Source organism: Nocardia macrotermitis (assembly GCF_009604405.1).
Lineage (GTDB): Bacteria > Actinomycetota > Actinomycetes > Mycobacteriales > Mycobacteriaceae > Nocardia > Nocardia macrotermitis.
In genome coordinates this window covers 631,942-689,612 of the sequence record NZ_WEGK01000002.1, presented here as the reverse complement: position 1 = coordinate 689,612, position 57,671 = coordinate 631,942, and the positions used below count along the sequence as shown (strand labels likewise).

At 65.6% G+C, this 57,671-nt stretch carries 54 protein-coding genes and 3 tRNA genes (2 of these 57 only partly in view); 18 read left to right on the top strand and 39 right to left on the bottom strand.

What is annotated here, in order from left to right:
- On the bottom strand, window positions 1–588 hold the 5' portion of the coding sequence (locus NRB20_RS06960) for a metal-dependent hydrolase (protein ID WP_153408489.1). Its footprint begins 294 nt before the window's first position; the window shows 588 of its 882 coding nt (coding positions 1–588); it begins with the start codon at window positions 586–588; its stop codon lies off the left edge, out of view.
- A 97-nt stretch (window positions 589–685) separates the two neighbouring features.
- On the opposite strand from NRB20_RS06960, the gene NRB20_RS06955 reads away from it, so the two are divergent.
- Entirely contained in the window at window positions 686–1,297 is a 612-nt protein-coding gene (locus NRB20_RS06955) for a TetR/AcrR family transcriptional regulator (protein ID WP_153408487.1), read from the top strand.
- 5 nt (window positions 1,298–1,302) lie between these two features.
- On the opposite strand, the gene NRB20_RS06950 is transcribed toward NRB20_RS06955, so the two are convergent.
- A complete protein-coding gene (locus NRB20_RS06950) occupies window positions 1,303–2,166 on the bottom strand; it encodes a P1 family peptidase (protein ID WP_153408485.1) in 864 nt (287 codons plus the stop codon).
- Window positions 2,167–2,266: 100 nt separating this feature from the next.
- Here NRB20_RS06950 and NRB20_RS06945 point away from each other — a divergent pair, with 100 nt between their 5' ends.
- A complete protein-coding gene (locus tag NRB20_RS06945; RefSeq protein ID WP_319944569.1) occupies window positions 2,267–5,749 on the top strand; it encodes a tetratricopeptide repeat protein in 3,483 nt (1,160 codons plus the stop codon).
- Here NRB20_RS06945 and NRB20_RS06940 read toward each other — a convergent pair whose 3' ends face one another.
- From NRB20_RS06940 to NRB20_RS06915, 6 genes are all read right to left on the bottom strand, one after another.
- Window positions 5,750–7,129: an ABC1 kinase family protein gene (locus tag NRB20_RS06940; protein ID WP_153408483.1), complete on the bottom strand. Its 1,380-nt coding sequence runs from the start codon at window positions 7,127–7,129 to the stop codon at window positions 5,750–5,752.
- A 61-nt stretch (window positions 7,130–7,190) separates the two neighbouring features.
- Window positions 7,191–7,706 carry an Imm42 family immunity protein gene (locus NRB20_RS06935; RefSeq protein ID WP_153408481.1) on the bottom strand — a complete coding sequence of 172 codons (516 nt, stop codon included), beginning with the start codon at window positions 7,704–7,706 and terminating at the stop codon, window positions 7,191–7,193.
- A 475-nt stretch (window positions 7,707–8,181) separates the two neighbouring features.
- Window positions 8,182–10,257: a glycosyltransferase family 39 protein gene (locus NRB20_RS06930; protein WP_153408479.1), complete on the bottom strand. Its 2,076-nt coding sequence runs from the start codon at window positions 10,255–10,257 to the stop codon at window positions 8,182–8,184.
- Between the two features lie 264 nt (window positions 10,258–10,521).
- Window positions 10,522–11,403, bottom strand: coding sequence for an IclR family transcriptional regulator (locus NRB20_RS06925; RefSeq protein WP_153408477.1), 882 nt, complete (start codon window positions 11,401–11,403; stop codon window positions 10,522–10,524).
- A 241-nt stretch (window positions 11,404–11,644) separates the two neighbouring features.
- On the bottom strand, window positions 11,645–12,340 hold the full coding sequence (locus NRB20_RS06920) for an MspA family porin (protein WP_227833239.1): 696 nt from the start codon (window positions 12,338–12,340) through the stop codon (window positions 11,645–11,647).
- Between the two features lie 58 nt (window positions 12,341–12,398).
- Window positions 12,399–13,058, bottom strand: coding sequence for an MspA family porin (locus NRB20_RS06915; RefSeq protein WP_153408475.1), 660 nt, complete (start codon window positions 13,056–13,058; stop codon window positions 12,399–12,401).
- Window positions 13,059–13,737: 679 nt separating this feature from the next.
- Here NRB20_RS06915 and NRB20_RS06910 point away from each other — a divergent pair.
- From NRB20_RS06910 to NRB20_RS06875, 8 genes are all read left to right on the top strand, one after another.
- Complete coding sequence (locus tag NRB20_RS06910) at window positions 13,738–13,899, top strand: hypothetical protein (RefSeq protein ID WP_153408473.1); 162 nt, start codon at window positions 13,738–13,740, stop codon at window positions 13,897–13,899.
- A gap of 117 nt (window positions 13,900–14,016) precedes the next feature.
- Entirely contained in the window at window positions 14,017–14,769 is a 753-nt protein-coding gene (locus NRB20_RS06905) for an isocitrate lyase/PEP mutase family protein (RefSeq protein WP_319944568.1), read from the top strand.
- Between the two features lie 839 nt (window positions 14,770–15,608).
- On the top strand, window positions 15,609–16,493 hold the full coding sequence (locus tag NRB20_RS06900; protein WP_194289744.1) for a helix-turn-helix domain-containing protein: 885 nt from the start codon (window positions 15,609–15,611) through the stop codon (window positions 16,491–16,493).
- On the top strand, window positions 16,490–16,696 hold the full coding sequence (locus NRB20_RS06895) for a DUF397 domain-containing protein (RefSeq protein WP_153408469.1): 207 nt from the start codon (window positions 16,490–16,492) through the stop codon (window positions 16,694–16,696). Before NRB20_RS06900 ends, NRB20_RS06895 begins: the two co-directional genes overlap by 4 nt.
- A gap of 206 nt (window positions 16,697–16,902) precedes the next feature.
- Window positions 16,903–17,475 carry a DUF3558 domain-containing protein gene (locus NRB20_RS06890; protein WP_153408467.1) on the top strand — a complete coding sequence of 191 codons (573 nt, stop codon included), beginning with the start codon at window positions 16,903–16,905 and terminating at the stop codon, window positions 17,473–17,475.
- 13 nt (window positions 17,476–17,488) lie between these two features.
- On the top strand, window positions 17,489–17,860 hold the full coding sequence (locus NRB20_RS06885; protein WP_153408465.1) for a hypothetical protein: 372 nt from the start codon (window positions 17,489–17,491) through the stop codon (window positions 17,858–17,860).
- Window positions 17,860–19,227, top strand: coding sequence for a hypothetical protein (locus tag NRB20_RS06880; RefSeq protein WP_153408464.1), 1,368 nt, complete (start codon window positions 17,860–17,862; stop codon window positions 19,225–19,227). Before NRB20_RS06885 ends, NRB20_RS06880 begins: the two co-directional genes overlap by 1 nt.
- Window positions 19,211–19,993: an ESX secretion-associated protein EspG gene (locus tag NRB20_RS06875; RefSeq protein WP_153408462.1), complete on the top strand. Its 783-nt coding sequence runs from the start codon at window positions 19,211–19,213 to the stop codon at window positions 19,991–19,993. The genes NRB20_RS06880 and NRB20_RS06875 overlap by 17 nt, the downstream gene beginning before the upstream one ends.
- Before the next feature lie 64 nt (window positions 19,994–20,057).
- Here NRB20_RS06875 and NRB20_RS06870 read toward each other — a convergent pair whose 3' ends face one another.
- The gene (locus tag NRB20_RS06870; protein ID WP_153408460.1) at window positions 20,058–20,246 is read right to left on the bottom strand and encodes a hypothetical protein; all 189 of its coding nucleotides are present in this window, start codon (window positions 20,244–20,246) and stop codon (window positions 20,058–20,060) included.
- 291 nt (window positions 20,247–20,537) lie between these two features.
- Here NRB20_RS06870 and NRB20_RS06865 point away from each other — a divergent pair, with 291 nt between their 5' ends.
- Complete coding sequence (locus tag NRB20_RS06865) at window positions 20,538–21,452, top strand: RpnC/YadD family protein (protein WP_153408458.1); 915 nt, start codon at window positions 20,538–20,540, stop codon at window positions 21,450–21,452.
- Between the two features lie 90 nt (window positions 21,453–21,542).
- Here NRB20_RS06865 and zapE read toward each other — a convergent pair whose 3' ends face one another.
- The 4 genes from zapE to NRB20_RS06845 form a co-directional block, all read right to left on the bottom strand.
- Window positions 21,543–22,544: a cell division protein ZapE gene (gene zapE, locus NRB20_RS06860; protein ID WP_319944567.1), complete on the bottom strand. Its 1,002-nt coding sequence runs from the start codon at window positions 22,542–22,544 to the stop codon at window positions 21,543–21,545.
- Window positions 22,545–22,657: 113 nt separating this feature from the next.
- Window positions 22,658–22,975, bottom strand: coding sequence for an NIPSNAP family protein (locus tag NRB20_RS06855; RefSeq protein ID WP_153408454.1), 318 nt, complete (start codon window positions 22,973–22,975; stop codon window positions 22,658–22,660).
- 139 nt (window positions 22,976–23,114) lie between these two features.
- On the bottom strand, window positions 23,115–24,122 hold the full coding sequence (locus NRB20_RS06850; RefSeq protein WP_153408453.1) for an LpqN/LpqT family lipoprotein: 1,008 nt from the start codon (window positions 24,120–24,122) through the stop codon (window positions 23,115–23,117).
- 82 nt (window positions 24,123–24,204) lie between these two features.
- A complete protein-coding gene (locus NRB20_RS06845; protein ID WP_153408451.1) occupies window positions 24,205–24,657 on the bottom strand; it encodes a hypothetical protein in 453 nt (150 codons plus the stop codon).
- Window positions 24,658–24,799: 142 nt separating this feature from the next.
- Here NRB20_RS06845 and NRB20_RS06840 point away from each other — a divergent pair, with 142 nt between their 5' ends.
- From NRB20_RS06840 to NRB20_RS06830, 3 genes are all read left to right on the top strand, one after another.
- Complete coding sequence (locus tag NRB20_RS06840; RefSeq protein ID WP_153408450.1) at window positions 24,800–25,105, top strand: hypothetical protein; 306 nt, start codon at window positions 24,800–24,802, stop codon at window positions 25,103–25,105.
- A 10-nt stretch (window positions 25,106–25,115) separates the two neighbouring features.
- Window positions 25,116–25,859, top strand: coding sequence for an MBL fold metallo-hydrolase (locus NRB20_RS06835; RefSeq protein ID WP_319944566.1), 744 nt, complete (start codon window positions 25,116–25,118; stop codon window positions 25,857–25,859).
- 181 nt (window positions 25,860–26,040) lie between these two features.
- Window positions 26,041–27,087, top strand: a complete 1,047-nt coding sequence (locus NRB20_RS06830; protein WP_153408448.1) for an aminotransferase class V-fold PLP-dependent enzyme — start codon at window positions 26,041–26,043, stop codon at window positions 27,085–27,087.
- A gap of 105 nt (window positions 27,088–27,192) precedes the next feature.
- Here the strand turns inward: NRB20_RS06830 and NRB20_RS06825 are convergent, their stop codons facing one another.
- Together NRB20_RS06825 and NRB20_RS06820 are read right to left on the bottom strand one after the other, a co-directional pair.
- Window positions 27,193–27,978 carry a dioxygenase family protein gene (locus NRB20_RS06825; RefSeq protein ID WP_153408446.1) on the bottom strand — a complete coding sequence of 262 codons (786 nt, stop codon included), beginning with the start codon at window positions 27,976–27,978 and terminating at the stop codon, window positions 27,193–27,195.
- Between the two features lie 12 nt (window positions 27,979–27,990).
- Window positions 27,991–28,668, bottom strand: coding sequence for a GTP cyclohydrolase II (locus NRB20_RS06820; protein ID WP_153408443.1), 678 nt, complete (start codon window positions 28,666–28,668; stop codon window positions 27,991–27,993).
- 137 nt (window positions 28,669–28,805) lie between these two features.
- Between NRB20_RS06820 and NRB20_RS06815 the strand changes: the two genes are divergently transcribed.
- Genes NRB20_RS06815 through NRB20_RS06805 form a run of 4 tightly spaced genes read left to right on the top strand, consistent with a single transcriptional unit; the run spans window position 28,806 to window position 31,066 of the window.
- Entirely contained in the window at window positions 28,806–29,267 is a 462-nt protein-coding gene (locus NRB20_RS06815) for a MarR family winged helix-turn-helix transcriptional regulator (RefSeq protein WP_153408441.1), read from the top strand.
- A gap of 39 nt (window positions 29,268–29,306) precedes the next feature.
- On the top strand, window positions 29,307–29,783 hold the full coding sequence (locus NRB20_RS37930; protein WP_227833237.1) for a carboxymuconolactone decarboxylase family protein: 477 nt from the start codon (window positions 29,307–29,309) through the stop codon (window positions 29,781–29,783).
- On the top strand, window positions 29,784–30,095 hold the full coding sequence (locus NRB20_RS37925; protein ID WP_319944565.1) for a GNAT family N-acetyltransferase: 312 nt from the start codon (window positions 29,784–29,786) through the stop codon (window positions 30,093–30,095). It begins immediately after the preceding gene.
- Entirely contained in the window at window positions 30,092–31,066 is a 975-nt protein-coding gene (locus NRB20_RS06805) for a pirin family protein (RefSeq protein WP_319944564.1), read from the top strand. Before NRB20_RS37925 ends, NRB20_RS06805 begins: the two co-directional genes overlap by 4 nt.
- A 12-nt stretch (window positions 31,067–31,078) precedes the next feature.
- Here NRB20_RS06805 and NRB20_RS06800 read toward each other — a convergent pair whose 3' ends face one another.
- The 24 genes from NRB20_RS06800 to nusG all read right to left on the bottom strand — a co-directional run.
- Complete coding sequence (locus NRB20_RS06800; RefSeq protein ID WP_153408439.1) at window positions 31,079–31,744, bottom strand: hypothetical protein; 666 nt, start codon at window positions 31,742–31,744, stop codon at window positions 31,079–31,081.
- Between the two features lie 47 nt (window positions 31,745–31,791).
- Window positions 31,792–32,271 carry a PaaI family thioesterase gene (locus tag NRB20_RS06795; protein ID WP_153408437.1) on the bottom strand — a complete coding sequence of 160 codons (480 nt, stop codon included), beginning with the start codon at window positions 32,269–32,271 and terminating at the stop codon, window positions 31,792–31,794.
- A gap of 73 nt (window positions 32,272–32,344) precedes the next feature.
- Window positions 32,345–32,418: transfer RNA gene (locus tag NRB20_RS06790), tRNA-Glu, on the bottom strand.
- A 2-nt stretch (window positions 32,419–32,420) separates the two neighbouring features.
- A tRNA-Glu gene (locus NRB20_RS06785) sits at window positions 32,421–32,496 on the bottom strand.
- A gap of 3 nt (window positions 32,497–32,499) precedes the next feature.
- Window positions 32,500–32,573, bottom strand: a tRNA-His gene (locus NRB20_RS06780).
- Window positions 32,574–33,022: 449 nt separating this feature from the next.
- Window positions 33,023–33,724 (bottom strand): Uma2 family endonuclease, encoded by a 702-nt coding sequence (locus NRB20_RS06775; protein WP_153408435.1) that lies wholly within the window; start codon window positions 33,722–33,724, stop codon window positions 33,023–33,025.
- Window positions 33,725–33,956: 232 nt separating this feature from the next.
- Entirely contained in the window at window positions 33,957–37,919 is a 3,963-nt protein-coding gene (locus tag NRB20_RS06770; protein WP_319944563.1) for a DNA-directed RNA polymerase subunit beta', read from the bottom strand.
- 121 nt (window positions 37,920–38,040) lie between these two features.
- Complete coding sequence (gene rpoB, locus NRB20_RS06765) at window positions 38,041–41,631, bottom strand: DNA-directed RNA polymerase subunit beta (RefSeq protein ID WP_153408433.1); 3,591 nt, start codon at window positions 41,629–41,631, stop codon at window positions 38,041–38,043.
- 392 nt (window positions 41,632–42,023) lie between these two features.
- Window positions 42,024–42,767 (bottom strand): hypothetical protein, encoded by a 744-nt coding sequence (locus NRB20_RS06760; protein ID WP_153408431.1) that lies wholly within the window; start codon window positions 42,765–42,767, stop codon window positions 42,024–42,026.
- Between the two features lie 13 nt (window positions 42,768–42,780).
- Window positions 42,781–43,545, bottom strand: coding sequence for a hypothetical protein (locus NRB20_RS06755; RefSeq protein WP_153408429.1), 765 nt, complete (start codon window positions 43,543–43,545; stop codon window positions 42,781–42,783).
- Window positions 43,546–43,597: 52 nt separating this feature from the next.
- A complete protein-coding gene (locus NRB20_RS06750; RefSeq protein ID WP_153408428.1) occupies window positions 43,598–44,839 on the bottom strand; it encodes an MCE family protein in 1,242 nt (413 codons plus the stop codon).
- Entirely contained in the window at window positions 44,836–46,038 is a 1,203-nt protein-coding gene (locus NRB20_RS06745; RefSeq protein ID WP_153408828.1) for an MCE family protein, read from the bottom strand. Before NRB20_RS06745 ends, NRB20_RS06750 begins: the two co-directional genes overlap by 4 nt.
- Before the next feature lie 11 nt (window positions 46,039–46,049).
- Window positions 46,050–47,288, bottom strand: coding sequence for an MCE family protein (locus tag NRB20_RS06740; RefSeq protein ID WP_227833312.1), 1,239 nt, complete (start codon window positions 47,286–47,288; stop codon window positions 46,050–46,052).
- Window positions 47,289–47,671: 383 nt separating this feature from the next.
- Entirely contained in the window at window positions 47,672–48,640 is a 969-nt protein-coding gene (locus NRB20_RS06735; RefSeq protein ID WP_153408826.1) for an MCE family protein, read from the bottom strand.
- A 116-nt stretch (window positions 48,641–48,756) separates the two neighbouring features.
- Window positions 48,757–49,824 (bottom strand): MCE family protein, encoded by a 1,068-nt coding sequence (locus tag NRB20_RS06730; RefSeq protein ID WP_153408824.1) that lies wholly within the window; start codon window positions 49,822–49,824, stop codon window positions 48,757–48,759.
- An 8-nt stretch (window positions 49,825–49,832) separates the two neighbouring features.
- The gene (locus NRB20_RS06725) at window positions 49,833–51,182 is read right to left on the bottom strand and encodes an MCE family protein (RefSeq protein ID WP_319944560.1); all 1,350 of its coding nucleotides are present in this window, start codon (window positions 51,180–51,182) and stop codon (window positions 49,833–49,835) included.
- 70 nt (window positions 51,183–51,252) lie between these two features.
- Window positions 51,253–52,110, bottom strand: coding sequence for an MlaE family ABC transporter permease (locus NRB20_RS06720; RefSeq protein WP_153408424.1), 858 nt, complete (start codon window positions 52,108–52,110; stop codon window positions 51,253–51,255).
- A 2-nt stretch (window positions 52,111–52,112) separates the two neighbouring features.
- Entirely contained in the window at window positions 52,113–52,907 is a 795-nt protein-coding gene (locus NRB20_RS06715) for an MlaE family ABC transporter permease (protein WP_319944559.1), read from the bottom strand.
- Window positions 52,908–52,918: 11 nt separating this feature from the next.
- Window positions 52,919–53,995: an ABC transporter ATP-binding protein gene (locus tag NRB20_RS06710; protein ID WP_319944558.1), complete on the bottom strand. Its 1,077-nt coding sequence runs from the start codon at window positions 53,993–53,995 to the stop codon at window positions 52,919–52,921.
- 525 nt (window positions 53,996–54,520) lie between these two features.
- A complete protein-coding gene (rplL, locus tag NRB20_RS06705) occupies window positions 54,521–54,901 on the bottom strand; it encodes a 50S ribosomal protein L7/L12 (protein WP_153408422.1) in 381 nt (126 codons plus the stop codon).
- A gap of 59 nt (window positions 54,902–54,960) precedes the next feature.
- Window positions 54,961–55,512, bottom strand: a complete 552-nt coding sequence (gene rplJ / locus NRB20_RS06700) for a 50S ribosomal protein L10 (protein ID WP_153408420.1) — start codon at window positions 55,510–55,512, stop codon at window positions 54,961–54,963.
- A gap of 420 nt (window positions 55,513–55,932) precedes the next feature.
- Entirely contained in the window at window positions 55,933–56,646 is a 714-nt protein-coding gene (gene rplA, locus NRB20_RS06695; protein ID WP_153408418.1) for a 50S ribosomal protein L1, read from the bottom strand.
- Window positions 56,647–56,773: 127 nt separating this feature from the next.
- On the bottom strand, window positions 56,774–57,208 hold the full coding sequence (gene rplK / locus NRB20_RS06690; protein ID WP_153408416.1) for a 50S ribosomal protein L11: 435 nt from the start codon (window positions 57,206–57,208) through the stop codon (window positions 56,774–56,776).
- A gap of 157 nt (window positions 57,209–57,365) precedes the next feature.
- A protein-coding gene (gene nusG / locus NRB20_RS06685; protein WP_319944557.1) for a transcription termination/antitermination protein NusG crosses the window boundary here: on the bottom strand, window positions 57,366–57,671 show its 3' end. 462 nt of this gene lie beyond the right edge of the window; 306 of the gene's 768 nt are visible here — the last part of the coding sequence; its start codon lies off the right edge, out of view — the gene reads right to left on this strand; the stop codon is at window positions 57,366–57,368.

Genomic DNA, 57,671 nt, shown 5'->3' with positions numbered 1-57,671 from the left:
GTGCATGTACGCGTCGAACACCACGCTGCGGTGCTCGACCTCCTCGGCGCCGTGCCAGCGCACCAGATCCAGCATGGTCGGGTGCATGCCCAGATCCTCGAGCACCTGCGATTCGAGCAGCCACTCACCGATGACGGCGGTGAAATGCTCCATGCCGGCGAACACGCCGAGCCGCTCGCGCAGCCACTGCTCCTTGGCCTTGCCGACCAGGCCGTGATCGCCCAGCACCCGGTCGACCAGCCAGGCGACCTTGGACACATACGATTCCACGTCCAGCCCGATGGACTGGAGGTGGTTGCGCGCGCCCTCGTGACTGCTGGCGTGCATCGACTCCTGGCCGATGAATCCGGTCACCTCTTCGCGCAGGCGCTCGTCATCGATGTACGGCAGCGCCTCGCCGAGGCATTGGGCCATCGCCCGCTCCCCCTCGGGCAGCACCAGATGCATCACATTCGTGACATGGGTTGCCAGTACTTCGCCGGGGATGTAGTGCATGGGTACGGACGAGAAGTCGAAGGTGACGTCCCGCGCGTGGATCGCATGCGCTTCTTCCCGATAGGGGTGCGACGTCGCACCGTCATCTGCCATGCCCCGACCGTACAAGACCACAAATCGTATTGCAATGTTGCAGCCACAAACGGAGGAAGTTTGTTGCAATCGACGCGGGAGCTGCTAGCGTCGATATATGCCCACCGCCTCCCGGACCTCGAAAGAAGCGCCCAAGACCGTGTCCATCGAGGCACGCATCCTCGACGCCGCACTCGTCCAGTTCCAGCGTCTCGGCGTGAAGAAGACGACCATCGAGGACGTCGCCCGGCAAGCCGAGGTCGATCGGGTCACGGTGTATCGGCGTATCGGCTCCCGGGAGGATCTGGTGCGTTCGGTGACCGCGCGGGAGGTGCAGGAGGTCCTGACCGAGCTGCGCGATCTGCCCGCACAGCACGACACCATCGAATCCGTGGTCGCCGCAGTGTTCGTCACGGTCGTCACGCGCTGGCGCACCCATCCACTCGTCGAGCGCATGATCGCACTCGAACCCGATCGTCTGCTACCCCAACTCACCACCGATGGGGCGTCCTTCTTCACCATGGCCTCCGCGGCCAGCACCACCATTCTGCGCCAGGCCCTGCGCGAACGCGCGCTGCCGGAGATCTCCGACCTGAGCACGCGCGTCGAAATCGCCTGCCGCATAGTGCATTCGCTCATCCTCCAGCCCGTCGGCACGATCACGCTGGACACCACGGCAGACCTGGAAGCCTTCGCCCAGCAGTACATCGTCCCCATCGTCGTCGGCTGAGCCGTTCACCGCACGGCGAGTGACCGGATCGCCTCGGTGACGGCCGCGACGGCCATCAACCGCACGGTGTCGACGTGCGCCTCGACCGAACCCGTCGCCGCGGCGATGAATCCGTCGCCGTCGTAGCGGGTGTGCGGTGGCGTCAACGCGCGCGCCAGACCGTCGTGCGCGCCCTGCGCCGCGACCAGACAGCCCGCCTTGTCCAGACGCGCGTTGGTCACCACCGCACCGATCGTGGTGTGCGTGCGCGCGGTGTCGAATGCGAAGGGCTCGCCCATGATCGCGACGGCGTCCAGCGAGATGTCCCCCTGCCCGTCGTCGATATCGCCGAAGGCGTTCACCGCGCACAGCGCACCCACCACCAGCGGGCCCAATGTTCTTTCGGCATAACCGATTCCACCCGGACGTCGCTGCTCGCCACGCCACTGCGAGGTGTACGCGCCGGTCCCCGCGCCGACCCGGCCGTGCAGAATCTGCGGACCGGCGGCGGCCTGCGCCGCGGCATACCCGTCGGCGGGAGTGGGACGCACCGACGGATCACCCGCGGCGAGATCGAACAGCGCCATGGTCGGCACCAGCGGCACCGGACCGACCGGCGTCGGCACACCGCGGCCGCGTTCCTCGAGAAATCTCATCACCCCGTCGGCGGCGGCCAGCCCGAACGCCGAACCACCGGTCAGCACGATCGCATCGATCGTGGTCGCGGTCTTGTCCACCGCGAGCGCGTCGAGCTCCCGGCTGGCCGGGGCCCCGCCGCGCACCTCACACGAGGCCGTGGTGTGCTCCGGTAGCAGCAGCACCGTGCACCCGGTCTGTGCTTCCGGATCGGACCGGTGCCCGACCGTGATACCCGGAATTCCGATCGACATACATACCCTCCTGCACTGGTGATGTCCCGGCGATCATCGCATTCGAATTGGCCGGAATTCTGTTGCGCCACAGCACCGCCTGTGCCGTTAACCTGGTTGGGTGACAAGGTCGGCCGGTGGGGGCCCAAACGAGATCGGTTCGGCGCGTGCGCTGTTCGCCCGGAAGCTGGTCGAACTCTTCCACGCGGCCGCCGATCCCACCCTGGACCGGGTGGTGCGCAAGACCCGCAAGGATCGCCCCAACCTGCCCAAACCGCCTACCGTGCAACGGCTCAGCGACTGGCGTTCCGGGAAGAATCTCCCGGCACAGTTCGAACTGTTCGAACCGCCCATGCAGACCCTGATCACCCTGGCCAAGGGCACCGGCAATCCCGCACCGGCCGGTCTGCTGGACCGCTCCGAATGGCATCGGATCTGGAAGACCGCCTTCGCCGAGGGCAGCAGCCCGCAGCCGGTCATCAGCTCCCCCACCGTCCCGGGCGAGTTGTCCCGCGAGCTCATCCTGGACACCCTCCCGTCCGATAAAACCACCCTGATCGGCCGCGATGCCGCCCTCGACGACATCCTCACCGCCGCCGGAACGGCCCGGTCCGCCTCCATCCACACCATCGACGGTATGCCCGGCATCGGTAAAACGGCACTCGCCGTGCGGGTCGCGCACCGATTGGCCGAGCAATTCCCGGACGGCCGCTACTTCGTCAGCCTGCACGCGCACACCCCCGGACATCCGGCCGCGACGCCGACCGACGTGCTGGCCGATCTGCTCACCTGCCGCGGCGTCGACCCGCGCAACATCCCCGACACCCTCGAATCCCGCCGCAACCTGTGGCGGGATCGGCTGTCGGGCAAGCGAATCCTGCTGGTACTGGACGACGCCCGCGACGCCGCCCAGGTGGAACCGTTACTCCCCAACGGATCCGGCTGCCTGACGCTGATCACCAGCCGCAGACGCCTTGTCGCACTCGATGATTCGCTACCGCACGCGCTGAGCACCCTGCACCCCGACGATGCCGCCGATCTGCTGCGCACGTTGACCGGGCGACGTGGCGAGTCCGATCTCCCGGCCGTGCGCGAGACCGTCCAGCTGTGCGGCTATCTACCGCTGGCGATAGTGCTGGTCGCGGCGCGCCTGGTCCACCACCCCAGCTGGACCGTCGCGCAATTGGCCGCCGATCTGGCCACCACGCGGGATCGCCTGGGCGAGTTCGCCGCTGGGGAACGCGCGGTCTACGCCGCCTTCACCATGTCGTACGCGGATCTGCCGCCCACCCGCCAACGCCTGTTCCGCCGCCTGAGCCTGCATCCGGGCCCCGAGATCGACACGACCGCCGCCGCCGTCCTGGACGGCATCCCGGCCGCGAAGGCCCGCGCCGAACTCGACGCACTGTTCACCGACCACCTGTTGGACGAACCCGCGCGCGGCCGCTACCGCATGCACGACCTGCTCCACGAATACGCCCTGGCCCTGACCGCGTACGACCCCGCCGACGACCGCCGCACGGTGGTCAACCGCCTGCTCGACCATTATCAGGACGCGGGCATCCTGGCCAGCCGCTACCTGGCCGGAGAAGCGAATCCGCCCTCCCCCTTCGACGACGCGGATTACACACCGACGCCGCGGATCTCCTCCTTCGCCAACGCCCTGGACTGGCTCCGCACCGAACGCGCCAACCTGCTGGCCTGCCTGGAATACGCTGCCACCCAACGTCATTCCGACCGAGTGGTCCGCCTGACCGCCATGCTCGCGGGCCTGCTGCGGCTGGACGGTCCGTGGCCGCTGGCGATCACCCTGCACCGCCGTGCGGCCACTATCGCCGAACACAGCGGCGACATCGCCGGGGCCGCAACGGCTCTGATGGATCTGAGCGTGGTGCGCTGGGCGGCCGGGGACTATCCGGGCACCGCCGATCTGGTGCGCCAGGCGTTGCAGCTCTACCGCGACACCGGCGACCGGCGCGGACAGGCCCAGGCCCTGGGCAGCCTGGCCCGATTGGGTTACGCCACCGGCGATTACGAGGAAACCGCCGTCTTCACCGCGGACGCGCTGGTGCTCTACCGGGATCTAGGCGACCACGCCGGACACGCCTACGCGCTGATCGGCACCGGGATGGTCCGGCACGCGACCGGCGACTATCCCGGCGCGGCCACCCTGATCCGCGACGCCCTGACCATCTTCCAGAACATCGGCGACCGCCCCGGAGAAGCGTACGCGCTCAACGAGATCGGCATGATCCGCTACGCGACGGGCGACTACCCGGGCGCGTCGAAGATCATGCGGGACGCGCTCGCGATCTATCGCGACACCGGCGACCGTACCCGGCAGGCCGACGTCCTCAACGACCTGGTCGCGGTCCGATTCGCGACCGGCGACTATCCGGGCGCGGGCGATCTGGCCAACCAGTCGCTCGGCATCTACCGGGAGCTCGGGGACCGCCTGGGCCAGGCCAACACCATCGAATGCCTGGGCAGACTCTGCTACGCCACCGGCGACAGCGCGGGCGCGGCCGAACATCTGAACCAGGCGTTGGAGATCTTCGCCGAGATCGGCGACCGCGTCGGGCAGGCGTATACCCTCAACGAGCTCAGCATGATTCGCTATGCCAGGAGCGACTTTCGCGGCGCGGCAGCACAATTGAGCCTGGCGCTGACCTTCTTCACCGAGATCGGCGACCGCGTCGGCCGGGCCTACACGCTCATGGGTTCGGGCCTGGTGCGTTATGCCAGTGGCGATCTGCCCAGCGCGCGGGTGCTGCTGCATCGGGCCTCGGACATCTTCACCGGTATCGGCGACCGCGTCGGGCAGGCGTACGCGCTGTGCAGTCTGGGCCGGTTGAACTACGCGGACGAGGACATGCCCACCGCGGTCGAGCAGTTGCGCCAGGCGCTCGACACGTTCCGCGAGACCGGCGATCAGGTCGGCGAGGCGTACGCGTTGAGCTGCCTGAGCCGGCTGCGGTACGCGAGCGAAGACTATTCGGGCAGTGACGATCTGGTGCGCCAGGCGATGCGGATCTACGACGACATCGGGGACCGTTTCGGGCACGCTTTCGCGCTGTCCGGCCAGTCGGTGCTGCTGGCGACCACCGAGGACTTTCCCGCGGCCACCGAACGACTTCAGCAGGCGCTGACCATATTCGGCGATATCGGCGACCGCGTCTCGCACGCATACGCTTTCGTCGGTCTGGGTGTGCTGCGCTATATGGCGGGCGATTACGAGGGCGCGACCGAACTGGTCGAGCAGGCGCCGCTGATGTTCCGCGAGATCGGCGACAAGCTCGGTGAGGCATACGCTTTCATGGGGTTGGCCCTGTTCCGCTACAGGCAGGGTGACTATTCCGGCGCGGCCGATCTGGTGCAGCGGTTGATGAGCATCTTCTCCAGTATCGGCGAGCATCCGGAATTCGATGTGCTGCAACGTATCGACGAGCTCTGGGCCGAATCCAGCACCGGCCCGCAGAACGGTGTGATCGCGTATATCGACGCCCTGCGTCTGGTGCGCGAGATCCAGGTCCGGTGGAAGAAGCGGCGGATCTGGCGGGATCTACCGGTTCCGGCGTGGCATCGTCAGGACGATCCGGCCTGATCACTCGGCAGCTCGGCCGGACCGCCAATCCCGGTGCAGGCGGCCCAATTCCGTGCACGGTTCGTCCCCGTACAACCACTCCCGCGCTATCCGATGCCAATTCGCGGTGGCCCGCAACTGCCCGAGCGTCCCGAACGTCATGAAATCCACTCGGCGCGAATGCACATGCTCCGGCGGCAGATTCTGTCGCCGCATCCCCGCGTACTCGGCCTCGCGCGGGTCTATGGCCAACAGGAAAGCGCCGGAGGCCAATTCGGGTGTGATCGGCAGATCCTCGTCCACCAGGCACCATTCCGAGGCGGCCAGCACGTAGTCGTAGCATTCGGCCGGGGTGACCTCGGACTCCGGATCGATGACGCCGCGTTCGGACAGCATCCGGTACAGATCCTCATCCCGGTCCTCGGCCGCCGCGCGCAGGCATTCGACCTCGAAAGCCATGTGCGCCCGGTCCATTCGCTTGTAGTTCCCGAAGTCCAGGAACACCACGCGGCCGTCATCGCGCAGCAGCAGATTGCCCGGATGTGGATCGCCGCAGAACTCCGACAACTCGAACAGCGATCCGACGTAGAACCGGTAGACGATCTCCCCGATCCGATCGCGCTCGGCGTCGGGCAGCTCGCGCATCCCCTCGAAATCGATACCGGGCGCGTATTCGGTCACCAGCACCCGCTGGCTGCTCAGCTCCGGGAACGCCTGCGGCACAACGATGAACGGATGTCCGGCGAATATCTCCGCGACCTGCTGCTGGGTGCGCGCTTCGAGGGTGTAGTCCAGTTCGTTGGCCACGCTGGTCCGGTATTCGTCCAGCACGCCGAGGGTGAAGCCGGGAATGAGCTGCGCCAACAACATTCGCAGCAGACCCAGATTCCGCAGGTCCGCGCGCACGGCCTGATCCACGCCCGGATACTGCACCTTCACCGCGACATCCGTACCGTCGTGCAGCCGGGCGCGATACACCTGCCCGATCGAGGCCGCCGCGATCGGTTCCGGATCGAATGCGGCGAACTTCTCGCTCACCGGCGCGCCCAACTCCGCCTCCAGCACCGCACGCATCGTCTCGAAATCCACGCTCGGCGCGTGATCACGCAGCACCGCCAGCCGTTGCTGGAAGCCCTCGCGCTGTTCGGCGGGCACCAGATCCAGATCGATCATCGACAGGAACTGGCCCAATTTCATTGCCAGGCCCTTCATCTCGCCCAGCACCGCGACGAGCTGTTCGGCCAGTTGCAGCGTCTGCCCCTCGACCAGCCGCGCCCGCGCCTGTTCGGAGCGCCCGATCATGGACAACCGCGTGCGCCGCTTGTGGAACGCCTGCCCGACGAGCACACCGCCCAACCGCGACGCCCGGCCCACCCGAGAGGTGGCCGGAGACTTGCTCATACCGCTGACCTCCGTCGAATTCCCTTACTCGACAACATATTCCCGCACGCGGGCCGGATGGTCACCGCCCGCCCCAGTGCAATGTTCCCAGGAACGCGCGTAGCACGTCGTCGAATTCGCCTGGGGACAACTCGCATTCGCTGATCTCCGGATGCCCGACCAACCCCCAGATCAGCCGCGCCCGCGTCGCCCCCTCGACCACGACCACGTCCCACGCGTCGAAGACCTCGGTCCGTGGACTCACGAACAACGGCCAGTACCGCGCCCCATCGGCCACAATCTGCGCGTCGGACCGCTCGCCACTGCCGAACAGCGCCTCGGTGACCACCCGAACCACCTCGGCCGCAGGCACATTCAACAACCCCTCCGCACAACGCCCCCCGCCCTGATCCAACAGCCGCTGCGCGATCACCGCGACCTCCCGCACCGTCCCGTGCCTGTCGAAGCGCCCCACCGCATCGCCCCCACACCACCACCGAATCCGCCCGAACATCCACCGCGCCAACTCCGCGTCCCCCGCCCGGACCGGCTCCAGCTCGTATTCCACGGCGAACCGCGCCCGGTCTCCCACCAGCATCGTCACCCCTTTCCGGGAGCATGCGTCACCCCGCGCAACATGCCCCCAACCTAAGTCCCACCCCACCCCCCAACCACCGCCGAAACCGCCGGATTCAATATAAACCCCCAGGCAGAACCTATTTTCCGGTCCGGAAGAATCACCTCCGTTCCGGAACTCCCGGCCCCCGACATCACCCCAGCACCCGCCCCACCGAAGCCCCGCCGCCACATCCTCACTCAACACACACCAGCCACCCCCAACGCTATCCCCACATCATCACCACCTCGAACCACGCCTTCGCGATCGATCGGCAACGCCATCTCCCACCATCACCAGTTATCCCCTTACGCAACAGCACCGGAGAGCCCGCATCGCGAGACCCTCCGGTGCCATATCGTCAGCTCGAACTGCGGCTTCGGGAACCCTTCCGGCAATGTCATCTCCCGGCAAAGACCATGATCCCCGTTGCGCGACAACGCCTATCAGCCGCAGGCTATCCCTTCGCAGCGGTCAGATCGTAGACGCTGGTGCCGTCGACCGTGGTCGCGGTGAAGTGCTGCTGGACCCATGCCGAGATCTTGGTCGACTCGGAATCGTCGTCCCCGTGCGGACCGTGGTCCTCTCCGGCGATGAAGTAGTGGATCCGGCCCTGCGCGACGTACTGCTGGAACTGTGCGAGCGTCGGCGCGGGGTCGCCGCCGCTGAACCCGCCGATGGCCATCACCGGGACGGCCGAGGCGAGCTGATAGCTGTTCGCACCGTGTGAGCTGACCGCCGCACCGGCCCAGGTGTAATGCCCGGCATCGGCCTTCAGCATGCTGACGATCTGCGTCGAGGGACCCGAATCCCATCCACCGTGCCCGCCTCCCGGCTTCGCGGCATCACCAGCCTGCGCACCTCCCGACTGCGCGTTTCCAGGCTGCGCGTTTCCAGGCTGCGCGTTTCCGGGCTGCGCATTCTCCGACTGCGCACCACCCGACTGCGCGTCTCCAGGCTGTGCCCCACCCGACTGCACACCACCGGGTCGTGCCCCACCCGGCTGCGCCCCACCAGCCTGCGCATCCTTCCCCGGACCACCGTCCCCCGGCCCCTTGTGCCCACCCCCGAACCCGAACCCGGCCCCGGGAACCTGCGGCCCGGCACTGGCCATCCCCCCACCGCCCCCTTGCGACGCCACCAACGTATAAGCGCTGTACGCAACCGGCCCGGCCACCCCAGCCAACACCGCCGCGACAACAGCCGCCACCGCAAGCCGACCACTCGTCCACACGGTCAATCCCACCGCGGCCACCACCCCGACCACCAGCACGACCCACCGCAACCACGGCACGAAATCCGGTGTCCGCGAGAGCGTTATCCACGACATGGCCACGGTGAACACCACACTCACCATGAACACCCCACGCACCCAACTCTTTTCGCGCGCCCGCCACAGCAGTACCGCGCCACCGCCGACGAGCGCGGCGACCGCCGGCGCCATCGTCATCGTGTAGTACTGATGGAACGTCCCGTTCATGAAGCTGAACACCAGCCCCGACACCACGAGCCACCCGCCCCACAGCAGCAGCGCCCCACGCACATCGTCGGTCCGGGACCGCTTGCCCCGCAACACGATCCCCGCGACGCCCAACACCAATGCGGCGGGCGCCAACCAGGTGATCTGCCCGGCCAGCTCCGGCCCGAACAACCGCGTGATCCCCGGTTCCCCGGCCCGCGGCCCGAACCCGGCCGTATCCAACCGCTGGATCCCGTTGTACCCCACGGTCAGATCCAGAATCGAATTGTTCTCCGACCCACCGAAATACGGCCGCGAACTCGCGGGCCACACCTGCGCGATCAACACCCACCACCCGGCGGCCACCAGCAGCCCGGCCACCGCGGCGAACAACTGCGCGATCCGCTTCCCCAGCCGCGGCGGCCCCGCCACCAGATACGCCAGCGCCAACCCCGGCACCACCAGCATCACCTGCAATTGCTTTGCCAGGAAACCCAATCCGACGAACGCGCCGCACAGCAGCAGCCACCGCCAGCGCCCGTCGCCGAGCGCGCGCGTCATCGCCCAGGCCGCGGCGATGATCAGGAAGGTGAGCGTCGCATCGGGATTGTTGAACCGGAACATCACCACCGCGACCGGCGTCACCGCCAACACCAGCCCGGCCAGCAGTCCGGCGGCGGGCCCGAACACCCGCCGCACCGTCGCCCACAGCAGCGCCACCGACCCCACACCCAGCAGCACTTCCGGCGCGAGCATGCTGGCACTACCGAATCCGAAGATGCGCCCGGACAATTCCATCGGCCACAGCGACAGCGGCGTCTTGTCGACGGTGACGATATTCCCGGGATCGAGCGACCCGAAGAAGAACGCCTTCCACGACAACGTCCCCGATTGCACCGCGGCGGCATAGAACTCGTTCGCCCATCCCACCGAGGTGAGACTCCAGCAGTAGGCCGCGGCCGTACCGATCAGCAGCACCGCCAGGAGCAGACGTTCGCGGGGAATCCCGGGCGGGGTGGGCGCGGGCGTCGGGCGCGCCGCGGCACCGGGCTCGGCGGTGACAGTTTCGGTCATGACCAGCAATCCTGGTCGTACATCCTGCCAGGCATCTCAACCGACACTGGGAGAACCCTGTGAGCCCCGAACACACCCCCGATATACGAAACAATGGACGCCCACCGGCCAAAAAATTTCCGAGGTTCCTTTTCCGGTGGACGTCCTGAATCAATTCTATTCAATCGTACTTCGAGCACCAGAGTTGTTTCCTTCAAGCCCGGATACGTTTCTTTCAAACCCGGAGCTGTTTCCTTCAAGGAATCAACGGGTGGATATTCCCGATCACCCCAACGCCGCCCGCCTGAACCCCACCAGCGACGTTTCGTGCCGTAACGCCGGCGTCGACCCGCCATTATGTCGGGACTCCCCCGATTCGCCCAGATCCTCCGAACCTGGCTGCCACGGCGGCGTATTGCGCACATGCAGTTCCCGCGATATCTGCGCCCCCGCGGTTCGCAACAGCGGCACCACCGCCCGCGCGGCATCGGTATTGGGCACGATCGCCGACAGCGACGCCACCACCTCGCGCCCGGCCGACCGCAGCGGCACGGCGATCGCGGCGTTCCCCGGATCGATCAGGCCGGGACAGAACGCCGCACCCGTTCGCCGGATCTCACTCAACAGCGCGCGCAGCGCATTCGGCTCGATAACCGTCCGCGCCGACAGCGCGGGCAACGGCCCCGCCAGCACCGATTCCTGCACCATCGGCGACGCGTAGGCCAGCAGCACCAGCCCCGCCGCCGACGCGTGCAGCGGCAGCCGCGAACCGGGCCCCCGCAACACGGTCGGCACGGCATTGGGTGCGGACAGCGTCTCGACGAACATCACCTCCACCCCCTGCCGCACGCTCAGGTTCACGTTCTGCCCGATCCGCGCGCTGAGTTCGGTCATCTGCGGCACGGCCGCACGCGCCAACTCCCGGGTCGGCGCGGCCCGGGAGACCAGCTCCCACATCCGCAACCCGATCCACACCCGTCGATCGGCGTCGCGATGCAACCAGCCGCGCTCGACCAGCTCGGACACCATCCGCGACACCGTCGGTAACGAAAGCCCGGTCCGTTTCGACAACTCTGAGACGGTGATGACCGGACTGTCGTCCTCGAACGCCTCGAGCAGGCGGGCCAATCGAGAAAAGACGGACTCACCGTTGGAATATCTGGCCATCTACGACTCAACCTTCCGGTATATCCGGGACACGCAGCATCGGCCCGCGGCGTTGCGGACACAATGAGTCCGACTTTGTCGTATCGGCCTGTCCAACCCCTGCTCGAAGGCTTAGAGTCACCTGTGCGTCGCCGCGCGTTTCATCCAAGGAAATTCGGACAGCGGCGATTCGCATACAAAGAAACCTCCGCCGTGAGCGAAAACACGTTTCACGGCGGAGGTCTCGATTGAGCTGTCCGGATTACCCGATGCTGAAGGGCTTACCCCACACCGTCACATATCCGATCGACGACGCCGTGTACACCTTCGCCTGCGCGAACGAACGCGCCTGGGCATACCCGCCGCAACCATCCACCGCGAAGGTTTCGTTGTGCCACGTCACACTCTGGTGCGGACCGGTCACCTTCTGGTGCGGGTTGTGCGATTCGTTGCCGTAATCGTCGGCGCTCTCCAGATCCAGCAACTTGAGCACCTTGGCCTGCCCCGCCGCGAGGGTCAGGGTGGTGGAGCCGTCGCCGGTGGTGGTGACGCTGGGCGAATCCGCGGTCAGATCGGTGGAACCGGTGACATCCGCACCCGCGGTCATCCCGCTGCTGAGGTCGACCTGGCAGCCGACGATGTAGCCGACGACCAGTTTGGTCGCGGTCTGCGGATCCTTCGCGGACCCACCGCTCAGGTCGACCGACGCGTGGCCGCTGGTCCACGCGTTGCGGCTCAGCGGCGTCCCGTTCAGCGACGGGTTGATGTTCGCCGATTCGCCGGTGATGGCGACGTTCGCGACGGTCCCGTCACCCAGCGTCTGGGAGATGTGGCCGCCGGGCAACGCGACGAAGGTGTCGGCATTGGCCGCACCCACGGAGAAGTAGCCGAACGCGGCGGCCACGGCCAGCCCCATACCGGCCGCGCGGGCTACCGAGCCCATACGAGCAGTTTTCATGTGAGTATTCCTCGATTCAGGGTTCGCCGAAGCGAAATACTGTGAGCGACAGGCGAACTCAGCCGAGGCTGAACGGCTGGCCGTAAAGTGTGGTCTTGCTGTAGTCGGTGCCGATGATCTCCACCGTCACCACCTCGCGCGCCTGGGCGTAGCCCGCGCACCCCTGCACCTCGACCTGCTGATCCTGGAGATCGAAGTGGTACTGACCCGACTTCGTCATATCCAGTTCGTCGAAGTTCACCCATTTCACATCGCCCGGCGCCAACGGCAGCGACAGCGACCCCGACAGGCTCGGCGAGGTGCTGATCGCCGCCGAAACCCCGGCCGACAGGCTGCCGAGCGATACCTGGCAACCCACAAGGTATCCGACCGACATCGTCGAGGAACCATGCGTCGAAGAATTGTTCGTTCCCGCGCTGTTGGCGGGACCGTTCCACGGCCCGACCTTTCCGGGCGGTGTCGTCACATTCGCGGTCACGTGCGAGGACAACCAGGCGACCCGGCCCGCCCCGTTCGCCGCCAACGACGGCGAGATCCGCGCACTGTTACCCACACTGTCGATCGAAACACCCGGATCGGCGACATGGCCGTTCGGCAACGGCACGAATGTGTCCGCATTCGCGGCTCCCGTGGACAGGAAGCCGATCGCGGCGCTGGCGGCCGCGGCTATGCCGACGGCCCGGAAAGCCCGGACCCCGGCACGACGATATTCCCTCATCTGTTGTCCCTCACTACCTTCATCGGTTTGCCTCGCCGAAGCGGGCAATCGTCCGGCATGCGACCGGTTCGTGTCGGCTGAATCACAATCCGTCGAAATACACGCCGAGCCGAAGGCTAACCCACTGGACAATTGACATCATTCGGACTTTCCTTCATTGCAAGAACGGTGAACGAAACGGCCCGGCTCACATTTCCTTCAATGAAAATATTCCTTGATTGAAATCGAGGTGGCCGGACCGGGCGGTTCGAGGAGATGCTGTCATCGGCCCGTACGGCGGCCGGAACGCAAATCCGTCACCGAGACGCACACCCGGTACCGCATACCTGCAACTTGCGATACCGGAATTCGCGAACCACCGCCGTAAGACCACCGGGCTCGTGCGCATGCCCGCCGAAATATCGACCCTCATCATATTTCGGCGGGTATGCGACTTCTACTTTTCCGGCACATTTTCCTGCGCATCGGATCGACTCGTCCCACACCGACGAGACCGGCCCCGGCGACCACACGACCCGCGCGCACCCGCTCGCCGGACGCCCGCTCGTCCGGCCGCCCCGCCCCGCCCCGCCCGACACGCTCCGGCACGGCCGCGAACACCTGTGCCACGACGGCAATCCGACCTGACCGCCCGGTCGGAAATTCGCTTTTACCGCGCGCTACGAGCACACTTCATCGAATGGACCAGGAAAACGGGCCGAAACCCGGATTGTTCAGCCACAGCACCGTCACCGCGGCCACCACGCCCGCGAACGCCACCGCCGAGGCGAAGGCGCAACGCCCCGTCTTCAGCAGCGGCCCCAACACGCAGCAGGCCGAGCCCACCGACGGCGAGCACTGACCCGACGGCGCGCCCCGGCCGTCCGGCGACGAACCTGAGCATCCCCCACCCCGACGCCCGCTCGGCGATTACGGTTGTCCGCGAGACCATCACCTCACCTCAGGAGAGCAGACTGCCGTGAACGCACTCGCCGACAAGGCCACGAAATTCCTCGCCCTGCACCAGCCCGGCGATCCGGTGATCCTGCCGACCGTCTGGGACGCCTGGTCGGCGAACCTGGTGCAGCAGGCCGGATTCGCGGCCCTGACCGTGGGCAGCCACCCGCTGGCCGATTCGCTGGGCAAGCAGGACAACGAGGGCATGACCTTCGCCGAATCGCTGGCCCGGGTTCGCGAGATCACCGCCGCCGTCGACATTCCGGTGTCGCTGGACATCGAGGCCGGGTACGGCCGCAAGCCCGCCGAACTCATCGAGGGCCTGATCGAGACCGGCGTGGTCGGCCTCAATATCGAGGACACCGTGCACAGCGAGGGCGGCCGCCTGCGCGAGCCGCAGGAGCACGCCGATTTCGTCGCCGCGCTGCGGCAGGCCGCCGACGCCGCGGGCGTGCACGTGGTGATCAACGCCCGCACCGACCTGTTCGTGAAGCAGGTCGGCGACGAGGCGGACCGCACCGATCGCGCCATCGCCCGGCTGCGCCTGGCCGCCGAGGCGGGCGCCGACGTGCTCTACCCCGTCGGCCGCCACACCCCGGAAACCCTGCGCCGCTTGACCTCCGAGCTGCCGCTCCCGGTCAACGCCATCTCCACGCCCGATCAGAACGACCGCGCGTACTTCGCCGAGGCCGGCGCCGCCCGGGTCAGCTTCGGCCCGTTCTTCCAGGCCGCGCTCGCCACCGAGGCGAACCGGCTGTTGCAGCGCTGGAGCTGAGTTCCACTGCCTCGGTTGCCCTTCCAGCCGCTGGATGCCAGCCGCTGAATCCTGGTTGCCCGGGCGGACCGCACCTGGTCCGCCCGGCGGCCGGATCCGCCCCTCGCTGATCGGATCCTCGTATCCCCCAGCGGGTTCGGCATCTCCAGTTCTCTAGGCAGCTCTGTTCGAGGCGGCTCTGTCGCTCGTCGCTCTGCTCGGGTCTTCGTCCCGGCACATCGAGCACTGCCCCGGCGCGTCGTTCGCATTCAGCCGCCCGAGCTCGATCAGCCTGCCCCGGCAGTACCAGATCATCGCGCACGTCTCCGGCGTGCAGTCCGCGTGCCGGGACATGTGTAGTTCGTGATGCATCCGCTCGGGCGTCAACGGATTCGGCGGATAGTCGTGAAATACCGGATTGCCGCGCAACGTATTTCCTCCTTCGTATTTCGGAACGCATGCGAATGTTCCAGTCACTCTGGAACACCGCGACTTTGGTACCGTTCCATTCTCCTGGACAATGCGCTCTCCCGTGTACTACTGATCTGTCGACAAAGTTATAGCGCAGCAGAACATCAGGACCTACTATGTCCCCAGAGACAGGAGAGTTATCCAGTGCTACCCCCACCCCGAATTCCACCCCCACCCGGAGCGTTCAGGTACCGATAGTACCCCCACATCGCTTTTCCGCATTTCGGTTTTCCACTCCGGAATTTTCCGTAACGGATTTTCCAGAAAACTGCCGTGCGGCGACGATGCATTGCGGCGCGAGGCGTTCCAGAAACGGCATTCCTGCACGGAATTCACCTGGTTCACCGGCGAGGGCAGCACCAACGACACCAGACAGTGAGGGATATGCCATGGCAGGATCGACACTTGCGCGACGCTCGCTCGGTCGCCGACTCCGAAAGCTCAGGGACGCAGCCAAACTCAGCCAATCCGCCGCCGCCCGGGCCGTCGAACTCTCCCCGCAGTCCATCGGCAGACTCGAGGACGGCCAGGCCACCCGCATCACCGGCCTGCACATCAACGAACTCTGCAACCTCTACGGCGTCTCGGACGACGAGCGGAGACTGCTGCTGGAGTTGGGCCAAGAGGCAAGGGAGGCAACGAAATCCGGCGGCAAGTGGTGGCGGGCCTATGCGGACCTGCTGACCGCCGGGGTCGAGCACTACTACGGGCTGGAGGAGGCGGCCAACCGGTTGACCTCGTTCCAGAACATCATGGTTCCGGGCCTGTTGCAGACCGTCGACTACCGTCGCGCCGGAGAATGGACCATCCATCCGGACGACTCGAGCGCCGACATCGAACGGCGCGTCGAGATGACGGTCCGCCGACAGGAACGCTTGCAGGACAACAAGTTCGAAGTGGCCATGTTCCTGTTGGAAGCGACCCTGCACCACCCGGTGGGCGGCGCGGCCGTGATGGATCGGCAGATGCTCCACCTGGATCGGCTCAGTCGCCGGCCGAACGTGTCGATCCGAATCGTCCCGCAGGGCGCGGGCAGCAATCTCGGGCTGCACCTCGGTCCGTTCGTGCTGCTCGAATTCGACCGGCTTCCCTCGACCCGCTCGACCGAACCCCCGGTGGTCTACGTGGAAGGTTTCACCGAAGATCGCTATCTGGAACGCGAGACCGAGGTGAATTCCTATACGAAGGCGATCGGCGAGCTGGACCGCGTAGCCTTGAACCAGCATGAGTCCAGGGCCCTCATGGGCCGGATCGCAGGGGAGTATCGAGCATGAATCACGAACTGTCCCAAGCACACTGGTTCAAATCCAGCCGCAGCAAGGAAACCACGGCCTGCGTCGAGATCGCCCACCTCACCGCGGGTTCGGTAGGCGTGCGCGACTCGAAGAATCCCACCGGCCCGGCCCTGGTCTTCGCCCCCGAAGAGTGGGACGCGTTCAACGCGAACGTCCGGACCGGCCACTTCGATCGAGCCTGATCGCCCATCGCCCGTGGGGATCGAGCCGTCTCGATCCCCACGGCCCACCCCGATCGGCTCCTCACCTGTTACGCAGGTCATAGCTTCCCCACAGACGCATAGTCGTTGTCACCGTACTGGAATCCCCGGTAAGGTTGCCCCCAGAGTTTGGGGGATGCGCTGATCAGCCCTCATTGTCATGGCTTCGCCGACGAGGAGGGCAGCAGATGAGCCAGACGCGGAAGACATTCGGAGTGGTGGCACTGCTCGCCGCGGCGGGGCTGGCGTTGGCGGGGTGTGGGAAGTCGACTACGGCGTCGCCGACCACGGACGTTGCGACCAGTGCGTCGGCCGTGGCGAGCGCCACAGACCCCGCACAGCCGAAGTGGGACCCATGCACAGTCCCCGACTCGGCAGTCTCGACATTGGGACTCGACACGACCTCCAAGAGCGACAAAGTCTCTGGAACCACCTTCGATGGCTGGAAGGTCTGCGGTTGGAAGTCGTCGGACAAGACTTACGACTTCACCATCTTCACGTCGCACCACACTCTTGACGAGTATCGGCAGCGGTCCGACTACCAGGGTTTCGCCCCCACCACTGTGGGAGACCATCAAGCGCTCCAGTATCAACACGCTGGTGCGCTCAACGCCCTCGGCTGCTCGATCAGTGTGCAAATCCCCGACGGCACAGTCGACTTCGACGTACTGAATCGGTACGGAACGCCCGGCTTGGGCGACCCCTGCACAATTGTGCGTCGACTCGCGGACGGGTTGGCCCAGTACATCCCCAGCGCGTGAGGGGAGAAGCGTGATGGATGGGATCAACCCCAACGAATGGAAAACGCTGCTCGCCCGGGCGAACTCCGGCGAACTCTATCTGGATCCCGAAACAGGAAAAGGGTTGGATAAAGTTTGCGACAACCACATAGAAAATCTTCAGGATGCACTGAGTTCCATGAACCGCATGGGTCACATGACAGGATTCGGCAACTTCAATTCCAGTAAAATCCTGGAGAAGAAGTATTCCGAACTGATCACCGGAACCGACCAGTCGATAGACGTCATTCTCCTACAGCACATCGATGCAGCCAAGACCGCGAAAGAGGTTGTGGCCAAGGCGATTGCAAACTACGTCGCGTTAGACGAGGAGCAGCGCGCCAAGATTGAAAAGATGATTCCATAATGGGCATACTTCAGGATATTGAGAACTTCTTCGGCGACGACGACAGTTACAACTCGTACAAGAGCAAGATCATCCAAGCCCAGGAACAGTGGAACAAGGACCGGGACTGGATATACAAGACTGAACGCCAGGGAAACTACGACACCGAATTCTCCAGCGATCTCCAGCCGAAGAAGATCACGACGCCAGACAACTACGACAGCATGGAACTCACCACTATGCAAGAATCGGTGAATTCCATGAGCATCAAGGCTGTTGATGACGCTGTCACCGGATGGGCAAACCTGGGCATGGCCCTGACCGGCACGTTCGCTCAATTTCAGCAGCAGTTCACCCGAACGATAAACGGCGACGGCGGTCATTCCGGCTGGCGCGGGGCGGCTGCCAAAGCTGCTGTCGACGCGGTGAACAATTACTCCAACCGGTCCGCACATCTTCAGAAGGCTTCGACGTATATCAGCCTCAAGCTGTCGGAGATGAAGACAGGCATCGAGGAAACCAGAAACCTCATGCCCGGCGTCACCGTGACGACAACCCCGGCGGGCAAAACCCTCCCCACCGACGGCGTCATGAAGATCAACGACCACAACAAGGACGAGGCCACCCAGGAAGCCCGCCGCATCCTCAACACCGTCTACGGCCCGGTCGCCAGCCAGACCGACACCGGCGTCCCGTATCTGCCCACGGCACCGAAGATCGCCGACTCGGGCCCAGGTCCGGCGGCATCCGGCCCATCCGGCGTCTCGGGCCCGACTGTGCAGCCCACCAACGCAACCGGCCCCAGCCAATCCTCGGGCCCTGCCGCGTCGGGCCCGTCGGCCTCGGGAGCCAGCGGCCCGGGCAGCGACCAGACCCAGCACGGCGGCGCATCCGGCCCATCGCAGACCTCGAGCCAACAATCCACCGGCCCGAGCGATTCCGCGAACACCTCGGCCACCGGACCCCAGTCCACCTCGACGGCGGGCTACAACCCGAACGCCACCCAATACACCCCGAACACCGCCGACACCTCCAACTACTCCGGCAGCGGACTCCAATCCACCAGCAGCCCAACCTATTCCGGCACCGGCAACCAACCCGGTTCCACCTCCGCCACGCCGGGCCGCAGCATCCCGGGCACCTCGGGCACCGCACAGGCCGCCGCTGCCGCCGAGCGCGCCGCCGCCGCGGCCGCCCGATCCGGCACCTCCGGCCTGACGGGGATGGGCGCGCCCGGCCAGGGCAAGAAGTCCGAGGACGCCGAAAAGTCCGGTGTACCCGACTATCTCGTCACCCAGGAGCACGGCGACCAGCTGACCGGCCTGGATGAGGACCGCAAATACGTACCGCCCGTGATCGGTGGAGACTACGATGCCCCGAAGTATTAGATTCACCGGCCTGGAGTTCGAAATCCTCTGGGCCGCATACGGTCGCGACCGCCTGCCCTACCCACTACAGCATCGCACCGATATCGAGGATTTCGACGATCTGAAGCGAGCCCGCGAGGCGGCGGTCCAATCGCTGCTCACCAAGTACGATCCCGACCTCGAACGCGCGCTCGCGGTCCTGGTCAATCCCGATGCGCGGGTGGAGGCCAAGGGTTTCGGCGGCCCTGACCACGACCAGATCTACCGTTTCCACGCCGCGGTCCGCGACGACGCCGGTGCGGTCATCGTCCAACTCCCCGGCACCGCGCCCGACTCCGGCGGCGAGGTCGTCGTGAAGTATTGCGCCGCAACGCAAATCGGCGAGTACGCGGTCGAATCCCTGCCCAAACGCAGACCCGGCGCCCAACCCGCCCTGGAGATCCGCCGCGACGACCTGGAACGCGACCGCCTCAACCCCGTCCGCCGCGGCCCCTCCCTCACCGACCGCCTGGACCGCGTCTTCGACCGCCCCCGCACCGCCTACGGCGAAGTGATGATCTTCCCCGGCCCCGCCCTCGACGCCCGCCGCACCCCCGGCCGCTCCTTCTGGTGGATGGACTACCCCGACGGCCGCTACTACGTGAAAACCACCGACCCCATAGTAGCCAAACCCATAACCCCCAAATCCCTTGCCGCAGAAGTAAACCGCATAACAAAACTAACGGCCACCTACTACCGCGAAGACCGCGAACACGAATCCCACCTCCGCACCCGCCGCCCCTCGTAATACTTCCGCAGCACAGCTGATCGGCGGACCGAACTTCCATCCGGCCCGCCGATCGACAGCCGTTCTACTTCAAGTCGGCCAGATCCAACCCGAGCATAGCGAGCAGATCCACACACTCGGCGGCATCCTGTGCGTAGACGGCAACGGTCTTCGCCGCCAACACATTCCGCTCGAGTTCCGCCGCCTTCTCGGCAGCCCGAACGTCCGCAAACGCAACTGCCTGATCGACATCCCCGGTACTGGCCAAGGTCATGAACGCTCCTAGCGATAGCCCCGACCGGTACGCCCGATGCCCACGGCCGAGGACCGAACACGCCCACCACCCACCGCACCTGTGCGCCGACCGCCAACCGTGCCCGGTTCCCGCCGACGTTACCCCCTCCCCTCCCCTCACCAACCCCCGATACAAAAAGCCACCGAATTCACCGGCGGTCCAGCACGGACCGCCCACCAACGGTCCAGCACGGACCGCCCTGTGGTGGACCACACACGAATCCATCGAATCATGTGGCCCCAGAACATATTTCGCGCATATCTTCGCCTCATGGTCGGCAAACCTCACGAGGCGATGCATCGCCTGTTCCAAGAAGATCCGGGAGTCTTCGGTCGCGCCTTCAAGCGCCTCGCTCTCCCTTTCGGCACCCCCACAGAAGTCTCGATCTACACCAACGACCTGTCCGAACATCGCCCACTGGAACGGCGTATCGACAGCCTGATCGCGATCACCACCGACACCGACGGCCCTTTCCTGCTCGCCATGGAGGCACAGAACGACAAGGACCCCGACAAACTCAGCGCCTGGGCGTACTACGCGGCCTACCTGCACGCGACCTACAAGATGCCGGTCGTCCTGGTGATCGTCTGCCGAGACCGCGCCACGGCCGCATGGGCCGCACAACCAATCTCCCTCGGCCTCCCCCAATGGCCGAGCCTGACAGTGAAACCACTGGTCCTGGGCCCACACAACGTCCCGGCCGTCACCGACCCCGACGAGGCCGCCTCCGACATCCCCCTGGCCACCCTCTCCGCCATCACCCACGTCAACGAACCCGACATCGGTGCGATACTGGATGCACTCGCAGCCGCGATGCGACAACTAGGCCCCGATGATGAATCCACCGTATTCACCGAACTGACCGAACTGGGCCTCAGCGGCTCAGCCGCAGCCAAGAAATGGAGTGACCTGATGAGCATCAACCTCTCCTTCTTCAAGGGAGAAACCGCCCAACGCCTCCGCGCCGAAGGCCGCGTCGAAGGCCGCGTCGAAGGCCGCGTCGAAGGCGAGGCCAGGGGCAAGACCATGATCATCGAGAACATCCTGGACCTGCTCCGGAGTCGCGAGATCACAGTCCCCGACGAAGCCGAACAACAGATCCGATCCTGCCAGGACACCGACAAGCTCCGCACCTGGTTCCACCAAGCCCTCACCGCGACCACGATCACCGACGTCCTCACCTGACGACACCAGCGCTCACCTCCGCCCCGGAGGTGAGCGCAACTCGTTGATACCCTCCCGACGAATACAGCCAGCCCACGAGCCTCCGAAAGCTCAGCGGTGCGTCGCGATCCCGGCGGAATCGAGTTCACGGCGGCCGAGCTGGCCGAGTCGGCTCATGATTCGCTCGATGTCGACGGGGAGGCGGGCGTCGGCGGTGAGGGTGGTGAGTGGGGTGGTGGCGAGGAATATCGGGGTGACGTCGCGGTCGTAGAGGACGTCGACGACGTTGGCGAAGCGTTGTGCGGGTTCGCGGTCGATGGTTCGGAGGGCGGGGACGCCGCTGACCACCCACTGCGGGAAATCACGGGACAGGGCGAGGTAATCGGTTGGGGCGGTGGCTGTTTCGCATAGTTCGGCGAAGTCGATCCACAGCACGGATTCGGCCGCGCGAGTCACCCGGATCGGATGTCCGGTCGGTGCGAGGGTGCGGGATTCGTCCGGTCCGGGCGGATGGAGTCCGAGGCGCTCGAGCTGCTCGGATGTACCGGGGCTGACCCACCATCCAGCGGCGAACCCGGTCTCGTGCCCACCGGTGGTGCGATAGTCGACGGGGCCGTCCACGGCGAGCACCGTCAACGCTTGCTCGATCAACTCGATCGTCGGCACGAAATCGTCGTGGAACAGCGGGTTGGGCAGCAGCGCTCGGGGCGGATAGTTCGAGGTCACGATCAGCCGGATATCTCTATCGAACAGCTCACCCAGCAACCGCGAGATGAACTTGCCATCCGCGACGTCGTGAACGTGAAACTCGTCGAAACACAACACATCTCGCGCACCGAGCAGATCATCCAACGCCGCCGACAGATCATTGCCGTTGGCCCGGATGGCCCCGTGCAGATCCCGGAAGAACTCGTGGAAATGAACCCGCAACTTCCGCCCGTCCGGCAACGCGTCGAAATACGTTGCCATCAACCAACTCTTACCGCGTCCCACCGGCCCCCAGAGATACAGACTCCGATCCCCCGCAGCGAGCGCAGCCGCCGCACGCCCCTGCGCCGCATCCAGCTCGAACCCGAGTTCCGTTGCCGCCCTGTGGAATACATAGATATCCACACCCGCGAACCGATCTGATCGAACACCCCGACGACCCCAACGCATATCGGAACCCTAATCCGCACCCCCACCGATACACATCGCTCTGTGAACCATCACACGCACGGCGAAACTCACACCCCCGGCTCGCCCAGCTCCTCCGACGCGGGCGCGGAACGCATGAACACCTCGTCACGTTCGGTGAAGAACGCGGGCAGCTCCCGCCGCAACTCCTCCGCCCAGGGCGTCGCCGAATCCGCCGCCACCGCGGCCTGGATACGGTCGTAGGAATCGCGATCGTCGTACTCCCACACCGCGACCACCCGCCCGTCGTCGGTCTCCCACCGCCCCACCAACCGCGCGCCGTGCCGCAACTGCACCGGCAGCAGATGTATCCGGAAGTAGTCGTGGAAGATCGCGAGATTCTCCCCGACCGCCTGATAGATCTGCATCCGATAGATCACAATCGCCCCTTCGACCAGTCACACCGCCGATAATCGCCCCATTCACCCACACCAGGGCCGATCCCGTTGCCGGGCAACTCGATCGGTTCACTCGTCACATCCGAAGAATGTATATGTACCCGGCAGATCAGATACGGAAATCCATATTTCCCGTACTCGGCGCTCCCGGCTCCCGGCGGTGAGATCCGCGCGGATCACTCTCGGCCGCCGCCGGTTCGACGCCCATGATCGTGGAATACGCATCCGGATCGGTGGATTCGTATCCGTGCGCGGGAGTGTCGAATCCCTGATCCCGCACCACCGCGTGCGCCCCGGTGACCGGCCTGTTCGACCGCGGCACCACCTGTTCGGGCACCGACTCGTACCCGCCGATCACCCCGTCCCCGCGCCGCGCCACCCCCTCCGGCTCGAAGGACTCGACCGAATCCCCGTAATCCGCCTGCCGCCAACGTGATTCGCTCTCCGGCTGGTACATCCCCGACCGGAACCCGGCATCCTCCGGCACCACCACCGGCTGCGGCCCGGTCCGCAGATCGTGCGCCCCCACCCCCGGCCGCGCGGGCGGCACCTGCACCGAGAACGATTCGGCGATGAACGTCCCCTCATCGGCCCCGGCGGCGAACGTCGTCACCGTCAGCTGCAACAGATACTGTCCGGTCGGCGTGCTGGCGATCAGATACCGCGTCGACATCCACAGACTCAGGTCCGCGTAGGTGTACATGCCGGAGATCTCCGCCGACGGAAACCCGTCGTAATCCTCGACATCCCCGCCGAGTTCCACCCAGTCCGGCAGCCGCCGCGAATCGGTGAACGCGCAACGCATCACCGCCCGCGGATCCACCGGCAGCGACAGCCGCCACACCATCAGCACCGCGTTCTCGACCCACCCGGACTCCGCCGCGACACTGCCCGCCTCGGCCGGTAATGCCCAGGCCCCGAACGCATTCGGCAGCACCTCGCGGACCACGCCGTGCCAATCTCCCGGAATATCCAGCAGCACAACGGGAACCCCGGGATACTCGGGATACACCACAACCGGTGTCGCCCCGACGGCAGCCAGAAATTCGCCGATCGTGGGCAAGGTCTGATCGTCCAGGTCTTGTGAAGCAGCGTTGTGTTGTGAAGCAGCGTTCATCGCGCCGAATCCCCTCCTTCTCCTGCGCACCCGACCGTACCGCACATATCCGGCACGTCCATCCTCCAACCGGACGGATATTTCAGGAACGCGCCTTCTCCGCGGACAACAGCGCCGTCACGATGCCGAAGACCGCCCCCGCGAAGCCGAAGAAAGCGGTCGCCGACGTCGGATGATGGGTGGCATCGGACCAGAAACCCATGGCCGCGAGCCCGACGAACAACACCACCGACAGCGTCGCGCGCCCCCAGAAGAACTGCGCGGGCGGCTGGGTGGCGAGCGTCGCGGCGACCGCGCGGGCCTGATCGTCGGCATCGGCCTCGGACGACGGCGAGATCTGCAACGCGGAGGTGATCGCCGATTCCAGCCGCGGATCGTGCACCCCGAGCAAGCCCATGCGCTGCGCCGCCGCCGCGGCCGCGTCACTCACGCCGGAATCGAGCAGCGCGCGCCGGATCTCCGAGCTCACCACGTCGGTCGGAACCTGCTGTGTCGGATGTTCGAAGAACAGCCCCATACCCGTCGCCTCCCTCAACGACTTGTCCTCGCGCACAGCGTAACTGGTCGTCGCGGGACACGCCCGCCGAGTGATGTGAATCTCGATCGCGCGCCCGTGCGCCGAATGCTATGGTTTCGCACCGACCGGAACGACCGGACATCACCTCGGGGGATTTCTCATGTTCAACTGGTATGTGGCCCTGCTCGCGCTCAGCGGCATCGTCATGCTCGTGCTGGCGGCGCTGAAGCAGGGGCAGAGCGTCGTCTCGCGCTCGATCAACGGCATTTTCGGCGCGGTCTTCGTGGGTTACGCGATCTATCTGGCCTTCTTCTTCGACGGCGGGTCGTATCTGATCTTCTTCCAGGCATTCCTGCTGCCGGTGCTGATGGTGGTCAACTTCTTCCGCAACCGCACCCCGCGCCCGAAGCTGACCGAGACACAGCAGGCCTGGCGCGAGTTCCAGCGCAGCGATCAGGCGCGCTAGCGTTGCGTGGGTGAAGATCGAGCAGGTTTCCGACTCCGTCCACGTCGTCGCCGGGACGAATGTCAACTGGGCACTGGTGAGCGACGGTTCGGGCGTCACCGTGATCGATGCCGGATATCCGGGTGACACCGACGACGTGCTGAAGTCGGTGCGGGAGATCGGCCATCAGTTCGACGACATCGCCGCGGTCCTGCTGACCCACGCGCACCTCGACCACATCGGCGCCATCCCGACACTGGTCGAACGTTTCGAGGTGCCGATCTACACCGGCCCCGAAGAGGTCCGCCACGCCAAACGCAAATACCTGCAACAGATTTCGCCCGCGCAGATGGCCGCGCGCCTGCTCGACGCCCGGGGCCGCCGCTGGCTCGCCCAGACCCTCCGGGTCGTCGGCCGCCACCTCGATGTCACGATCCCGACGGCCACCACCGCCGACGAAGCCACCCTCGCGGCCCTGCCCGGCGGCATCGTCGCGATCCCCACCCCCGGCCACACCGACGGCCACACCGCCTACCTGCTCCCCTCGGAAGGCGTGCTGTTCTCCGGCGACACCCTCATCACCGGCCACCTGCTCTCCGCCCACACCGGTCTGCAACTGCTCCCGACCTTCTTCAACCACAACGAATCCGGCACCCGGGCCAGCGCCGCCGCCCTGGCCGCCCAGCCCGCCCACACCCTGGTCCCCGGTCACGGCTCCCCCGTCGAATACGACCCGGCCGAGCTAACCGCCCTGTTCGGCTCCGCCACCGGATAGCCGAATCCGTACCCACACAACACATCAACTCGCTCCGACCTCCTCGCACCACAATCCACGACGCACAGACCGATCGAGCCTGCCGACACCACGCCTCGTCCGCTCGCCGCACCGAGGATCCAGTCCAGATCACGGGCAATTGGCTATGGACGCCCGCCCACGACGGGATGACGCTGGTCTCATGAAGTCCCTGCTGCCCGGCGAATTCGCCCCCGAGACCGTCTATCTCGACACCGCGGCCTTCGGCCTGCCCCCGAAACGCGGACTGACCGCACTGCACGCGGCATTGCACGACTGGGGCGCGGGCCGGCGAACCCCGGGCGGTGACGACGAGGTGGATCGCCTCCGCGCGGGGTTCACCCGGCTGCTGCCCGGCGCGACCCCGGACGACATCGCGATCGCGAACACCGTCGGCACACTGGTCGGCCCGATCGCCGCGGGCCTGCCCGCGGGCGCGGAAGTCCTTGTGGCAGAAGGTGATTTCGCCTCGGTGACCAACCCGTTCCGCTACCACGGCAACCTGCGGGTGCGCACCGCGCCACTGGAACGGCTGGCACAGGAGGTCCGCCCCTCCACCGCCCTGGTCGCGGTCAGCCTCGCACAATCCGCCGACGGCCGCCTGGTGGACCTCGCAAATCTGCGAACAGCCACAACAGCCCACAATGCCCACCTACTCCTGGACGTCTCCCAGGCCGCGGGCTGGCTCCCCCTGCACTTCGCAGATGCGGACTACTGGGTCTGCGCCACCTTCAAATGGCTGCTCGGCGCACGCAGCGTCAGCCTCCTGGCGATCAACCCCGCCGCCGCCGAACTCACCCACCCGACCTCCCCCGGCTGGTACGCCGCGGCCGACAGGTGGTCGGAAATGTATGCGCCCCGGCAACTCGCCACCACCGCCCGCCGCCACGACAGCACCCCCGACGGCCTCGGCGTCCTCGCCGCCAGAATCGGCCTCGACCTCATCGACGAACTGACCGTCGAAGCCGTCGGCGCTCACGATCTCGCACTGGCACAACGCTTTCGAACCGGATTGGCGGCCCTGGACATCCCGGCCGTCCCCGGCGATTCCCCCATCGTCACCATCCCCGGCGAATACGGCCGAGCCGACCGCGTCGAAGCCGCCGACATCGTGGCCACCACACGAAACAACTTCCTACGCTTCGCATTCCACGTCCACAACACATCCGACGACGTCGACCGCGCACTGACGGCCCTCGGCGAAAAGTAACCCATCCGAGCCGGACTCACCTCGGCCCGCGACTGCTCCCGGCCCGCGCGAGCACCACCCCGCCGAACCGGGCGCAGCGTCACCGGAGCCCACCGAGCTACCAGCTCACCCCAGCTGAATCGACCGCTTCGCCAACCCGAGCCAGAACCCCTCGATCGGCGTACGCCGGTTGTCGAAGTCACCCTCGCCGGCCCCGAGCGTGACGAACAGCGGCGCGAAGTGCTCGATACGCGGATGCGCGAGACGTGCGGCCGGTGCGGTGTGCCGGAAGTCGAGAAGCGCGTCGATATCGCCCGCCGCCAACGTTTCCCGACCCCACGCGTCGAATTCGCGGGACCAGGCGGGCGCCTCGTCCCCGACGGCATCGCGCGACATCTCGCTCAGGTTGTGCGTGAAGAATCCACTGCCGATGATCAACACGCCCTCCTCCCGCAGCGGCGCGAGCCGACGCCCCAGCTCGAACAACCCGACCGGATCCAACGTCGGCATGGACAACTGGAGCACCGGAATATCGGCCTCGGGGAACATCTCCACCAGCGGCACGTACGCACCGTGATCCAGCCCGCGATCCGGCGCATCGTGTACCGAATCCCCCAGCAGCGCACGCACTTTCGCGGCCAGCTCGGGCGCGCCCGGCGCGGGGTACAGCACCGAGTAGTACCGCTCCGGGAAACCCCAGAAGTCGTAGACCAGCGGCACCGTCGTGGTCGCCCCGAGCGTCACCGGCGCATCCTCCCAGTGCGCGGAAACCACGAGAATCGCGGTGGGCCTGGGCAATTCGGCGGACCAGGCGGCCAGCTGCCCGGGCCACAGCGGATCGTCGGCCAGCGGCGGCGCACCGTGGCTCAGGTACAGCGCGGGCATCCGCCCGGCGGTCTCGGCGGTGGACATGGCGAAACCCTTTCAGCCGATCAATCGAATGGTATGCCCGGTGTGCTGGGCCTTGGCGCGCAAATAGCGAAGGTTGTGCGCGGTCGCGTGCACGCCGGTCGGCACCGTGGCCCGCACATCCACCCCCAACGCGCGCAACTGCCGCGGCTTGTCCGGATTGTTGGTGAGCAACTCGACCGCCCCGACGCCCAGCGCGGCCAGCATCTGCGCGGCGGCGGTGTAGTCCCGGCCGTCCTCGGGCAGCCCGAGCGCGGCGTTGGCCTGATACGTGTCCAGCCCCTGATCCTGTAGCGCGTACGCGTCGAGCTTGTTGTAGAGCCCGATGTCGCGTCCCTCCTGCCGCAGGTAGAGCAGATATCCACCGGCCTGTGCGATCCGCTCGACGGCCTCCCGCAACTGCGGCCCGCAATCGCAACGCGCCGAACCGAACACATCGCCGGTGAGGCATTCCGAATGCAACCGCACCAGCGGCGCCGCCCCGGGCGCACCCAACTTCAGCGCCAGATGTTCACGACCGTCGGCCAGCCCGTCGAAGGTGACGGCCTCGGCCGTGACCGCGTACCCGTCACCGAAGGTGAGCGGAATCCGCACCCGGGTCCGCACGGTGGCGCGCCCCGGCTCGACCGTGGCCGCTTCCGCCGCGGCCGGACCCGCATTGCCCCGCCCCGCGATATCGAAGATGGATGTCATGGCTACTCCGAAGTTCGACGACTCTGCCGTTCGAGGCTCTACCTGCTCGAATCTGCCCGAAAGCTCCTCTGTTCAAATTTGAACAGCGGCCCGATCGAGGTTATTCCAATTCGAACGACAGACGGTAACCTGGGATGATGAACGGCCCACGCTGGCTCGACGAGCATGAGCAGCGTGCCTGGCTGGCCTTCCTCACCGTCACCGGCATGCTCTCGCGCCGCCTCGACCAACAACTCGAACGCGATTCGGGGCTGTCCCACCTGCAATACGAGATCCTGGTCCGCCTGTCCGCCGCCCCCGACCACGAACTGCGCATGACCGAACTCGCCGACGCCCTGCTGGACTCCAAGAGCAAACTCACCTACCAGATCGACCGCCTCGAACAGGCCGGACTGGTCCGCCGCCGCTCCTGTCCGAGCGATATGCGCGCGGTCTACGCCGTGCTCACCGACGCCGGGCAGTACACCCTCGAGGAAGCGGCCCCCGGCCACGTCGCCGCGGTCCGCGAGCTGTTCCTGGATCCCCTCACCCCCGACCAACTCACCGCCATCGCCGACGGCCTGGGCGCGGTCGGCCGCAAACTCCGCGGCGAACGCTGACGAGCGCCGCACACCGGGCGCGGTTACGATTCGATCGCTATGCAACCTCCACCCGACGCCCGCATCTGGATCGATAAACAGACCCCCGAGCCGTTCCACGCGTTCAGCGCGGTGGCCGTCGCCGTGCAGCACGCCGCCGAAGCCGCGGGCCTGCACCGCGACGTGATGGAGCTGGTGAACGTCCGCGTCTCCCAGATCAACGGCTGCCCGTTCTGCCTGAACCTGCACACCCGCGCCGCGATCGAGGCCGGAGTAACCCAGCAGCAACTCGACGTGCTGCCCGCCTGGCGGCGCAGCGACCTGTTCACCCCACTGCAACGAGCCGCCCTCGTCCTGGCCGAGACGACCACCACGCTCCCGGATGAGGAAACCCTGACGCGTGAGTATGCTCTTGCGCGGCAACATATGTCGGACGACCAAGTATCCGTCGTCATCTGGGCCGCGACGACCATCGGTGCCTTCAATCGCGTGTCGATCATGAGCAGGCATCCGGTGCGAGTGCGGAAGGAGAACTGAGTGAGCGAGCAGACGACACCGTCTTCGGTTGTCCGCAACGATGCGCAGTTGCGCTACGAGATCTGGTACCAGGACAAGCTGGCCGGATTCGCCGAATACCGCGAGCGGGAGAACGACACGGTGTTCATCCACACCGAGGTCGACACCGAATACGCGGGCAAGGGCCTCGGTGGCGTGCTGGCCAAGGCCGCGATCGAGGACGTCATCGCGCGCGAGCGGACCATCGTGCCGCGCTGCCCGTTCATCAAGAGCTGGCTGGACAAGCACCCGGAATATGATGATCACGTGGTCGGAAAAGGTATTCAACGGTGAGTGACCTCGAGGAGCATCCCGAGGCGGCGATCTGCGAGGCCACCCCCGGCCCCGGACCGCGAACCGACAGCTACCCGTCCCGGGAGGTGCCGCTGGGCGGCGTGCGCGGCGTGACCGTGCATCGCGTGCTGCCGCAGCGGGATCTGCCGACCGTCGGCGCCTGGTGCTTCCTCGACCATTTCGGCTCCACCGCGCCGAGTCCGGATCTGCCGCCGGATATCGATCCGCATCCGCACATCGGCTTGCAGACCGTGACCTGGCCGTTCGAGGGCAGGATCCGGCATCGGGACAGTATCGGCTCCGATGTCGAGATCGAACCCGGGCAGCTGAATCTGATGACCTCCGGGCACGGCATCGCGCATTCGGAGTACACAGTGCCGGGCGCGCCCGCCGGACACGGCATCCAGTTCTGGATCGCCCTGCCCGACGGCGACCGCGAGATCCCACCGCATTTCGAGCAGCATCGGGAACTGCCCGTCGTGGAGTTGCCCGGCCTGCGCGCCACCGTACTGATCGGGACGTTGGCCGGAATGCGTTCCCCCGCAACGGTTTACACCCCGATCGTGGGCGCGGATCTGCGGCTGGAACCCGGCAGCACGGTGAATCTGCCGCTGACAACGGAATTCGAGCACGCACTGCTGGTCGTCGACGGCGAACTGACCGCGGCGGGCGTCCCCGCGCCCGCCGGACCGCTGCTCTACCTGGGCAGCGATCGCGCCGAACTGACGCTCACCACGCCGACCGGAGCCCATGCGATCCTGATCGGCGGCGAGCCCTTCGGCACGGATCTGGTGATGTGGTGGAATTTCGTGGCCCGCAGTCACGATGAGATCCAGCAGGCCCGAAACGATTGGGAGACAAGGGATCTCAGCCGTTTCGCGGGTATCGCGGGACATCCTGCGGAGCAACGCATTCCGGCGCCGCCGCTGCCCAACCTCCGGCTGAAGCCGCGTAAACGCCGGGCGCACTAGCCGATTCGATTCTCACGGTGTGCCGAGCAGTTTCAGGTATCCCATCAGCTGTTTCGTGGTGAGCCGTCCATACGGCGAGTACACCATCAGGTTGTGGTACCGCGCGTCCGCCGGAGCGGTGAGTTCGATGATCGCCACCGGCTCCCGGTAGTGGCGGCAGGAATTCGTGCACTCGTAGTAGGCCTGCGTGAACAGGTCCGCGGGTCCCAGGGCGGTGTTCGTCCGATCGACGTGGATCGCGTCGGCGCCGAATATCGCGGCCGCGTCGGCGCCGAATATCGCGGCCGCGTCGGCGCCGAATATCGCGGCCGCGTCGTCGAGCGAGCGATAGTGGCCGTGCCTGGCGTTACCCGGCTCGTTCCCGGGCTTGCAGTCGTCCGGGACGACCTGGATGCCCAACAGCACCGTGTCCGTGGCCGTACGGAATCCTGAGCCCACCAGGGAACAGTTGTCCTCCTGCCAGGTCTGCACCGGATCGAGGCGTTCGCCGCGCCTGGTCTTCATGGTGAACGCCAACGGCGAGTGATCGACTCGCGCGACCACCAGCCCCGGATCGGCCGGCGCGGCCGGATCGTAGTCCGGCCGTTCATCACCGCCCCGGCAGCCACTCAGCGCTAGCGCCGCCGCGCAGGACAACCCCGCCACTCGAAGTACGCGACGAAAAACCTTCGATGCCATACCGACCGACAGTAGCGTGACCTCGCCGATCCCCCGAACGATTTTCCCTACTTACGCCGCGGCCGGATGACAGCGGTGAAAGTCGCTGCGGCAACGGACTTTCCGGTGTTGTCGGTGATATCCACCGGCACCTGCAACTCGACCGGCGTCCCCGCCAGGATGTCCGCGCGCATCCCGCTCAACACTTCGGCACTCAACTCCGAGGTCGCGCGAATCGGCCCCGCTTCCCCTTTGGCCCGCGCCAGATACTCGATCCGCCCGTCCCGCGCCACGATGAACGCGTCCCCCATCAGATCCACGATCCCGGAAATCGACGCCCCCATCGCCGCGGTCTCCGCCAACCCGAACAGCATCGCCGCATGCAGATCCCCGTTGTGATTCAGATGCTCCCCTCGCGGCGCCATCTGCACCACATTGCACCCCTCCCGATACTCCACATTCTCCATCCCCGCGTACTGAATGAACCCCAACTTCTGAAACCCACCCCACACCAGCTCACCCAGCGCACCGTCCACAACTACTCCCATCCCAAGTGAAACACGTTCTACTTTTCATACAGCCTCCGGGAAGCGTTGTCCATGGGCGGCAGCAGACCACCCCGTGACCCGGCGGGAATCGAACCCGCGTAGCCCTGATCGAGAGTCAGGGTGCCCGGCCGACAGAGCACGGGGCCGTGTGACGCAGGCCGGAATCGAACCGGCGGATGTCCTGAATGAAAGTCAGGCCGCCCATACCAGCAGAGCAACTGCGCCGAGGCTGGGTGACGGGACTCGAACCCGCTGAAATCAGTACCACAAACTGATGCCTCGTCCTCTTCGGCTCCACCCAGCACGTCTGCACGAAAACGAAAAATGGGCCGCCCCCGGCAGTTTCACCTCCGGAGCGACCCATACGACACAAACCTGTTCACGCCGTGCCGGATTCATCCTCCGAATCCCGATGATGCACCGAAACCCCCTGCGCAGGTTCATGTTCCAGAACACACTCGAACGCCTCACGCCCGAACCCCTTGCGCCCCATGATCACTCCTCCCGCCGATCTCGATACCTCTCGAAGGTAACACCACCGAACACCCACCGAAAGCGAATATTCCCCACCGAGCTGATAAACCTCCCAACACCTCACCCGAAACCGGTCCACCACGAACACGAACCGAACACCGAGATACCCTGGCTATCAACAGAATTCAGCGACCGAGCAGGTCCACGACACCTACCAGGGACCGTGCTGACGATGACCTCGACCACCCCATCAGGACCGTTGATCACGCGATACGGATCACCAGGTGATCTCGGGCAGCTCGACATCCATCGCGAACGGACGATCAATGCGCAGATGCTTGCGGAAGACACCACTGGGCGCATAAGCACCGCCCTCGGGAAGCAACTCGAAGGTGTAGACGGCCATCTCATCGTTCTCGTTCTCGACACGCCAGAAGTTCTCGATACCCGCTTCGGCATATTGCACCGGCCGCAATTTGCGGTCCTTGGTCTTCGTACTGGGTGAAACGATCTCGATGGCGAGATGCACATCGGCAGGGCGGTAGACCGATGTATGCGGTCCGAAGGACGCGCGGAACACCACGAGAACGTCCGGTTCGGGCGCAGATGCACCCAGGTCGACAGACTTTTCCGACAGCACCACGACATCCCGCGGCGCATTACGGCGCAAGGCGGCCTTCAACACGTCCCTGACCTCGTCATGCCATGGATCGGCTGGCGCCATCATCACGACTTGTCCATCCTCCAACTCGAAGCTGCCATCGACCACCTCTATCAGTCGAGGCAGGTCAGCGGCGGTAAACCCTTCGGGCGGAGGCACCGGCAGAGACACCAGCCGAGAACGAATCGGTTCCTCGGGTCGATGGTGCGCAACGCCAGCCATAGCAGCAGGGTACCGGTCGAAAAAAAGTTCCCGCAACAAGTCTTCACGCCGGTTCATCTCAAACTCCCGAGGCGATCGCGTCATGTCGACAGGCACGCCCGAAGCATACCGCCACACTCGACGACAGTCCACAACAAGTAACTCGAATACCGTTGTGGCACAACAGATTACTTTGACTCCATACCAAAATGCACAGGCGCACAATGAAACTGAACCAATCTGATACCGAACCAGTCCGACCGCCCCGGCAACCCAACACCCCACACATACGACAACCGCCCCGCCTCGAAAACCCGAGGCGGGGCGGATTGCGTTGTCTCCTACCGGATTACCGGTAGTCGCTGAACCCGTAATCGTCCAGCGGGACAGCCGCACCCGTGGTCTGGCCGAAGCCTTCCGGGGTGTAGTAGGTGTCGTCGTAGGACGGCACCGCGTAGGCGGCCGCGCGGGCCTCCTCGGTCGGCTGGACCTGGATGTTGCGGTAGCGGTTGATGCCCGTACCGGCCGGGATCAACTTACCGATGATCACGTTCTCCTTCAGGCCGATCAGCTTGTCGGAGCGGCAGTTGATCGCCGCGTCCGTCAAGACACGAGTCGTCTCCTGGAAGGAGGCCGCCGACAGCCACGAATCGGTCGCCAGCGACGCCTTCGTGATACCCATCAGCACCGGACGACCCGACGCGGTCGACGCGGCATCGCCGTGCTCGGCCATGACGCGACGGTTGACCGCCTCGAACTCCGAACGCTCCACCAGCGAACCGGGCAGGAACTCCGTCGCACCCGAATCGATGATCGTGACGCGCCGCAGCATCTGCCGCACGATGACCTCGATGTGCTTGTCGTGGATGGACACACCCTGCGACCGGTACACCTCCTGGACCTCGTGGACCAGGTGGACCTGCACCTGACGCGGACCCATCACACGCAACACCTCGTGCGGATCGGCCGAGCCCTCCAGCAGCTGCTGGCCGACCTCGACGTGATCGCCGTCGGCGAGCAGACGCTCGGAGCCGTCGTCGTGCTTGAACACCCGCAGCCGCTGACGCTTCGACAGCTTGTCGTAGACCACTTCGTCCGAACCGTCGTCCGGAATGATCGTGATCTTGTAGAAGCGGTCGTCGTCCTCGAGCCGGATCCGGCCCGAGACCTCCGCGATCGGCGCCTTGCCCTTGGGCACACGAGCCTCGAAAAGCTCCTGCACTCGGGGCAGACCGCCGGTGATGTCGTCACCCGCGACACCACCCTGGTGGAAGGTACGCATGGTCAGCTGGGTACCGGGCTCACCGATGGACTGCGCGGCGACGATACCGACGGCCTCACCGATGTCGACCAGCTTGCCGGTCGCCATCGAACGCCCATAGCAGGTCGCACACACGCCGGTGCCGGTGGTGCAGGTCAGCACGGAGCGGACCTTCACCTCGGTGACACCCGCCTCCAGCAGCGCCTCGATGGCCGGGTCGCCGAGATCGTGACCCTTCTCCACCACGACGTTGCCGTTCGCGTCGAGCGCGTCCGAGGCCAGCGTACGAGCGTAGGTGCTGGTCTCGACGTGCGCGTCACGGATGATCGTGCCGTCGGCCTGCTTCTCCGCGATCGCGACCAGGATGCCGCGCTCGGTGCCACAGTCGGTCTCGCGCACGATGACGTCCTGCGACACGTCCACCAGACGACGGGTCAGGTAACCCGAGTCGGCGGTACGAAGCGCGGTGTCGGCCAGACCCTTTCGCGCACCGTGGGTGTTGATGAAGTACTCCAGAACCGTCAGGCCCTCACGGAACGAGGACTTGATCGGCCGCGGGATGAACTCACCCTTCGGGTTCGTCACCAGGCCCTTCATACCGGCGAGGGTACGGGTCTGGGTGAAGTTACCCGTGGCGCCCGAGTCGACGATCGTGATGATCGGGTTGTCGGCCGGGTAGTGGCGGCGCAGCGCCGCACCCACCTCTTCGGTGGCCTCCTGCCAGATCTTGACCAGCGCGTTGTTGCGCTCCTGGTGATCGAGCGCACCACGCTGGTACTTCTTCTCGATCCCGTCGGCCAGACCCTCGTAGCGCTCCATGATGTCGGCCTTCTCCGGCGGCACCAGCACGTCCGACATCGAGACCGTCACACCCGAACGCGTGGCCCAGTAGAAGCCGGCGTCCTTGAGCTTGTCGACGGTCTGCGCGACCACGATCATCGGGTAGCGCTCGGCCAGATCGTTGATGATCGTGGCCTGCCGCTTCTTCGGCATCGGCTCGTTGATGAACGCGTAGTCCGCCGGGAGCAGGTCGTTGAACAGCACCCGGCCCAGCGTGGTGTCGGCGAGCCAGGCGTCGCCCGGCTGCCAACCCTGCGGGAACAGCTCGGCCTCGATCGCGCGCGGCGGACGCTGATCGTCCAACCGCACCTTGATCATCGACCGGACGGTGAGCTCACCGCGGTCGACGGCCATCTGCGCCTCGGCGGGCGAGGAGTACACACCCTGCTCGGGCGCGTCCTTGGTGGCCGCCCGGTACTGGCCCTTCGCGTCGTCCTGCAGACGGGTCAGGTAGTACAGACCGGTCACCATGTCCAGACGGGGCATGGCCAGCGGCCGACCCGACGCCGGGGACAGGATGTTGTTCGAGGACAGCATCAGGATGCGGGCCTCGGCCTGCGCCTCCGCGGACAGCGGCAGGTGCACGGCCATCTGGTCACCGTCGAAGTCGGCGTTGAACGCCTCACACACCAGCGGGTGCAGCTGAATTGCCTTGCCCTCCACCAGAAGTGGTTCGAAGGCCTGGATACCCAGCCGGTGCAGGGTGGGCGCGCGGTTCAGCAGCACGGGGTGCTCGGCGATGACCTCTTCCAGGACATCCCACACCTGCGGCCGCTGCCGCTCGACCATCCGCTTGGCGGACTTGATGTTCTGCGCGTGGTTCAGATCCACCAGACGCTTCATCACGAACGGCTTGAACAGCTCCAGCGCCATCAGCTTGGGCAGACCACACTGATGCAGCTTGAGCTGCGGACCGACCACGATGACCGAACGGCCCGAGTAGTCGACGCGCTTACCGAGCAGGTTCTGCCGGAAACGACCCTGCTTACCCTTGAGCAGATCGCTCAGGGACTTCAGCGGGCGGTTACCGGGACCGGTGACCGGACGACCGCGACGGCCGTTGTCGAACAGCGCGTCGACCGACTCCTGAAGCATGCGCTTCTCGTTGTTCACGATGATCTCGGGCGCGCCCAGATCGATGAGTCGCTTCAACCGGTTGTTGCGGTTGATGACGCGGCGGTACAGGTCGTTCAGGTCGGAGGTGGCGAAACGGCCACCGTCGAGCTGAACCATCGGGCGCAGCTCCGGCGGAATCACCGGAACGGCGTCCAGCACCATGCCCATCGGCGAGTTGCCGTTGGTCTGGAACGCCGCGACGACCTTCAGTCGCTTGAGCGCACGCAGCTTCTTCTGGCCCTTACCCGTGCGAATGGTCTCGCGCAGGTTCTCGGCCTCGGCAGGAATGTCGAAGTCCTGCATCAGCTTCTGGATCGCCTCGGCGCCCATGGCGCCGACGAAGTACTCGCCGTAGCGGTCCTGCAGCTCGCGGTACAGCACCTCGTCCACGATCAGCTGCTTGGGAGCCAGCTTGGTGAACGTGGTCCAGATCTCGTCCAGCCGGTCCAGCTCACGCTGGGCGCGGTCGCGCAGCTGACGCATCTCGCGCTCGCCGCCGTCCTTGACCTTGCGGCGGACGTCGGACTTGGCGCCCTCGGCCTCGAGCTCGGCGATGTCGCCCTCGAGCTTCTGGGCGCGGGCCTCGAGATCGGCGTCGCGCTGATCGGCGACGGCCTTCTTCTCGACCTCCATCTCCGCCTCGAGCGTGGACAGCTCGTTGTGGCGCAGATCGTTGTCGACGGCGGTGATGACGTAGGCCGCGAAGTAGATGATCTTCTCGAGATCCTTCGGGGCCAGGTCCAGCAGGTAGCCCAGACGCGAGGGCACACCCTTGAAGTACCAGATGTGGGTGACCGGCGCGGCCAGCTCGATGTGGCCCATCCGCTCACGGCGCACCTTGGCGCGAGTCACCTCGACGCCACAGCGCTCACAGATGATGCCCTTGAAACGGACGCGCTTGTACTTACCGCAGTAGCACTCCCAGTCCCGGGTGGGACCGAAGATCTTCTCGCAGAACAAGCCGTCCTTCTCCGGCTTGAGCGTGCGATAGTTGATGGTCTCCGGCTTCTTGACCTCACCGAAAGACCAGTTGCGAATGTCTTCGGCGGTAGCGAGGCCGATCCGGAGTTCATCGAAGAAGTTGACGTCTAGCACGTAACTTCCTTTCCCCTGTCGGGATTGATTTCGAGCAAATTCTCAATCGTCGTGAACAGGTGCCCCGACCGCCCTGCTCGCCCGGCACGCGGCCGGGTGAGCAGGGGGAACGGGACCAAAATCACTGCGCCAGATCGTCTACCGTGGCGGCTTCGTTGCGCGAGAGGTTGATGCCCAGGTTCGCGGCGGCGCGCTCGAGGTCTTCGTCGTCGCCGTCGCGCATCTCGATGGCCGCGCCGTCCGAGGACAGCACCTCCACGTTCAGGCACAGGGACTGGAGCTCCTTGAGCAGAACCTTGAACGACTCCGGAATACCGGGCTCCGGAATGTTCTCGCCCTTGACGATCGCCTCGTAGACCTTCACGCGGCCGACCACGTCATCGGACTTGATGGTGAGCAGCTCCTGCAGCGTGTACGCCGCACCGTATGCCTGCATGGCCCAGCACTCCATCTCACCGAAACGCTGACCACCGAACTGCGCCTTACCACCGAGGGGCTGCTGGGTGATCATCGAGTACGGACCCGTCGACCGCGCGTGGATCTTGTCGTCCACCAGGTGGTGCAGCTTCAGGATGTACATGTAGCCCACGGCCACCGGGTACGGGAACGGCTCACCGGAACGCCCGTCCAGCAAGACCGCCTTGCCGTCGGCGTTGACCATGACCTCACCATCGCGGTTCGGCAGGGTCGAGCCGAGCAGGCCCGTCAGCTCCTCCTCGCGGGCGCCGTCGAACACCGGGGTGGCGATGTTGGTGTCGGCTTCCTGACTCCACATCTCCTCCGGCAGCGCCTGCGCCCATTCGGGCTTGCTGTCCGACTCGGACCCGTCAACGTGCCAGCCGGCCTTGGCGATCCAGCCCAGATGGGTCTCGAGCACCTGACCGATGTTCATACGACGCGGCACACCGTGCGTGTTCAGGATGATGTCGACCGGGGTCCCGTCGGGCAGGAACGGCATGTCCTCCTTGGGGAGGATCTTGCCGATGACGCCCTTGTTACCGTGCCGACCGGCGAGCTTGTCGCCGTCCTGGATCTTGCGCTTCTGGGCCACGTACACACGCACGAGCTCGTTCACACCGGGAGGCAGATCGTCGTCGTCATCGCGCGAGAACACCCGAATACCGATGACCTTGCCGGACTCACCGTGCGGCACCTTCAGCGAGGTGTCGCGCACCTCGCGCGCCTTCTCACCGAAGATCGCGCGCAGCAGCCGCTCCTCCGGAGTCAGCTCGGTCTCACCCTTCGGGGTGACCTTGCCGACCAGGATGTCGCCGTCACGCACCTCCGCACCGATCCGCACGATGCCACGCTCGTCGAGGTCGGCGAGGACCTCGTCGGAGACGTTCGGGATGTCACGGGTGATCTCCTCGGCACCGAGCTTGGTGTCGCGGGCATCGATCTCGTGCTCCTCGATGTGGATCGAGGTCAGGACGTCCTCTTCCACGAGGCGCTGCGACAGGATGATCGCGTCCTCGTAGTTGTGGCCCTCCCACGGCATGATCGCGACGAGCAGGTTCTTGCCCAGCGCCATCTCGCCGTTCTCGGTGCAGGGACCGTCGGCCAGCACCTGGCCGTGCTCGACCCGCATCCCCTCGTCCACGATCGGACGCTGGTTGGAGCAGGTGCCCTGGTTCGAGCGGTTGAACTTGCGCATCCGGTAGCTGCGGCGGGTGCCGTCATCGTGCATCACGGTGACGTAGTCGGCCGAAACCTCTTCCACCACACCGGGTTTCTCGTTCACCACGACATCGCCGGCGTCCACCGCGGCACGCAGTTCCATACCGGTGCCGACCAGCGGCGACTCGGAACGGATCAGCGGCACGGCCTGACGCTGCATGTTCGCACCCATCAGGGCGCGGTTGGCGTCGTCGTGCTCGAGGAACGGGATCATCGCGGTCGCGACCGACACCATCTGACGCGGCGAGACGTCCATGAAGGTGACCTCGGACGGCGCGACGAACTCCATCTCCTCGTTGCCCCGGCGCGCGAGCACCCGGTCCTCGAGGAAGTTGCCCTCGAGGTCGACCGGCGAGTTCGCCTGGGCGCGGACCTCGCGGTCCTCCTCGTCGGCGGTGAGGTACTGCACCTCATCGGTGACGCGGCCGTCGGTGACCTTGCGGTACGGGGTCTCGATGAAACCGAACGGGTTGACCCGCGCGTACACCGACAGCGAACCGATCAGGCCGATGTTCGGGCCTTCCGGGGTCTCGATCGGGCACATGCGGCCGTAGTGCGAGGGGTGCACGTCGCGCACTTCCAGGCCGGCGCGCTCACGGGACAGACCACCCGGGCCCAGCGCCGACAGGCGACGCTTGTGGGTCAGACCCGAGAGCGGGTTGTTCTGGTCCATGAACTGTGACAGCTGCGAGGTGCCGAAGAACTCCTTGATCGCCGCCACGACCGGGCGGATGTTGATCAGGGTCTGCGGAGTGATCGCCTCGACGTCCTGGGTGGTCATGCGCTCACGCACGACACGCTCCATACGCGAGAGGCCCACGCGGATCTGGTTCTGGATCAGCTCGCCCACGGTGCGCAGACGACGGTTGCCGAAGTGGTCGATATCGTCCACCTCGACGACGACCTCACGACCACCGGGGGCGGTCATCAGCTTGTCGCCCTGGTGCAGGCGGACCAGGTACTCGATCGTGGTGACGATGTCCTCACGGGTGAGCACCGAGCCGATGACCGGCTCGCCCATGTTCACGCCGAGCTTCTTGTTGACCTTGTAGCGGCCGACGCGAGCCAGGTCGTAACGCTTGTCCTTGAAGAACAGGTTCTCCAGCAGGGTCTGCGCGGACTCCTTGGTCGGCGGCTCGCCCGGACGCAGCTTGCGGTAGATGTCCAGCAGCGCCTCGTCCTGACCGGCGGTGTTGTCCTTCTCCAGGGTGGACATCATGATCTCGGAGAAACCGAAACGCTCGGTGATCTCCTCGGCCGTGAGGCCCAGCGCCTTGAGCAGCACGGTGACCGGCTGCCGACGCTTGCGATCGATACGCACGCCGACGGTGTCGCGCTTGTCGACGTCGAACTCCAGCCACGCACCACGCGACGGGATGACACGCACGCTGTGCAGCGTCTTCTCGGTGGTCTTGTCGATGGACTCGTCGAAGTACACACCCGGCGAACGCACCAGCTGCGAGACGACCACACGCTCGGTGCCGTTGATGATGAACGTGCCCTTGTCGGTCATCATCGGGAAGTCACCCATGAAGACCGTCTGGGACTTGATCTCACCGGTGTTGTTGTTGATGAACTCCGCGGTCACGAACAGCGGTGCCGCGTAGGTCATGTCCTTGTCCTTGCACTCCTCGATGGAGGCCTTGACCTCTTCGAAGCGTGGATCGGAGAAGGACAGGGACATGGATCCGGAGAAGTCCTCGATCGGCGAGAGCTCCTCGAGCACCTCCTCGAGCCCGCCGTACGGGTTCACCTCGCCACGGGCGATCGCCTTCTCCCGCCACAGCGGGGAGCCGACCAACCAGGCGAACGAATCGGTTTGTAGATCGAGAAGCCCCGGAACCTCGAGAGGCTCGCGGATCTTCGCGAAAGACACCCGCTTCGGGGCTCCGGGGATTCCGGCCTTGGTCTGGGTGGAGACTGCCAAGATGCGTCCTTCCAGCACCTCACGCGAGTCGCACGGTGGGCCTGCGACCGTCGCTTGTCTGCTTCGTTGTGTGAGATTCCCGCTGGTCACAACCCGAACGAGCCCCATACAGCAGACAACGGAAGTAACACCTGACGGTGGAACTTTCGTAGTGTGCGATCAAAGGTGTGGACAGGAGGCAGCCAGCGCAAAGTCCAAACGTACACCCCCGAAGCAGGGGTGTCAAAGTACCACCAAGGCCCAGCTTCGGTGTATCGGCGCGCCGTACCCGTATTCGCTGGCTGCGTCAGGGTCGGCGGCTGCCTGATCACTCCGGGTCCTGGACCCTGTGACAGCTGCCGCTGTTGTGAATAGCGTGACGGTTCGGACCGAACTCGTCAAGTGGCGGGGCCGCCCCGTTACCCGCGAGATCGCCTGCGGCGCTGCACGTTCACGCGTTCACAGCATCGCCGGAATTCAATAACTACGCCCTGAACAGCGGTTCTGCCATCAATGAAAACTCAGCGGTCGGTGATTTCGCTGGCCAGCCAGTGTCCGTTGATCTTCTGCATGCGCAACACGATCGGCCCGGAGGCACTCGCCTGCGCCACACCGCTCTTGGTCGAGGCGACTGTGAGATCCACCAACAGCTCCGCGCGATCGCCGGTGAGCAAAGTCACACCCACGGGATCCGGTGTCGCGGTCGCGGTGGACTGCGCCTGCTTCACCGCGGAGACCGTGGTGTCGGCGAATTTGTCGAAGTCGCCCAGCATCTTCCCGGTGACGACCTTGTGCACCGCGTCCTTGTAGCCGTCGATGTTCTTCACGTCGTACGAGTAGATGGTCTTCAACGCATTGTCGGCGGCCGCGGTGACCTGCTGCGTCGACGCGGAATCCACGAACGCGGAGTTGCCGTCGCTCACCCCCGGCCGCAGGAACGCGACCACGGCGAACGCGGTCAGCACGACCGCACCCGCGAGCAGCCCCGCACCCCAACCCCACCCCGACGCGCGGAACCGCGGCATCGAGGGCACGGCCACGCGCGGCACCCGGAGCGAGCTCCCCGCGGACTCATGGCCCGAGCCAGCCCGCCGACCGGCGGCCTTCGCACCGGAAACCTTGCCCGCGACACTCCCCGCGGCCGCCTCGGTACGCCCGGCTCCGGCGGTAACGCGCGAGGTCCGCTTCCGAACAGTGCTCTCCGCGACCCGGCCCGCGGGCCGCATCCGGGAGGAGATCTTGTTGACGGGACGACGTTCAGTCATTGACCAATTCCTCCTACGAACCCGGCTGGCTCTGCGGCGCGGGCGCGGGAGTGCCACTCGGTGCGGGCGCCGGGGTGGACGCCCCGGGCTGGGACGAAGCCTGCGGCTGCGCCGCCGACGCGTTCGACCCCGCGTTGTCCAACGGAACCAGATCACCCAGCGAATTGGCCTGATCGGTCTTCCACAGCCCCCCGACCTTGGTCAGATCCAGGGTCCAGGTCGCCCGGAACGACTGCACCAGCACATTCGGCGCGGTCTGCGTCTGCTGCACGACCACCAGCGCGGACGCCTTGTCCCGCTCACTGTTCAGCGAGGTCAGCGAGGCGCCGAGGATCTTCGCGTCCAGCCGCGTCTTGGCCTGCTGCGCGGTCTCCTTGATGCGGTCGTGGTTCTGGTTGAACTCGTCCAGCATCTGACCGGTCATCGAGGACTGCATCAGCTTGATGGAGCCGTCGACATCGTCCGGATTCATCGAGCTGAGGTTGAGCGCCGCCTGTCGCGCCGCATCCAACGCGGTGTCCCGGGCCTGGGCCCGGGGCGCGTCGGTGAAGAATCCGGCCCGCACCCACCCGACGCCGAACCAGGCGGCCGCGACGAGCGCCGCGACCAGCCAGACGGCGGCCACACAGGTCACCACGGTGCGCAGCACCGAGGGGCCGGAGATCACCTCCGACACCTCGGTGATGGTCCCCGACGAATCGGCAGCAACCTTCGAATCAACCTCTTCCGGAGGTATCTGCGCAGCTTGCGACGTGACGTTGGACAGGTCAGTACTCACAGCGACACCCTAGCGTCGTTATTTTCCCGGGCTCGTCGCCCCTGTCCGACCGTCACCGCTTCGGGGTCACTCCGATGAGAGTGGCCAGCTGGGTGGCGACCGGGTTCAGGTTCAACTTGTCCGGATCGGTCTTGGGTTTGTTGTCCCACGGCTGTGGAACGCTCGGATCGGCCAGTGTGGCCCGGGCTCCGCCCCGCACGTCCGTCGGACTACCTTGCGGCACAACGCATTTCGCGTCCTTGTTGAACGGGAAATCGTCGCGGGTGTCATCGAAGTCCGGATTCTTCGCCTTCATCTGCGCGAGAATCCGCTGCGTGCCCTCGTACCCGAGCGTACAGGCCGGCGGATTGTTGGTTTCCAGCACCAGCCCGAAGTGCGTGGTCCCGTCGCCCGGCGCGGTGGCCGAACCGCCGATCGACAGCAGCGGCAGCATCTGCAACAGCGGCTTCAGGCCGTAGTACTTCGGCGACACCGCCGCCAGCACCGTGCGCAGATTCGCCAGATCCTTGGTCAGCGGATCGCCGCTCTCCTGCAACAGCTTTCCGATCGCATTGCCGGAATCGGTGCCGGTGCCGATCAACCTGCGGATATCGGGATCGTTGGCCCGCAACTGCGCGGCCACCTTGTCCAGACCGTCGCTGAACTGCCGGATGTCCCCGCCCTGATCGACCTGGGTCTGCAGGACGGTCTGTGCGTCCTTGATCAGCGCCACCGTCTGCGGCAGCGCGTCCAACCCGGTCACCGAGAACTTGTTCAGCGAATCGATCAGCACGCGCAGGTTGTCGCCCTGCCCGTCGAACGCCTTGCCCAGTTCGGTGACCGTCGTGCTCAACGCCTTCAGATCCGTCGTACTGGCCAGCGTGTTCACGCTCGACAGCAGGTCCTGCACGGGCAGCGGCGTCTCGCCGCCGACGATGATCGACCCGTCCCGCAGATACGGCCCGCCGTCACTGGACGGCACCAGATCCACGTACTGCTCACCGATCGCCGACCGGTCGGCCACGACCGCCTTGGCGTTCGCGGGCACCTTCGGCTTACCGGAATCCATCTCGAGATAGATGACCACGCCGTCGGGAGTGATGTCCTGCGCACCGACCGTGCCGACCGGAACACCGCGATAGGTGACCTCCGCGCCCTTGGACACATCACCGGTGGTCTTCATCTGCACCCGCACCTGATACTGGCCGAAGCCCAGCATATGGTCCAGATGCACGTATTTCGCGCCGACGAAAACCACCCCGAGCACGGCGATCACACCGAAGGCGATCAGCTGATAGCGGACGAGTTTGCTCATCTCGGCTTCACTCCCAACTGATTCAGAATCGAGCCGATCGGATCACCCGGCTCGGCGTTGGCGGGCGTCACCACGGTCGGCGGCAGCGGCAGCAGCGACACCGTCGGCCAGCCCGGCCGCGGACCGTTGCCGTTGTAATAGGGATTGGTCGGATCGACCGCCACCGGACGTCCCTTCGGCGGAATGTAGACCGGATTCGGCTCACCCACGCCCAGGCTCTTCAACATGGTGCCGATCTGCAGATCCACCGACAGCCAGGTGTTCACCGAACCACCGAACTCGGATTTGATCGCCTCGTCGGGGAACGGATACGTCGGGATCAGCGGGAACGCGGTCACCAGATCCGGCGCCGACCGGCCCAGTTCCTGCAACGTCGGCCGCAACGCGGTCAGATCCGCGATCAGGTTGTCCTTGGACCTGTCCAGCACCGAGATACCGGCCTGCCCGACCCGGTTGAGCTGCGTCAACAGCCCGATCAGCTCGGGCCGCTGCTGATCCAGGATGTGGATACCGGCGGGCAGCTCGTCCAGCACCTTCGCGATCTGGTCGCTCTGCTGGCCGACCCGCTCGGACAACGTGCCCAGCCCGTCCAGCGCGTGCTGAATATCACCGACCTGATCGTTCAGACCCTTGATCAGTGTGTCGGTCTGATTCAGCAGCGAGCGGACCTTGTCCTCGCGACCGCCGAGGGTCTTGTTCAACTCGGTGACGATCGGCTGCAACTGCGCGACGCCACCACCGTTGAGCAGCAGCGACAGCGCGCCCAGCACCTGTTCCACCTCGGTGGCGTGCTGGGTGTTCTGCACCGGGATGACCTCGCCGTCGTGCAGCGGCTTGTCCGAGACGTCCTTGGTGGGCGCGGTCAGCTCGATGAACTTCTCGCCCAGCAGATTGGTCTGCTTCACCTCGGCGTGCGCGTTCGACGGCAGTTTCACCGAATCGTTCACCACCACACGCACACTCGCGGTCCAGCCATCGGGCGCGACCTCGATCTTGTCCACCCGCCCCACGGCGATACCGTCCACCTTCACCGCGGACTGCGGCACCAGGTCCAGCACATCGTCGAAGCGGATGTCCAGGTGCAGCGGATGATCGCCGACGTCCGCGCCGCCGGGCAGCGGCACGCTGTAGATCCCCGCCGAACCGCAGGAGCTCACCAGCAGCGTCGTGACGCCCAGAACCGTTGCGGCACAGGCCATCTTGAGCGGCTTCACTTCTGGCCTCCCGGCTTCTGCGAGGGCGGCTGCTGATTCGACGGCGTCCCGGGCACGGTGCCCGGCACCGGGGCGCGCTGCTGGTTCTCGCCGCTGAGGATGCCGAACGGCAGGTTCAGCGAGGGCGTCACCACACCCGCCTTGATCTGATCGGTGACGGTCTTGCACTTGTCCAGGATCGGCCGCATCTGCCGGCTGATCGCGTCGAACTTCGGATCGCCCGGACGCAGCTGGCCCAGGTCGATCAGCTTGCAGATCGTGCCGAACGGATTCTGCAGATCGGTGAAGTTGGCCCGCATGTCCAGGGTGCCGGTCTCACCGTTGTGCACGTTGATCAGGTTGCTCAGCGCCAGCGGCAGCACCGGCAGCAGGTTGGCCACGTCGTTGCGCTGATCGGCGAGGGTCTGGGTCAGCTTGGTCAGCGACGCGGCGTTGCTCGCGACCAGCGAGCGATTGTCGTCGATGAACCGGGCCACGTCCCCGAGCGCGACCGACAGCAGGTTCAGCGCCTGCCCAAGATCGTGCCGCTCCCCCGAGAGGAATCCGGCCAGATCCGCGAGCTGCGTGTTGAACTGCCGCACCTGCGCGTCGTTCACCGCCAGCGTGTTCACGAAGATCTGCAAGTTCTTGATGGTGCCGAAGATGTCGCCGCGCGCGTCGGACAGGTAGCGGGCCGCGTGCGAGAGCTGGGTGAGGCTGTTGGCCAGCGCGTCACCGTTCCCGGCCAGATTCTTCGCACCCGTTTCGACCAGCTGGTTGACCGCGCCGTTCTTGTTCGCGCCGTTGGGGCCCAGTTCGTCGGACAGCTGCGCGATAGATTTGTAGAGCCGGTCCACCTCGACCGGGGTCGCGGTGCGGTCCTTCGGGATGGTCGCCTCGCGGCCCATCTTCGGCCCGCCCTTGTAGACCGGGCTGAGCTGGATGTATCGGTCCGAGACCACCGAGGGGGTGATCTGCGCGGCCGACGCGTCGGCCGGGATGTCGTACTTCCGGTCGACCGACATGACGACCTTGACCTGATCGCCCATCGGCGTGATCGAATCCACGTGCCCCACCGGCACACCCAGGATCCGTACCTCCGAGCCCTGGTAGATGCCGATCGACTTGTCGAAGTACGCGGTGATCCGGGTCTTGTCGAAGCTGTCGAACAGCCACCACGCCACCCCGGCCAGCACGACGGCGACCACGGTGACCAGGGAGATGAGGACCTTCGTGGAACGTCCGGAGCCGCGCAGCGCGGTCACCGGATCCCGGTGACGGGCCGAATCACCGCTGGTGCCAGCGGATTTCGCGTTACCAGTGGACTTCGCCCTACCGGCGCTCTTCGCGGCGGCGCCTGCCGCAGCGGTGTCCTTCGCCTCGGACCGCTGCGCGGCATTCGGCTCGGTCGGCGAATCACCCTCGGCCGCAACATCTTTCGACGCCGAACCGGCCTGCGAGGTCACCGCGACCTTCGACACCGCCCGCTGCACCGGAATCTGCTCGGTCGGCGAATCACTCCCGGCGGTGGCGTCACTCGCCGACTGCTGCACAGGCAGCTGCCGGGTCGGCGAATCCCCCGCCGCCGCAGCATCTTTCGCCTGATCAGCGGCCTTGTCTTGCCCGAACTCGGGTTCCATCAGCGGCCTCCCAGGTTCCGGATGGGCGGACGGTTGCCCGGGACGTCCGGCAGGGCCGGGGGAATCAGATTCACGATGACCGCGTCGAACCAGCGGCCGTTACCCAGCACGTTCGAGTACAGCCCGTAGAACGGCGCGGCCAGCGTCAACGTCTTGGAGATGTTCTGCTGATTGTCGTTGAGCATGTCGATGGACTTCTGCAAATTGGTCAGCGCCGGGCCGATCTGCTGCTCGTTGTCGTGCACCAGCGTGGTCAGTTCCGTCGCAATGGTTTTCGCGCCGGTCAGCAGCTGCGCGATCGCCTGCTGCCGGATGTTCAGCTCGGCCAGCAGCTGGCCGCCGTTGGCGAGCAGACGCTCGAACTGGACGTTGCGATCGGCGAGCACCTTGGTCGTCTTGTTGGTCGCCGCGAAGAGCTGTTTGAGCTGCTCGTCGCGTTTGGCCAGGGTCTCGGACAACCGCGCGACACCGTCGATGGAGTTGCGGATGTCCGGCGGCGTCTCGGAGAACGCGTCCGAGAGCACCTGCATACTCTTGGCCAGCTGCGCGGTGTCGGTCTGCTCGATGTCCTTCGCGGCGTCCTGGAACGCTTCGGTCACGTCGTACGGAGATACCGTGCGCGACAAGGGAATCCGATCCGAAGGATTCGCCGGGCGGGTGCCCTTGGGATCCAGGGCCAGATATTTCTGCCCGAGCACCGTCTTGATCTGGATCGAGGCGGTGGTGTCGTTCCCGATCCAGGCGTCCTTGGTGCGGAACGAGACCAGCACCCGATCGCCGTCGAGCCCGACATCGAGCACATCACCGACCTTGACCCCGGCGATGCGTACCTCGTTCCCCTTCTTCAGCCCCGCGGCCTCGGAGAATTCGGCGGTGTACTTGGTGCCCGCGCCGATCAGCGGCAACCGGTCGACGAAGAACGCCGACACCGCGACCAGCAACACCAGGAACAGCCCCAGCCCGCCCATGAACGCGGGGCTCCGCTCATTTCGGCGCGGGCGGAGGCCCTGCGTGGTTACGCTCGCTGCCTCCTCCGGGCCTTGACCGCCCGCGCCGGGCTTACCCAGGAGCTTGCGCTCATCCATCAGCGACCACCCTTCCCATGGCACCGCGGCGCGGGATTGGTGTAGACCGGCTGATTCACCGTCGGCATACTCGCGGGCAGATTCAGATGCTGGCCGTCCTTCATACCCGGACCAGCGACGATATCGATACCGCAGAGATAGAACTGGAACCACGAACCGTAACTTGCGGCGCGACCCAGCTTCTCCATCTTGATCGGCAGATTGGTCAGCGCCTCGTTCACCTCGGGCGACCGATCGTTCAACGTGCCGGTCAGCTGGTTCAAGCCCGCGATCGACCCCTGCAACGTCGGCACCGTCGGCACCAGCAGATCCGAGGTCGCCGAGGCCAGATTCCCCAGCGAGCTGACCGCCGCGCCGATGGTGCCGCGCTCGGCGCTCAGACCGCTCACCAGCGCCTCGGTGTTGACGATCAGGTCGTTGAGCGCGCCGTCCTTCTTGTTCACCGAATCCAGAATCGCGTTGAGGTTCTTGACGATCTGCCCGATCACCGCGTCCTTGTCGGCGATCTTGTTGGTCAGGCTCGCGGTATTGGTCACCAGATCGCTGATGGTGCCCTTCTCACCCTGGAACACCTGGATGATCTCGTAGGACAACTTGTTCACGTCGTCCGCGGTCAACGTCTGGAACAGCGGCCGGAACCCGTTGAACAACGTGGTCAGATTCAACGCCGGACGCGTGTGGTCCAGCCCGATCGTGCCGCCCGCGTTCAACTTCCGTCCCTGCTGCCCGGTGCCCTGTTCGAGCGAGATGTACCGCTCGCCGACCAGGTTCCGGTACCGGATGGTCGCGGTCACCGAGGCGGGCAGCCAATCCCGGTCCGTCAGTTCGAAATTCACCATCGCCTGGTCGTGATCCACGACCGACACCTTGGTGACCTTGCCCACCCGCACACCCGCGACGCGCACCTCATCGCCCGGATTGAGCGAGGTCACATCGCTGAAACGCGCCTTGAACTCGGTACCGCCACCGGAATAGTTGGCGATGGTCAACCCGAGCAACACCGTCGCCAGCACCGTGACCAGGACGAAGATGATGAGCTTGGTCAGCGGCCCACCGAGCCCTCGCAACGATCCGCTCACTTGACACTCACCTCACTCCCACGCAGCGCGGGCGCGCCGATCCGGCTCACCCAGCTGGGCACCTGATTCGGCGAAACCCCGTTCGCCGCGGCATAGATCGCACCCAGCGCGTGCTCCTCGGACGGCGACCCGGCCAGCGAGGCCGTCTGCGCGCCGAAGACCGAGAACTGCGCGGGCGGCAGTTTGCCGATGTTCTGCTTGCCCGGGTTGCGGGACGGCGGCTGATACGAGCCGTCGTTGGCCGAACCGGTCGGATACTGCCCAGCGTCGGTGCCCAGCGGATACTCCGGGAAACACACCGGCCCGCGGGTGTCGAACCAGCGCGGCTCGTCCTGATTCGGCAGATACCGACCGCGCGTGTTGACCAGCTTCACCGAGACCCGCGAACCCGGCAGATCGGTGCCCTTGCCGAAGAGCTGATCGATCCGCGGCTTCTGCTGCGCGAAATTCCGCATGGTGCAGGCATATTCGGGGGAATAGGTGGCCAGCAGCTGCAACGCCTCCCGCGAATCGGCGGCGACGTCGATGATGTTGTCGTGGTTGGCCTTCAGGAAATCGGCCAGCCGCGACGACGTCGGCGTCAGCGTCGAGTACAGGGTGTCGATCTGCGAACGCTTCTGCACGATGGTCGCGTTGAGGGTGCGCAGATTGTCGAACGTGTCGACCAGCTGCGGCAGCGCGTCGGCATAGGTGTCCGCGACGGTCGCGAAGTTGTGGATGTCGTCCTGCAGGGTCGGCATGACGCCGTTGAGCCCGCGGAAGATCGTGTCCAGCCGGTCGACCGTGTGCCCGAGCTCCTGGCCCTGCCCGCCGAGCGCCTGCGACAGCGCACCCAGCGTGGAGGCCAGATACTGCGGCGGAATCGCCTGCAACAGCGGCATCACGCTGTCCAGCAGCTGGCTGACCTCGATGGCGTTACCGCTGGCGTCCTGATGCAGGGTCTGCCCGGCGGTCAGATGTCCGGTCGGATCCTGCGGCCACACCAGATCCACGTACCGCTCACCGAACAGCGTCTTGGGCAGCAGCCGCGCGGTGACGTTGGACGGAATCTCCCGCGCCTTACCCGGATCCAGCGCCAGATGCAGCGTGACCTTGCTGCCCTGCGGCTGACTGGACCGGACCTCGCCGACGGTGACGCCGCGCACCTTCACATCGGCATTGCGTGTCAACGCGTTGCCGACCGTGTCGGTGATCAGATCGACCTTCACCACCGGGGTGAACGCCTTGTTGTACATGGCGACCGTGGTCCCCAGGAAAAGCGCCATCACCAGGAAGAACAACACACCGAGCGTGCGGGTGCGCAATTTCTCCGTGGACCGCCAGAACTGAATTCCGGCGGCGCTCACGCGGTCACCACCCTGGATGCTCGGGGGGCCTCCGTGGTTACGCACACTGCCGCCTCCGGCCCTGACCCGCTCATCCGGCTACTCGCACAGTGGTCGTCGTCCCCCAGATGGCCAGACTCAGGAAGAAATCGAGCACGTTGATCAACACGATCGACGCCCGCACCGCGCGTCCCACCGCGACACCCACGCCCGCCGGACCGCCGGTGGCGTTGAATCCGTAGTAGCAGTGGATCAGGATGATCACGAACGCGAACACCAGCACCTTGAGGAACGAATACAACACGTCCTGAGGTGGCAGGAACAAATTGAAATAGTGGTCGTACGAACCCGTGGATTGCCCCTCGAACCACACGCTGATCTGCCGTGAGGCCACGAATGTGCCCAGCAGGCCGACGATGTAGAGCGGAATCACCGCCACGAATCCGGCGATCACCCGCGTGGTGACCAGGAACGGCACCCCCGGCACCGCCATCACCTCGAGCGCGTCGATCTCCTCGGAGATCCGCATCGCGCCCAATTGCGCGGTGAAACCACAGCCGACCGTCGCGGACAATGCCAGCGCCGCGACCAGCGGGGCCAGCTCACGGGTATTGATGTACCCGGTGAGGAATCCGGTCAGGACCGAAGAACCCAGGGCATCGAGGGCCTTGAATCCCTGCAGGCCGACGACGACACCGACCGAGGCCGACATCATCACGACGACGCCGATGGTTCCGCCGATCACCGCCAGCGCACCCGAACCGAAGGTCACCTCGGCCAGCAGCCGCATGACCTCCTTGCGGTAGTGCACGACGGTGCGCGGAATCCACGCAATTGCCTTGGAATAGAACGACATCTGGTCGCCGGCGCGGTCGATGACATCGACGGGAGCCCGTAGGACACCGCCGATCCGGCGAAAATTCTTGGCGGATCGCTGTGAAACAACCATGGTCAGGATCCCTTGGCCGGGACGATCTGCAGGTACACCAACGTCAATACGAGATTGACGAAGAAGAGCACCAGGAAGGTGATCACCACGGATTGGTTCACCGCGTCACCCACTCCTTTCGGTCCCCCCTTCGGATTCAAGCCTTTGTACGCGGCGATGACGCCCGCGAGCAGACCGAACAGTAGCGCCTTGATCTCACCGATCCACAGGTCGGGCAGCTGAGCCAGCGCGGAGAACGACGCCAGATAGGCACCGGGGGTACCGCCCTGCAACATCACGTTGAAGAAATAGCCGCCGCAGATGCCGACGACCGAAACCAGGCCGTTGAGCAGCAGGGCGACCAGCATCATGCCGAGTACCCGGGGCACCACCAGGCGCTGCACCGGGTCGATGCCCAGCACCTCCATGGCGTCGATCTCCTCGCGGATGGTCCGCGAGCCCAGATCCGCGGCCACGGCCGAACCCGCCGCCCCCGCGATGATGAGCGCGGTGACGACGGGGGCGGCCTGCTGCACGGTAGCCAGCACACTGGTTGCGCCGGTGAAGGATTCAGCGCCGAGCTGCTTGATCAGTGAACCGGTCTGCAACGCCACGACGGCACCGAACGGGATTGCCACCAGGGACGCGGGCAGGATCGACACACTCGCGATGAACCACGACTGCTCGATGAACTCGCGCCACTGGAAAGGCCGGACGAATGTCTTACGCGCAACGCTGATGAGCAGCGCAAAGATATTGCCCGCCTGGGCAAAACCCGACTCGACCGGGGTGCGCAGCCGCGTCAGGGTTTGATTCACGGGAGCGTATGTTACCCGTTGGTTGTGTTATGTCGAACCGTGGCGTCGAACGCGTTGCCCATCGAATCCTGCTGATTGCCGGAATAGGCCGGGAGAACTTGTGTATCGCCGTTCTCCTGCATCGACTCCTGGATCGCCACCTGGGCCTGATGCGGCAGGGTGTGCATGATCTCCATGACGCGCCGACGACGCCGTTCCACGGCCTGCCGCACGGGCATACCGGGCGTGGCCTTCATCTGCGGGATGATGCCCTCGACCTCTTCGGTGCCGTTGTCGTAGTGGCCGGCCTCCGCGAGCGCCTGCTCGCGAGCCATCTGCGCCTCGTCCTTCTCCTCGGACATGCCGATCGGGCCGACCATGCGGCCGTTGAGGAACTGCTTGACCACGGGCTCCTCGGAGGTCAGCAGGACCTCACGCGGGCCGAACATGACCAACTGGCGGCGGAACAGCATGCCGATGTTGTCCGGCACGGTACGGGCCAGGTTGATGTTGTGCGTGACGATCAGAATCGTCGCGTCGATCTGCGCGTTGATATCGATCAGCAGCTGCGACAGATACGTGGTGCGGACTGGGTCCAGACCCGAGTCCGGCTCGTCCACGAGGATGATCTGCGGGTCCAGCACCAGCGCGCGGGCCAGACCGGCGCGCTTGCGCATACCGCCGGAGATCTCGCCGGGCAGCTTGCCCTCCGCACCGAGCAGACCGGTCAGCTCGAGCTTCTCCATGACGATCTTCTTGATCTCGGATTCGCTCTTCTTGGTGTGCTCCCGCAGCGGGAACGCGGTGTTGTCGAACAGGTTCATCGACCCGAACAGCGCGCCGTCCTGGAACAGCACACCGAACAGCTTGCGGATCTCGTACAGCTCCTTGTTGGAGCAGGTCGTGATATCCGTGCCGTCGATGAAGATCGAGCCGCGCTCCGGGCGCAGCAGACCGATCAACGACTTCAGGAACACCGACTTACCGGTACCGGAGGGGCCGAGCAGAGCGCTGACTTCCCCCGTGGGCAGCGTCAGGGTGACGTCCTGCCAAATACGCTGAGAGCCGAAGGATTTGGTGACACCTTCGGTCCGGACCTCGACGCCCACGCCAACCTCCACATATTCTTTGCAACGAGCGATCCCGTGCCGTGTCACGCTCGGGGCGAAACCGCTCCAGCGCTGGGCCGATACAACACAGCACGATGTGACGCGTCACACTGGGTGCGGCCACTGTATCGCATGTAAACCGGCATTCCCATCCCCCCTTACCCGCGAGTAAGAAGCAAGACACTCCGGTTTATTCTCGACCGCGTCCCGACCTGGGCGAACCCGAAGCACCCGAGCCTCTGCTCGGTCACCACGACTCGCCGAAGATATGACGAACGGGCGGCCCCCACAAGGGGAACCGCCCGCCGACAACAAGAACTGCGCACCAGCCTTCACAATCCGGCTGGAACACCTCGTCCACCCAGTTCCGCCAACTCCGGACAACGCCAACCGCAGTGTTTGCGGCGCGGCTTGCCGCCCGGACGCGTGGCGGGTGCGAGGAACGAGTGCCCGACACGGGGCCGGGCGGTGAGCCTTCGGGCGCCGCAAACCCGCCGGAGCGGAGCGGAGGCCGAAGACACAGTATTACTTGACGGACACCTTGGCGCCGGCCTCTTCCAGCTTCGCCTTGGCGGCCTCGGCGGCGTCCTTGGCGACCTTCTCCAGGATCGACTTCGGCGCGGACTCGACGAGGTCCTTGGCCTCCTTCAGGCCCAGGCCCGAAACGATCTCACGCACGACCTTGATGACCTGGATCTTCTTGTCGCCCGCACCCTCGAGCACGACGTCGAACTCGTCCTGCTCCTCGGCGGCCTCGGCCGGAGCGGCGCCACCGGCGACGGCGGCCACGGCGACCGGAGCCGCAGCGGTGACCTCGAACTTCTCCTCGAACTTCTTGACGAAGTCCGACAGCTCGAGCAGGGTCATGCCGCCGATGGTCTCCAGCAGCTCGTCAACGTTGGCCATGGTGGCCTCCTTTCAGTGGGGTCTTCCCGCGCGAACGGGAAAAGTGTTGGGGTGGTTGGTTATTCGGCAGCATCGGCCGGAGCCGATTCGCCGCCGGCGGCACGCTGCTTGTCCTCGAGCGCGGCGAACAGGCGCACAACCTGTCCGGCGGGCGCGGCGAACAGGCCCGCGGCCTTGGTGAGGTTGCCCTTCATGGCACCGGCCAGCTTGGCCAGCAGCACCTCGCGGGACTCCAGGTCGGCGATCTTCTCGACCTCGGTCACGGACAGCGGCGCGCCGTCCATGTACCCGCCCTTGATGACCAGCGCCTTGTTGTCCTTGGCGAAGGTCTTGAGCGCCTTGGCGGCGTCGACCGGCTCGCCGTGGATGAAGGTGATCGCGGTCGGCCCGACGAACAGCTCGTCCAGGCCCTCGACACCCGCGTCGGCGGCAGCGCGCTTCACGAGGGTGTTCTTGGCGACGGAGTACGTGGCGTTGTCGCCGAGGGCACGCCGCAGCTCGGTGAGCTTACCGACGGACAGACCACGGTATTCCGTGATCACGGTGGCGGTCGCGTCCTGGAACTGCTTGGTGATCTCTTCGACCTGATCGTGCTTCCACTGGATTGCCATACTTCGCCTCCTCTCAGGGGTATCGGTTCGTAATGAACGACCGAACACCGCGAGGGCCGGAGACAAAGCAAACGCCCCGGACGCAGAGCGTTCCGGGGCGCACAAGAAACATCGTGAATTCCACAGGGACTCACGGCTTCCCGACCTCGGCTCTCCCTGCGTGGGCCGCCGGCAATATCGCCGGACCTTCAGTCGCCAGCACTCAAAAGCACCGACAACGACCAACGGTCTTCGGTAGAACGATTGGGGGTGATCACTGAACTGGTCAATGACCGTCGTCCAGGCTAGCACAACCTTTACGCAGAACGTAATCTCGCCGAACGCGCAAGCGCACCGTCGGTCAACCTCGATCCACGAACGCCAACGGCCGGTACGGAAAACCGTACCGGCCGTTGATGATTCAGCGTGCGACCTGTGCGACTACGCGTCCTCTTCGGTGAGGTTGCGGGTGCGGTTCGGGTCCACCGGGATGCCCGGTCCGGTGTTCGTCGAAATCGTCACCTTCTTGACGTAGCGGCCCTTCGCGGTGGAGGGCTTCACACGCAGGATCTCCTCGAGCGCGGCGCCGTAGTTCTCCACCAGCTTGGCGTCGTCGAAGGACGCCTTGCCGATCACGAAGTGCAGGTTGGCCTGCTTGTCGACGCGGAAGTTGATCTTGCCGCCCTTGATGTCGTTGACGGCCTTGGTCACATCGGGGGTGACCGTGCCCGTCTTCGGGTTCGGCATCAGACCACGCGGACCCAGGACACGCGCGATGCGGCCGACCTTGGCCATCTGGTCGGGGGTGGCGATCGCGGCGTCGAAGTCCAGCCAGCCGCCCTGGATGCGCTCGATCAGATCCTCGGCGCCCACGGCGTCCGCACCGGCGGCCTCGGCCTCGGCGGCCTTGTCGCCGACCGCGAACACGATGACGCGAGCGGTCTTACCGGTGCCGTGCGGCAGGTTGACGGTGCCGCGGACCATCTGGTCGGCCTTGCGCGGGTCCACACCCAGGCGCACGGCGACCTCGACGGTGGCGTCGGTCTTCGTGGTGGCCGTCTCCTTCGCCAGGCGCGCGGCCGACAGCGGGGAGTACAGCGCGGAGCGGTCGACCTTGGCGGCCGCCTCGAGATATGCCTTGCTTCGTTTTGCCATGATTATCTGTCCTGTTCTGGAGTCAGAAGTGGTAGCGGGACTGGCCATCCCTCCCACTGCGCGGGGATCGAGCGCGATGTAAACAGCGCGGGGATCGAGCGCGATGTGTACCGCGCGAAAGCCGCGACTAGTCCGAAACGGTGATTCCCATCGAACGGGCGGTGCCCGCGATGATCTTCGCCGCCTGGTCGATGTCCTTGGCGTTCAGGTCTTCCTGCTTGGTCTTGGCGATCTCCCGGACCTGGTCCATGGTGATCTTGGCGACCTTGGTCTTGTGCGGCTCGGCCGAGCCCTTCTGCACACCGGCGGCCTTGAGCAGCAGCCGAGCGGCGGGCGGGGTCTTCAGCTTGAAGTCGAACGTGCGGTCTTCGTAGACCGTGATCTCGACCGGGATGACGTTGCCACGCTGCGACTCGGTCGCGGCGTTGTACGCCTTGCAGAACTCCATGATGTTGACGCCGTGCTGACCCAGCGCGGGGCCGACCGGCGGAGCCGGGTTCGCGGCACCGGCCTGGATCTGGAGCTTGATGAGCCCAGAAACCTTCTTCTTCTTCGGGGGCATCTTTCTTCCTTGGTTAGGTTCCCTACGGATTCCCGTAAGCCTTATCCGGATGAACGCCCCGGCAGATTTCGACCGCACGAGAAATACGGTCGGCCGAGGCGCAACCCGGCAAGTGTAGTCGAACGCTGGCGGGGGCCCGAAATCGCCCCCGCGCGAATCAGATCTTCGAGACCTGCGTGAACGCCAGCTCGACCGGAGTCTCGCGACCGAAGATCGACACCAGCACCTTGAGCTTCTGCTGCTCGGCGTTGACCTCGGAAATGCTGGCGGGCAACGTCGCGAACGGGCCGTCCATGACGGTCACCGACTCGCCGACCTCGAAGTCGACCTCGATGGTGGGCTTGGTCAGCGGCTCGGCGGCGGCGGCCTCGGCGCCGGTGGCGGCCGCGGCGGCGGGCTTCTTCTGCTGCTGATCGGCCGGGACCAGGAACTTCACCACGTCGTTGATCGACAGCGGCGACGG

What these genes read in the sequence shown, in the direction of transcription:
- NRB20_RS06825 (WP_153408446.1), bottom strand. Translation starts at nt 27,978, where the DNA reads ATGTCCACCGCCGAGACCGCCGGGCGGATGCCCGCGCTGTACCTGAGC.
- NRB20_RS06955 (WP_153408487.1), top strand. Translation starts at nt 686, where the DNA reads ATGCCCACCGCCTCCCGGACCTCGAAAGAAGCGCCCAAGACCGTGTCC.
- NRB20_RS06800 (WP_153408439.1), bottom strand. Translation starts at nt 31,744, where the DNA reads ATGGCATCGAAGGTTTTTCGTCGCGTACTTCGAGTGGCGGGGTTGTCC.
- NRB20_RS06795 (WP_153408437.1), bottom strand. Translation starts at nt 32,271, where the DNA reads ATGGGAGTAGTTGTGGACGGTGCGCTGGGTGAGCTGGTGTGGGGTGGG.
- NRB20_RS06865 (WP_153408458.1), top strand. Translation starts at nt 20,538, where the DNA reads ATGGTCGGCAAACCTCACGAGGCGATGCATCGCCTGTTCCAAGAAGAT.
- NRB20_RS06745 (WP_153408828.1), bottom strand. Translation starts at nt 46,038, where the DNA reads ATGGCCTGTGCCGCAACGGTTCTGGGCGTCACGACGCTGCTGGTGAGC.
- NRB20_RS06820 (WP_153408443.1), bottom strand. Translation starts at nt 28,668, where the DNA reads ATGACATCCATCTTCGATATCGCGGGGCGGGGCAATGCGGGTCCGGCC.
- NRB20_RS06930 (WP_153408479.1), bottom strand. Translation starts at nt 10,257, where the DNA reads ATGACCGAAACTGTCACCGCCGAGCCCGGTGCCGCGGCGCGCCCGACG.
- NRB20_RS06910 (WP_153408473.1), top strand. Translation starts at nt 13,738, where the DNA reads ATGGACCAGGAAAACGGGCCGAAACCCGGATTGTTCAGCCACAGCACC.
- rpoB (WP_153408433.1), bottom strand. Translation starts at nt 41,631, where the DNA reads ATGGGGCTCGTTCGGGTTGTGACCAGCGGGAATCTCACACAACGAAGC.
- NRB20_RS06875 (WP_153408462.1), top strand. Translation starts at nt 19,211, where the DNA reads ATGCCCCGAAGTATTAGATTCACCGGCCTGGAGTTCGAAATCCTCTGG.
- rplJ (WP_153408420.1), bottom strand. Translation starts at nt 55,512, where the DNA reads ATGGCAATCCAGTGGAAGCACGATCAGGTCGAAGAGATCACCAAGCAG.
- NRB20_RS06830 (WP_153408448.1), top strand. Translation starts at nt 26,041, where the DNA reads ATGAAGTCCCTGCTGCCCGGCGAATTCGCCCCCGAGACCGTCTATCTC.
- NRB20_RS37930 (WP_227833237.1), top strand. Translation starts at nt 29,307, where the DNA reads ATGCAACCTCCACCCGACGCCCGCATCTGGATCGATAAACAGACCCCC.
- NRB20_RS06940 (WP_153408483.1), bottom strand. Translation starts at nt 7,129, where the DNA reads ATGAGCAAGTCTCCGGCCACCTCTCGGGTGGGCCGGGCGTCGCGGTTG.
- rplA (WP_153408418.1), bottom strand. Translation starts at nt 56,646, where the DNA reads ATGGCAAAACGAAGCAAGGCATATCTCGAGGCGGCCGCCAAGGTCGAC.
- NRB20_RS06735 (WP_153408826.1), bottom strand. Translation starts at nt 48,640, where the DNA reads ATGGGCGGGCTGGGGCTGTTCCTGGTGTTGCTGGTCGCGGTGTCGGCG.
- NRB20_RS06935 (WP_153408481.1), bottom strand. Translation starts at nt 7,706, where the DNA reads ATGCTGGTGGGAGACCGGGCGCGGTTCGCCGTGGAATACGAGCTGGAG.
- NRB20_RS06815 (WP_153408441.1), top strand. Translation starts at nt 28,806, where the DNA reads ATGAACGGCCCACGCTGGCTCGACGAGCATGAGCAGCGTGCCTGGCTG.
- NRB20_RS06750 (WP_153408428.1), bottom strand. Translation starts at nt 44,839, where the DNA reads ATGAGCAAACTCGTCCGCTATCAGCTGATCGCCTTCGGTGTGATCGCC.
- NRB20_RS06885 (WP_153408465.1), top strand. Translation starts at nt 17,489, where the DNA reads ATGGATGGGATCAACCCCAACGAATGGAAAACGCTGCTCGCCCGGGCG.
- NRB20_RS06920 (WP_227833239.1), bottom strand. Translation starts at nt 12,340, where the DNA reads ATGAAAACTGCTCGTATGGGCTCGGTAGCCCGCGCGGCCGGTATGGGG.
- NRB20_RS06840 (WP_153408450.1), top strand. Translation starts at nt 24,800, where the DNA reads ATGTTCAACTGGTATGTGGCCCTGCTCGCGCTCAGCGGCATCGTCATG.
- NRB20_RS06950 (WP_153408485.1), bottom strand. Translation starts at nt 2,166, where the DNA reads ATGTCGATCGGAATTCCGGGTATCACGGTCGGGCACCGGTCCGATCCG.
- NRB20_RS06925 (WP_153408477.1), bottom strand. Translation starts at nt 11,403, where the DNA reads ATGGCCAGATATTCCAACGGTGAGTCCGTCTTTTCTCGATTGGCCCGC.
- NRB20_RS06895 (WP_153408469.1), top strand. Translation starts at nt 16,490, where the DNA reads ATGAATCACGAACTGTCCCAAGCACACTGGTTCAAATCCAGCCGCAGC.
- NRB20_RS06720 (WP_153408424.1), bottom strand. Translation starts at nt 52,110, where the DNA reads ATGGTTGTTTCACAGCGATCCGCCAAGAATTTTCGCCGGATCGGCGGT.
- NRB20_RS06760 (WP_153408431.1), bottom strand. Translation starts at nt 42,767, where the DNA reads ATGACTGAACGTCGTCCCGTCAACAAGATCTCCTCCCGGATGCGGCCC.
- rplL (WP_153408422.1), bottom strand. Translation starts at nt 54,901, where the DNA reads ATGGCCAACGTTGACGAGCTGCTGGAGACCATCGGCGGCATGACCCTG.
- NRB20_RS06870 (WP_153408460.1), bottom strand. Translation starts at nt 20,246, where the DNA reads ATGACCTTGGCCAGTACCGGGGATGTCGATCAGGCAGTTGCGTTTGCG.
- NRB20_RS06850 (WP_153408453.1), bottom strand. Translation starts at nt 24,122, where the DNA reads ATGAACGCTGCTTCACAACACAACGCTGCTTCACAAGACCTGGACGAT.
- NRB20_RS06880 (WP_153408464.1), top strand. Translation starts at nt 17,860, where the DNA reads ATGGGCATACTTCAGGATATTGAGAACTTCTTCGGCGACGACGACAGT.
- NRB20_RS06855 (WP_153408454.1), bottom strand. Translation starts at nt 22,975, where the DNA reads ATGCAGATCTATCAGGCGGTCGGGGAGAATCTCGCGATCTTCCACGAC.
- rplK (WP_153408416.1), bottom strand. Translation starts at nt 57,208, where the DNA reads ATGCCCCCGAAGAAGAAGAAGGTTTCTGGGCTCATCAAGCTCCAGATC.
- NRB20_RS06900 (WP_194289744.1), top strand. Translation starts at nt 15,609, where the DNA reads ATGGCAGGATCGACACTTGCGCGACGCTCGCTCGGTCGCCGACTCCGA.
- NRB20_RS06915 (WP_153408475.1), bottom strand. Translation starts at nt 13,058, where the DNA reads ATGAGGGAATATCGTCGTGCCGGGGTCCGGGCTTTCCGGGCCGTCGGC.
- NRB20_RS06890 (WP_153408467.1), top strand. Translation starts at nt 16,903, where the DNA reads ATGAGCCAGACGCGGAAGACATTCGGAGTGGTGGCACTGCTCGCCGCG.